The organism is Streptomyces bambusae, from assembly GCF_020532645.1.
In the GTDB taxonomy this organism is placed as follows: domain Bacteria; phylum Actinomycetota; class Actinomycetes; order Streptomycetales; family Streptomycetaceae; genus Streptomyces; species Streptomyces bambusae.
In genome coordinates, this window is record NZ_JAJAUZ010000024.1 from 57,378 (window position 1) to 111,411 (window position 54,034).

50 protein-coding genes (1 of these 50 running past the window's edge) are annotated in these 54,034 nt (G+C 72.3%); 33 read left to right on the forward strand and 17 right to left on the reverse strand.

Annotated features, from left to right (window positions below):
* The 8 genes from whiA to pgi all read left to right on the forward strand — a co-directional run.
* Positions 1 to 815, forward strand: the 3' portion of a protein-coding gene (gene whiA, locus LG634_RS18435) for a DNA-binding protein WhiA (protein ID WP_226734956.1). It extends 175 nt beyond the left edge of the window; the window shows 815 of its 990 coding nt (coding positions 176-990); the start codon falls outside the window, past its left edge; its stop codon occupies positions 813 to 815.
* Between the two features lie 167 nt (positions 816 to 982).
* Positions 983 to 3,937 (forward strand): M14 family metallopeptidase, encoded by a 2,955-nt coding sequence (locus LG634_RS18440; protein WP_226734957.1) that lies wholly within the window; start codon positions 983 to 985, stop codon positions 3,935 to 3,937.
* 209 nt (positions 3,938 to 4,146) lie between these two features.
* Positions 4,147 to 5,151: a type I glyceraldehyde-3-phosphate dehydrogenase gene (gap, locus tag LG634_RS18445; protein ID WP_226734958.1), complete on the forward strand. Its 1,005-nt coding sequence runs from the start codon at positions 4,147 to 4,149 to the stop codon at positions 5,149 to 5,151.
* Between the two features lie 131 nt (positions 5,152 to 5,282).
* On the forward strand, positions 5,283 to 6,494 hold the full coding sequence (locus LG634_RS18450) for a phosphoglycerate kinase (protein ID WP_226734959.1): 1,212 nt from the start codon (positions 5,283 to 5,285) through the stop codon (positions 6,492 to 6,494).
* 3 nt (positions 6,495 to 6,497) lie between these two features.
* A complete protein-coding gene (gene tpiA, locus LG634_RS18455; RefSeq protein ID WP_226734960.1) occupies positions 6,498 to 7,274 on the forward strand; it encodes a triose-phosphate isomerase in 777 nt (258 codons plus the stop codon).
* A gap of 144 nt (positions 7,275 to 7,418) precedes the next feature.
* On the forward strand, positions 7,419 to 7,649 hold the full coding sequence (secG, locus tag LG634_RS18460; protein ID WP_226735004.1) for a preprotein translocase subunit SecG: 231 nt from the start codon (positions 7,419 to 7,421) through the stop codon (positions 7,647 to 7,649).
* Positions 7,650 to 7,789: 140 nt separating this feature from the next.
* Entirely contained in the window at positions 7,790 to 8,125 is a 336-nt protein-coding gene (locus LG634_RS18465; protein ID WP_007263454.1) for an RNA polymerase-binding protein RbpA, read from the forward strand.
* A 140-nt stretch (positions 8,126 to 8,265) separates the two neighbouring features.
* Positions 8,266 to 9,924, forward strand: a complete 1,659-nt coding sequence (gene pgi, locus LG634_RS18470; protein WP_226735005.1) for a glucose-6-phosphate isomerase — start codon at positions 8,266 to 8,268, stop codon at positions 9,922 to 9,924.
* A gap of 89 nt (positions 9,925 to 10,013) precedes the next feature.
* Here the strand turns inward: pgi and pgl are convergent, their stop codons facing one another.
* The 5 genes from pgl to tkt are packed head-to-tail and all read right to left on the reverse strand — an operon-like array spanning position 10,014 to position 16,694.
* Positions 10,014 to 10,796, reverse strand: a complete 783-nt coding sequence (gene pgl, locus LG634_RS18475) for a 6-phosphogluconolactonase (protein WP_226735006.1) — start codon at positions 10,794 to 10,796, stop codon at positions 10,014 to 10,016.
* 2 nt (positions 10,797 to 10,798) lie between these two features.
* A complete protein-coding gene (opcA, locus tag LG634_RS18480) occupies positions 10,799 to 11,926 on the reverse strand; it encodes a glucose-6-phosphate dehydrogenase assembly protein OpcA (RefSeq protein WP_226734961.1) in 1,128 nt (375 codons plus the stop codon).
* On the reverse strand, positions 11,923 to 13,449 hold the full coding sequence (zwf, locus tag LG634_RS18485; RefSeq protein ID WP_226734962.1) for a glucose-6-phosphate dehydrogenase: 1,527 nt from the start codon (positions 13,447 to 13,449) through the stop codon (positions 11,923 to 11,925). The genes opcA and zwf overlap by 4 nt, the downstream gene beginning before the upstream one ends.
* Before the next feature lie 5 nt (positions 13,450 to 13,454).
* Positions 13,455 to 14,573, reverse strand: coding sequence for a transaldolase (gene tal / locus LG634_RS18490; RefSeq protein ID WP_226734963.1), 1,119 nt, complete (start codon positions 14,571 to 14,573; stop codon positions 13,455 to 13,457).
* A 36-nt stretch (positions 14,574 to 14,609) separates the two neighbouring features.
* A complete protein-coding gene (tkt, locus tag LG634_RS18495; RefSeq protein ID WP_226734964.1) occupies positions 14,610 to 16,694 on the reverse strand; it encodes a transketolase in 2,085 nt (694 codons plus the stop codon).
* 275 nt (positions 16,695 to 16,969) lie between these two features.
* Between tkt and LG634_RS18500 the strand changes: the two genes are divergently transcribed.
* The 3 genes from LG634_RS18500 (at position 16,970) to LG634_RS18510 (ending at position 19,507) form a co-directional block, all read left to right on the forward strand.
* Positions 16,970 to 17,911 carry a heme o synthase gene (locus LG634_RS18500; protein ID WP_226734965.1) on the forward strand — a complete coding sequence of 314 codons (942 nt, stop codon included), beginning with the start codon at positions 16,970 to 16,972 and terminating at the stop codon, positions 17,909 to 17,911.
* Positions 17,912 to 17,935: 24 nt separating this feature from the next.
* Positions 17,936 to 18,247, forward strand: a complete 312-nt coding sequence (locus LG634_RS18505) for a hypothetical protein (RefSeq protein ID WP_226734966.1) — start codon at positions 17,936 to 17,938, stop codon at positions 18,245 to 18,247.
* Between the two features lie 150 nt (positions 18,248 to 18,397).
* Positions 18,398 to 19,507: an amidohydrolase family protein gene (locus tag LG634_RS18510; protein WP_226734967.1), complete on the forward strand. Its 1,110-nt coding sequence runs from the start codon at positions 18,398 to 18,400 to the stop codon at positions 19,505 to 19,507.
* Between the two features lie 28 nt (positions 19,508 to 19,535).
* Here LG634_RS18510 and LG634_RS18515 read toward each other — a convergent pair whose 3' ends face one another.
* The 4 genes from LG634_RS18515 to LG634_RS18530 form a co-directional block, all read right to left on the reverse strand.
* Complete coding sequence (locus LG634_RS18515) at positions 19,536 to 20,525, reverse strand: COX15/CtaA family protein (RefSeq protein ID WP_226734968.1); 990 nt, start codon at positions 20,523 to 20,525, stop codon at positions 19,536 to 19,538.
* Between the two features lie 4 nt (positions 20,526 to 20,529).
* Positions 20,530 to 21,708: a hypothetical protein gene (locus LG634_RS18520; protein ID WP_226734969.1), complete on the reverse strand. Its 1,179-nt coding sequence runs from the start codon at positions 21,706 to 21,708 to the stop codon at positions 20,530 to 20,532.
* 86 nt (positions 21,709 to 21,794) lie between these two features.
* Positions 21,795 to 22,562: an ABC transporter permease gene (locus LG634_RS18525; RefSeq protein ID WP_226734970.1), complete on the reverse strand. Its 768-nt coding sequence runs from the start codon at positions 22,560 to 22,562 to the stop codon at positions 21,795 to 21,797.
* Positions 22,559 to 23,485, reverse strand: a complete 927-nt coding sequence (locus tag LG634_RS18530; protein WP_226734971.1) for an ABC transporter ATP-binding protein — start codon at positions 23,483 to 23,485, stop codon at positions 22,559 to 22,561. Before LG634_RS18530 ends, LG634_RS18525 begins: the two co-directional genes overlap by 4 nt.
* A gap of 214 nt (positions 23,486 to 23,699) precedes the next feature.
* Between LG634_RS18530 and LG634_RS18535 the strand changes: the two genes are divergently transcribed.
* The 8 genes from LG634_RS18535 (at position 23,700) to LG634_RS18570 (ending at position 30,316) form a co-directional block, all read left to right on the forward strand.
* A complete protein-coding gene (locus LG634_RS18535) occupies positions 23,700 to 24,437 on the forward strand; it encodes a helix-turn-helix transcriptional regulator (protein ID WP_226735007.1) in 738 nt (245 codons plus the stop codon).
* Positions 24,434 to 25,849, forward strand: coding sequence for a Fe-S cluster assembly protein SufB (gene sufB / locus LG634_RS18540; protein ID WP_226734972.1), 1,416 nt, complete (start codon positions 24,434 to 24,436; stop codon positions 25,847 to 25,849). The genes LG634_RS18535 and sufB overlap by 4 nt, the downstream gene beginning before the upstream one ends.
* Before the next feature lie 67 nt (positions 25,850 to 25,916).
* Positions 25,917 to 27,131: a Fe-S cluster assembly protein SufD gene (gene sufD, locus LG634_RS18545; RefSeq protein ID WP_226734973.1), complete on the forward strand. Its 1,215-nt coding sequence runs from the start codon at positions 25,917 to 25,919 to the stop codon at positions 27,129 to 27,131.
* Positions 27,131 to 27,460, forward strand: a complete 330-nt coding sequence (locus LG634_RS18550; protein ID WP_226734974.1) for a non-heme iron oxygenase ferredoxin subunit — start codon at positions 27,131 to 27,133, stop codon at positions 27,458 to 27,460. Before sufD ends, LG634_RS18550 begins: the two co-directional genes overlap by 1 nt.
* A 7-nt stretch (positions 27,461 to 27,467) precedes the next feature.
* Positions 27,468 to 28,232, forward strand: a complete 765-nt coding sequence (gene sufC / locus LG634_RS18555) for a Fe-S cluster assembly ATPase SufC (protein WP_226734975.1) — start codon at positions 27,468 to 27,470, stop codon at positions 28,230 to 28,232.
* The gene (locus LG634_RS18560) at positions 28,229 to 29,485 is read left to right on the forward strand and encodes a cysteine desulfurase (RefSeq protein WP_226734976.1); all 1,257 of its coding nucleotides are present in this window, start codon (positions 28,229 to 28,231) and stop codon (positions 29,483 to 29,485) included. The genes sufC and LG634_RS18560 overlap by 4 nt, the downstream gene beginning before the upstream one ends.
* Positions 29,486 to 29,513: 28 nt before the next feature.
* Positions 29,514 to 29,975, forward strand: a complete 462-nt coding sequence (gene sufU, locus LG634_RS18565; protein ID WP_226734977.1) for a Fe-S cluster assembly sulfur transfer protein SufU — start codon at positions 29,514 to 29,516, stop codon at positions 29,973 to 29,975.
* Positions 29,972 to 30,316: a metal-sulfur cluster assembly factor gene (locus tag LG634_RS18570; protein WP_226734978.1), complete on the forward strand. Its 345-nt coding sequence runs from the start codon at positions 29,972 to 29,974 to the stop codon at positions 30,314 to 30,316. Before sufU ends, LG634_RS18570 begins: the two co-directional genes overlap by 4 nt.
* A gap of 74 nt (positions 30,317 to 30,390) precedes the next feature.
* On the opposite strand, the gene LG634_RS18575 is transcribed toward LG634_RS18570, so the two are convergent.
* Complete coding sequence (locus LG634_RS18575; RefSeq protein WP_226734979.1) at positions 30,391 to 31,485, reverse strand: hypothetical protein; 1,095 nt, start codon at positions 31,483 to 31,485, stop codon at positions 30,391 to 30,393.
* A 154-nt stretch (positions 31,486 to 31,639) separates the two neighbouring features.
* On the opposite strand from LG634_RS18575, the gene LG634_RS18580 reads away from it, so the two are divergent.
* Positions 31,640 to 31,960, forward strand: coding sequence for a DMT family transporter (locus LG634_RS18580; RefSeq protein ID WP_226734980.1), 321 nt, complete (start codon positions 31,640 to 31,642; stop codon positions 31,958 to 31,960).
* Positions 31,960 to 32,502, forward strand: a complete 543-nt coding sequence (locus LG634_RS18585; protein WP_226734981.1) for a TetR/AcrR family transcriptional regulator — start codon at positions 31,960 to 31,962, stop codon at positions 32,500 to 32,502. The genes LG634_RS18580 and LG634_RS18585 overlap by 1 nt, the downstream gene beginning before the upstream one ends.
* 49 nt (positions 32,503 to 32,551) lie before the next feature.
* On the opposite strand, the gene LG634_RS18590 is transcribed toward LG634_RS18585, so the two are convergent.
* Positions 32,552 to 33,433, reverse strand: a complete 882-nt coding sequence (locus tag LG634_RS18590; RefSeq protein WP_226734982.1) for a winged helix-turn-helix transcriptional regulator — start codon at positions 33,431 to 33,433, stop codon at positions 32,552 to 32,554.
* 148 nt (positions 33,434 to 33,581) lie between these two features.
* Here LG634_RS18590 and LG634_RS18595 point away from each other — a divergent pair, with 148 nt between their 5' ends.
* Complete coding sequence (locus LG634_RS18595) at positions 33,582 to 34,811, forward strand: MFS transporter (protein ID WP_226734983.1); 1,230 nt, start codon at positions 33,582 to 33,584, stop codon at positions 34,809 to 34,811.
* A 9-nt stretch (positions 34,812 to 34,820) separates the two neighbouring features.
* Entirely contained in the window at positions 34,821 to 35,798 is a 978-nt protein-coding gene (gene dapD, locus LG634_RS18600; RefSeq protein ID WP_226734984.1) for a 2,3,4,5-tetrahydropyridine-2,6-dicarboxylate N-succinyltransferase, read from the forward strand.
* 87 nt (positions 35,799 to 35,885) lie between these two features.
* Here dapD and LG634_RS18605 read toward each other — a convergent pair whose 3' ends face one another.
* Both LG634_RS18605 and LG634_RS18610 read right to left on the reverse strand, forming a co-directional pair.
* On the reverse strand, positions 35,886 to 36,140 hold the full coding sequence (locus tag LG634_RS18605; protein WP_226734985.1) for a hypothetical protein: 255 nt from the start codon (positions 36,138 to 36,140) through the stop codon (positions 35,886 to 35,888).
* Positions 36,141 to 36,364: 224 nt separating this feature from the next.
* Positions 36,365 to 38,200: a DUF8508 domain-containing protein gene (locus tag LG634_RS18610; protein ID WP_372482449.1), complete on the reverse strand. Its 1,836-nt coding sequence runs from the start codon at positions 38,198 to 38,200 to the stop codon at positions 36,365 to 36,367.
* A gap of 280 nt (positions 38,201 to 38,480) precedes the next feature.
* Here LG634_RS18610 and LG634_RS18615 point away from each other — a divergent pair, with 280 nt between their 5' ends.
* Both LG634_RS18615 and LG634_RS18620 read left to right on the forward strand, forming a co-directional pair.
* On the forward strand, positions 38,481 to 39,959 hold the full coding sequence (locus LG634_RS18615; RefSeq protein ID WP_226734987.1) for a hypothetical protein: 1,479 nt from the start codon (positions 38,481 to 38,483) through the stop codon (positions 39,957 to 39,959).
* A 159-nt stretch (positions 39,960 to 40,118) separates the two neighbouring features.
* On the forward strand, positions 40,119 to 41,570 hold the full coding sequence (locus LG634_RS18620) for an alkaline phosphatase PhoX (protein ID WP_226734988.1): 1,452 nt from the start codon (positions 40,119 to 40,121) through the stop codon (positions 41,568 to 41,570).
* A gap of 15 nt (positions 41,571 to 41,585) precedes the next feature.
* On the opposite strand, the gene LG634_RS18625 is transcribed toward LG634_RS18620, so the two are convergent.
* The 4 genes from LG634_RS18625 to LG634_RS18640 form a co-directional block, all read right to left on the reverse strand.
* Entirely contained in the window at positions 41,586 to 41,768 is a 183-nt protein-coding gene (locus tag LG634_RS18625) for a hypothetical protein (RefSeq protein ID WP_226734989.1), read from the reverse strand.
* A gap of 79 nt (positions 41,769 to 41,847) precedes the next feature.
* Entirely contained in the window at positions 41,848 to 43,101 is a 1,254-nt protein-coding gene (locus LG634_RS18630) for a TerD family protein (protein WP_226734990.1), read from the reverse strand.
* Positions 43,102 to 43,157: 56 nt separating this feature from the next.
* A complete protein-coding gene (locus tag LG634_RS18635; protein WP_226734991.1) occupies positions 43,158 to 43,379 on the reverse strand; it encodes a hypothetical protein in 222 nt (73 codons plus the stop codon).
* A 449-nt stretch (positions 43,380 to 43,828) separates the two neighbouring features.
* Complete coding sequence (locus LG634_RS18640) at positions 43,829 to 45,409, reverse strand: aldehyde dehydrogenase family protein (RefSeq protein ID WP_226734992.1); 1,581 nt, start codon at positions 45,407 to 45,409, stop codon at positions 43,829 to 43,831.
* Between the two features lie 176 nt (positions 45,410 to 45,585).
* Between LG634_RS18640 and LG634_RS18645 the strand changes: the two genes are divergently transcribed.
* The 8 genes from LG634_RS18645 (at position 45,586) to LG634_RS18680 (ending at position 53,795) form a co-directional block, all read left to right on the forward strand.
* Positions 45,586 to 46,356 (forward strand): IclR family transcriptional regulator, encoded by a 771-nt coding sequence (locus LG634_RS18645; RefSeq protein ID WP_226734993.1) that lies wholly within the window; start codon positions 45,586 to 45,588, stop codon positions 46,354 to 46,356.
* 108 nt (positions 46,357 to 46,464) lie between these two features.
* Positions 46,465 to 47,574 (forward strand): hypothetical protein, encoded by a 1,110-nt coding sequence (locus tag LG634_RS18650; RefSeq protein ID WP_226734994.1) that lies wholly within the window; start codon positions 46,465 to 46,467, stop codon positions 47,572 to 47,574.
* Positions 47,575 to 47,633: 59 nt separating this feature from the next.
* Positions 47,634 to 49,127, forward strand: coding sequence for a sensor histidine kinase (locus LG634_RS18655; protein ID WP_372482450.1), 1,494 nt, complete (start codon positions 47,634 to 47,636; stop codon positions 49,125 to 49,127).
* A gap of 41 nt (positions 49,128 to 49,168) precedes the next feature.
* Entirely contained in the window at positions 49,169 to 49,786 is a 618-nt protein-coding gene (locus tag LG634_RS18660; RefSeq protein WP_372482452.1) for a response regulator, read from the forward strand.
* 62 nt (positions 49,787 to 49,848) lie between these two features.
* Positions 49,849 to 51,303, forward strand: a complete 1,455-nt coding sequence (locus LG634_RS18665; RefSeq protein WP_226734996.1) for a peptidoglycan D,D-transpeptidase FtsI family protein — start codon at positions 49,849 to 49,851, stop codon at positions 51,301 to 51,303.
* Between the two features lie 58 nt (positions 51,304 to 51,361).
* Complete coding sequence (locus LG634_RS18670; RefSeq protein ID WP_226734997.1) at positions 51,362 to 51,844, forward strand: GNAT family N-acetyltransferase; 483 nt, start codon at positions 51,362 to 51,364, stop codon at positions 51,842 to 51,844.
* Between the two features lie 94 nt (positions 51,845 to 51,938).
* Complete coding sequence (locus LG634_RS18675) at positions 51,939 to 52,643, forward strand: DsbA family oxidoreductase (RefSeq protein ID WP_226734998.1); 705 nt, start codon at positions 51,939 to 51,941, stop codon at positions 52,641 to 52,643.
* Positions 52,644 to 52,733: 90 nt separating this feature from the next.
* Positions 52,734 to 53,795 (forward strand): aminotransferase class V-fold PLP-dependent enzyme, encoded by a 1,062-nt coding sequence (locus LG634_RS18680; protein WP_226734999.1) that lies wholly within the window; start codon positions 52,734 to 52,736, stop codon positions 53,793 to 53,795.
* Positions 53,796 to 54,034 lie beyond the last annotated feature (239 nt).

Consider the following 54,034-nt stretch of genomic DNA (forward strand, 5'->3'; position numbering starts at 1 on the left):
GCAAGGACATCCTGGAGATCTTCGGGCACTCCTCGGACCTGGTCGTGATGGCACCCGGCGGCCTGCGCCGCGGCAGCCGTTACGTGGTCCGGGTGGTGGCCGGCGGTGACCAGCTGGCCCGCCAGACCGGTCTGGTGGACGGCCGCGGCCGTCCGATCCGCGGCCTCCCGCCGCAGGTGGTCTCCGGGGCCACCTGTGACGCCGAGGCGGCCTGGCGCGGGGCGTTCCTGGCGCACGGTTCGCTCACCGAGCCCGGCCGGTCCTCCTCGCTGGAGGTCACCTGCCCCGGCCCGGAGGCAGCGCTCGCCCTGGTCGGCGCCGCCCGCCGGCTGTCCATCGCGGCCAAGGCGCGCGAGGTGCGCGGGGTGGACCGGGTCGTCGTCCGGGACGGCGACGCCATCGGCGCCCTGCTGACCCGGCTCGGCGCCCACGAGTCGGTGCTGGCCTGGGAGGAGCGGCGGATGCGCCGCGAGGTCCGCGCCACCGCCAACCGGCTGGCCAATTTCGACGACGCCAACCTGCGCCGCTCGGCCCGCGCGGCCGTGGCCGCCGGCGCCCGGGTGCAGCGCGCCCTGGAGATCCTCGGCGAAGAGGTGCCCGAGCACCTCGCCGCGGCCGGCCGGCTGCGCATGGAGCACAAGCAGGCCTCGCTGGAGGAGCTGGGCGCCCTCGCCGACCCGCCGCTGACCAAGGACGCGGTGGCCGGCCGGATCCGCCGGCTGCTGGCGATGGCCGACAAGCGGGCCCAGGACCTGGGCATTCCCGGCACCGAGTCGAACCTGACCGAGGAGATGGCCGACAACCTGGCCGGCTGACCGGCCTGCGCCCCGCCGACCGCCTCAGGAAGGGGCCCGCACCCGCCCGTGCGGGCCCCTTCCGGCGCGTTCACGCCTTCTTGCCGTACGCCGTATTGACATGGTCATGTGGGGTTCGTGAGCCTTGCGTCCACCACGTCCGTGGCACACAACGCCCAGGGGGGCACATGAGGCACCGCGCGAGATCGATCCTCGCCGCCAGCGCACTCGTCCTCGGTTCGATGGCCGCCGTTCCGGTGGCGCAGGCCCAGCCCGGCGGCACCGCCCCCGGCCCGGCCGCCGACGAAGTACGGGTCTACGACGCCGACATCACGCGGGATCAGGTCCCGCTCGTCCTCGCCGCCGGACAGGACGGGCACGAGCTCAGCGAGCGCGCCCCCGCGAAGGGCACCGCCCGAGTGGAACTCTTCCTCACCGGGGCCCAGGCCAAGGCGCTCGCCGCCCAAGGCGTCCGGCTCGCGGAGCGGAAGGTCCCGGCCGGCGCCACCGCCCGCGCCCGGGCCGCCGGCGACGGGGTCTTCCGCCCGTACAGCGGCGCCGGCGGCCTCAAGGAGGAGATCGTCCGCACCGCCGCGGCCAACCCGGGCCTGGCCAAGGTCGTCTCCATCGGCAAGTCCGTGAAGGGCCAGGACATCCTCGCCCTCAAGGTCACCCGCGGCGCCCGCAGCTCCAAGGACGGCTCCAAGCCCTCCGTGCTCTACATGTCCAACCAGCACGCCCGCGAGTGGATCACCCCGGAGATGACCCGCCGGCTGATGCACCACGTCCTCGACGGCTACGGCAAGGACAAGCGCATCACCCGGCTGGTGAACACCACCGAGCTGTGGTTCCTGCTGTCCGCCAACCCCGACGGCTACGACTACACCCACGCCGCCGACGGCGAGCGGCTGTGGCGCAAGAACATGCGCGACAACGACGGCGACGGCAAGCACACCAGCTCCGACGGCGTCGACCTCAACCGCAACTTCGCCTTCAAGTGGGGCTACGACAACGAGGGTTCCTCGCCCAGCCCGTTCAGCGAGACCTACCGCGGCAAGGGCCCCAACTCGGAGCCCGAGACCGTCGCCCTCGACCGGTTCGAGCGCCGCATCGGCTTCGAGTACGGCATCAACTACCACTCCGCCGCCGAGCTGATCCTCTACGGCGTGGGCTGGCAGGTCGCCACCCCCACCCCTGACGACGTGGTCTACAAGGCCCTCGCCGGCACCCCGGAGAAGCCCGCCGTACCCGGCTACCACCCGCAGGTCTCCTCCGAGCTGTACGTGACCAACGGCGACGCCGACGGGCACGCCGGCAACGTCAACGGCATCATGATGTTCACGCCGGAGATGACCACCTGCCAGACCGCCTCGGCGATCGACCCGAACGACGCCTGGAAGCCCGAGGACTGCCGCTCCGGCTTCAACTTCCCGGACGACGAGAAGCTCATCCAGGGCGAGTTCGCCAAGAACATCCCCTTCGCGCTGTCCGTCGCCGACAGCGCCGCGCGCCCCGACCGGCCGGTCTCCTCGGTCGGCATGACCGCCGCCGAGTTCACCCCCGACACCTTCACCACGTCGTACGCCCGCGGCGCCGGCCAGCCCGTGGCCGTCACCGCCCGCAAGGCCCTGCGCAACAAGCAGCTGCACTACCGCGTCAACGGCGGCCGCACCCACCACAAGCCGCTCAAGGCCTGGCAGGGGGGCGAGGTCTACGGCGGACTCGACAACCTCTGGTACGACCAGTACCGCGGCACCGTCGAGGGCGCCCGCCCGGGTGACACCGTCGAGGTCTGGTTCACCGGCCGCAACGCCGCCGGCAAGACCCTCGCCAGCGGCCGCTCCTCCTACACCGTGGCCGCCCGCCCGCGCGCCGACGTCCTCGTCGTCGCCGAGGAAGGCGCCCCGGCCAAGCACGCACAGGCGTACGTGGACGCCGTGCGCGCGAGCGGCCGTACCGCGGTGGTCTGGGACGTCGCCACCCAGGGCGCGCCGCACGCGCTCGGCGTGCTGTCCCACTTCCGCGCCGTCGTCCACCACACCGGCGCCCAGGCGCCCGGCGGCGCCACCCAGCTCGCCCTGCGCGACTACCTCAACGAGGGCGGCAAGCTGGTCGAGGCCGGTGAACTCGCCGGCGGCCGGGCCCAGGTGGGCCCCGCGCTGACCGACGACTTCAGCCAGTACTGGCTGGGCGCCTTCGGCCGCACCAACGCCCGCGGCGCCACCGGCTTCACCGGTGCCGGCGCCCTCGGCGGCGTCCAGGGCGCGGTCGGCGACGCCGACGGCAACCCGCTCAACGCCCCCGGCGCGTACTCCGTCACCTCGGACGCCCTCGACCCGAAGACGTTCCCGCAGTTCCGCAGCGCGCAGGCGGGCTCGTACGCCGGCGTGGTCAACCCGTACGCCCCGTACGCCGGGTCGTGGATGGCCGCGACCACCCACGAGGACGACGCATGGCGCCGGCTGGTCCGCACCGTCGACCTGACCGGGGTCACCGCGGCCGACCGCCCGCAGCTCAAGACGGCCCTCAACTGGAACACCGAGCCGGGCTACGACCACGCCGTGCTGGAGGCCCACACCGCCGGCGGCGAGGACTGGACCACCCTGCCCGAAGCCTCCGGCCTGACCACCCAGACCGTGCCCGCGGAGTGCGAGGCCGGCTTCTTCATGAACGGCCACCCCTTCCTCGGCCACTACCTGACCCTCGGCGCCGGCGCCTGCACCCCGGCCGGCACCAGCGGGGCCTGGAACAGCTTCACCGGATCCTCCGGCGGCTGGAAGGAGGCCACCTTCGACCTCAGCGCCTACGCGGGCCGGAAGGTCGAGCTGTCCCTGTCCTACATCTCCGACCCGGGCTCCGGCGGCCGCGGCCTGTTCGCGGACCAGACCAGGCTCGTCGTCGGTGGTGCCGAGCGCGACGCCGAAGGCTTCGAGACCTCGCTGGGCGGCTGGACCGCCCAGGGGGCACCTGCCGGAAGTCCCGTGATTCCGGGACAATGGTCCCGCTCCGGCGAGCTGTTCAAGTCCTACGCGTCCGTCACCACGCGTGACACCGTCCTCCTCGGTTTCGGGCTGGAGCACCTGCCCGCGGCCGCGGACCGCTTGGCACTGATCGGCAAGGCGCTCCGCTCGCTCCGCCGCTGACCCAGGGCGACGAGGGCCAAAGTCCCGGCGTCCGGTACCGAAGTCACGGGTACCGGACGCCGGGGCGGACCTGGCACGCGGACCGGCGGGTGTCAGGCGGCGCTCGATGTCACTCCACGCCTCACGGAGAGGTAGGGTCGTAAGCGGTCGGGGACATCCCATACAGCTCGCCGGCGGACAGGCCGGCGCACATACGAGGAGATCGGTTCGTGACGATCCGCGTAGGTATCAACGGTTTCGGCCGTATCGGGCGCAACTACTTCCGGGCGATCCTGGAGCAGGGGGCGGACATCGAGGTCGTCGGTGTCAACGACCTGACGGACAACGCCACCCTCGTCCACCTTCTCAAGTACGACAGCATCCTCGGCCGTCTGAAGCAGGACGTCAGCCACACCGACGACACCATCACCGTCGGCGGCAACACCTTCAAGACCTTCGCCGAGCGCGACCCCGCGAACCTGCCCTGGGGCGAGCTGGGCGCGGACATCGTCATCGAGTCCACCGGCATCTTCACGAAGAAGGCCGACGCCGCCAAGCACCTCGCGGCCGGCGCGAAGAAGGTCCTCATCTCGGCCCCGGCCAAGGACGAGGACATCACCATCGTGATGGGCGTCAACCAGGACAAGTACGACGCGGCCAACCACCACGTCATCTCCAACGCCTCCTGCACCACCAACTGCGTGGCGCCGATGGCCAAGGTCCTCGACGAGAACTTCGGCATCGTCAAGGGCATGATGACGACGGTCCACGCGTACACCAACGACCAGCGCATCCTGGACTTCCCGCACTCGGACCTGCGCCGCGCCCGCGCCGCCGCCGAGAACATCATCCCGACCTCCACCGGTGCCGCCAAGGCCACCGCGCTGGTGCTCCCGCAGCTCAAGGGCAAGCTGGACGGCATCGCGATGCGCGTCCCGGTCCCCACCGGCTCGGTCACCGACCTCGTCCTGGAACTCGACCGCGAGGTCACCAAGGACGAGATCAACGCAGCGTTCCAGAAGGCCGCGGAGGGCCAGCTCAAGGGCATCCTCGACTACACCGAGGACGCGATCGTCTCTTCCGACATCGTGAACTGGCCGGCCTCCTGCACCTTCGACTCCTCCCTGACCATGGTTCAGGGCAAGCAGGTCAAGGTTGTCGGCTGGTACGACAACGAGTGGGGCTACTCCAACCGCCTCGTCGACCTCACCGTCTTCGTCGGCGGCCGGCTCTAGTCAACAGGGCAGGCACCACGATGTAAGCGAAGGGCTCGGGCGGCGCAACGGTGCGCCGCACGGGCCCTGTTGCTTGCCGCGTCACCAGTCGCCCACCGGGTGAAGGTCAACAAAGGAGTCAGAACAGCACCATGAAGACCATCGACGAACTTCTCGCCGAAGGCGTCGCGGGCAAGCGCGTCTTCGTACGCGCCGACCTGAACGTGCCGCTCGCCGACGGCGTGATCACGGACGACGGCCGCATCCGCGCCGTCCAGCCGACCATCGCGAAGCTCGCCGAGGCCGGCGCCCGCGTGATCGTCGCCTCCCACCTCGGCCGCCCGAAGGGCGCGCCGGACCCGGCCTTCTCGCTCGCCCCGGCCGCCGCGCGCCTCGGTGAACTCCTGGGCCGGGACGTCGCGTTCGCCACCGACACGGTCGGCGCCTCCGCCAAGGAGACCGTCGCCGCGCTCGCCGACGGCCAGGTCGCCGTGATCGAGAACCTGCGCTTCAACGCCGGCGAGACCTCGAAGGACGACGCCGAGCGCGGCGCCTTCGCCGACCAGCTCGCCGAGCTGGCCGACGTCTACGTCGGCGACGGCTTCGGCGCCGTCCACCGCAAGCACGCCTCGGTCTTCGACCTCCCGGCGCGCCTCCCGCACGCCGCCGGCCATCTCATCGCCACCGAGGTCGGCGTCCTGAAGAAGCTCACCGCCGACGTGCGGCGCCCGTACGTCGTGGTGCTCGGCGGCGCCAAGGTCTCCGACAAGCTCGCCGTCATCGACGAGCTGCTCGGCAAGGCCGACCGCATCCTGATCGGCGGCGGCATGGCGTACACCTTCCTCAAGGCCAAGGGCCACGAGGTGGGCATCTCCCTGCTCCAGGAAGACCAGATCCCGGCCGTCCTGGAGTACATGGAGCGCGCCGAGAAGACCGGTGTCGAGCTGGTCCTCCCGGTCGACGTCCTGGTCTCCACGGACTTCCCCGACCTCAAGGGCAAGACCCCGGCCGTCTTCGAGACCGTCGACGCGGACAAGATCCCCGCCGACAAGGAGGGTCTCGACATCGGCCCGAAGACCCGCGAGCTGTACGCCTCGAAGATCGTCGACGCGGAGACGGTGTTCTGGAACGGCCCGGTCGGCGTCTTCGAGCACCCCGACTACGCCGGCGGCACCACCGCCGTGGCGCAGGCCCTGCTCGACAGCAGCGCCTTCACCGTGGTCGGCGGCGGCGACTCCGCCGCGGCCGTGCGCACCCTCGGCTTCGACGAGAACGCTTTTGGACACATCTCCACCGGCGGTGGCGCCAGCCTCGAATACCTCGAAGGCAAGACTCTCCCCGGCATCGCAGCACTGGAAGGCTGACCCGTGACCGACCGCACTCCGCTGATGGCGGGCAACTGGAAGATGAACCTCAACCACCTTGAGGCCATCGCCCACGTCCAGAAGCTCGCCTTCGCCCTGGCCGACAAGGACTACGACGCGACCGAGGTCGCGGTCCTGCCGCCCTTCACCGACCTCCGGTCCGTCCAGACCCTGGTCGACGGCGACAAGCTGAAGATCAAGTACGGCGCGCAGGACATCTCCGCGCACGACTCCGGTGCGTACACCGGCGAGATCTCCGGCCTGATGCTGTCCAAGCTGAAGTGCTCGTACGTGGCCGTCGGCCACAGCGAGCGCCGCCAGTACCACGGCGAGACCGACGAGCTGTGCAACGCCAAGGTCAAGGCCGCGTTCAAGCACGGGATCACTCCGATCCTGTGCGTCGGCGAGGGCCTCGACGTCCGCAAGGCCGGTGACCAGGTCGCCTACACGCTCGCCCAGGTCGACGGCGGCCTCAGGGACCTCCCGGCCGACCAGGCCGAGTCCGTCGTGATCGCCTACGAGCCGGTGTGGGCCATCGGCACCGGCGAGGTCGCCACCCCCGAGGACGCCCAGGAGGTCTGCGGGGCCATCCGCGGCCGGCTGGCCGAGCTGTACTCGCAGGAGCTGGCCGACAAGGTCCGCATCCAGTACGGCGGCTCCGTGAAGTCCGGCAACATCGCCGCGATCATGGCGCAGCCCGACGTCGACGGCGCCCTGATCGGCGGCGCGGCGCTGGACGTGGACGACTTCGTGAAGATCGTCCGCTTCCGCGACCAGTGAGAGTTGCTGTGAGTAGGCGGTAGGACGGATCCGTCGTACCCTTGCGGGGGCCGGTGGCTGAGGCAGCCAGCCGGCCCCCGCTTCGATTCCAGGAAAGTCCCGGAAATCCCGGAAAGCCCAGGAAAGTAGGATCCAGCCGTGATTATGGGGTTCTCGATCGCCCTGATCGTCTTCAGCCTGCTGCTGATGCTGCTGGTGCTGATGCACAAGGGCAAGGGCGGCGGTCTCTCCGACATGTTCGGCGGCGGCATGCAGTCGTCCGTGGGCGGCTCCTCCGTCGCGGAGCGCAACCTCGACCGCATCACCGTCGTGGTCGGTCTGCTGTGGTTCGCGTGCATTGTCGCGCTCGGCCTGCTGATGAAGCTGGACAGCTGACCGTTCTCCGGTACGGCCGGGCCCGCCCGGCCTAGAATGGCGCTCGGGCGCCGCGCGTTGGGTCTACGTAGACTGGGGCGCCCGCGACGGAGGATTATCCACTCTCGCTTCGCGGCACCATCACGCAGGGAGTTACGACCGTGGCAAGTGGCAACGCGATCCGTGGCAGTCGGGTCGGAGCGGGGCCGATGGGCGAGGCCGAGCGCGGCGAGTCCGCGCCGCGCCTGCGCATCTCCTTCTGGTGCTCCAACGGGCACGAGACCCAGCCGAGTTTCGCCAGCGACGCGCAGGTCCCCGACACCTGGGACTGCCCGCGCTGCGGGTTCCCGGCCGGACAGGACCGGGACAACCCCCCCGCGCCGCCGCGCACCGAGCCGTACAAGACCCACCTCGCCTACGTCCGGGAACGGCGCACCGACGCCGACGGCGAGGCGATTCTGGCCGAAGCCCTCGCCAAGCTCCGCGGCGAGATCTGAGCCGGCACACGTGACATGGGGCCCGGCCCGCAGGACACCTCCTGCGGGCCGGGCCCCTTTGTGTGCGGTTCGCGGCTCCTGATCCTTTAGGTTGGAGCACGGCGGGGCACAACAGGACGGGAAGAAGTGTGATGTCCGAGATGAATGCAGGCGGCAGCCGTACCAGGCTCAACCGGACTCCGGAGTGGGCGGCGCTGGCCAAGCACCGCGAGCAGCTGGGCGATGCGCACCTGCGGGAACTGTTCGCGGCCGACCCGGAGCGCGGCTCCTCGTACTCCCTCCAGGTCGGCGATCTGCACATCGACTACTCGAAGCACCTGGTCACCGACGAGACCCTGGCGCTGCTGCGGGACCTCGCGGAGGCGACCGGCGTGGCCGCGCTCCGCGAGGCCATGTTCCGCGGCGAGAAGATCAACACCACCGAGGACCGGGCGGTGCTGCACACCGCGCTGCGGGCGCCCGCGGACGCCGAGATCGACGTGGACGGCGTGAACGTGGTCCCCGAGGTGCACGCGGTCCTGGACAAGATGGCCGACTTCGCCGACCGGGTGCGGTCGGGGGAGTGGACCGGCCACACCGGCCGCCGGATCCGCAACGTCGTCAACGTCGGCATCGGCGGATCCGACCTCGGTCCGGCGATGGCGTACGAGGCGCTGCGCGCCTTCACCGACCGTGACCTCACCGTCCGCTTCGTCTCCAACGTGGACGGCGCGGACCTGCACGAGGCGGTCCGGGACCTGGACCCGGCCGAGACGCTGTTCGTCATCGCCTCGAAGACCTTCGCCACCATCGAGACCATCACCAACGCCACGTCCGCGCGGGGCTGGCTGCTGGACGGGCTCGGCGGCGACCGGGCCGCGGTGGCCCGGCACTTCGTGGCGCTGTCCACGAACGCGGAGAAGGTCGCGGAGTTCGGCATCGACACGGCGAACATGTTCGAGTTCTGGGACTGGGTCGGCGGGCGCTACTCGTACGACTCGGCGATCGGGCTGTCGCTGATGATCGCGATCGGGCCGGAGGCGTTCCGCGAGATGCTGGGCGGTTTCCGGCTCGTCGACGAGCACTTCCGCACGGCGCCGGCGGAGGCGAACGCACCGCTGCTGATGGGGCTGCTGGGGATCTGGTACGGGGCGTTCTTCGGCGCGCAGTCGCACGCGGTGCTGCCCTACAGCCACTACCTGTCGAAGTTCACCGCGTACCTGCAGCAGCTGGACATGGAGTCCAACGGCAAGTCCGTGGACCGCGACGGGAATCCGGTGGACTGGCAGACCGGGCCGGTCGTGTGGGGCACGCCGGGTACCAACGGGCAGCACGCGTACTACCAGTTGATCCACCAGGGGACGAAGGTGATCCCGGCGGACTTCATCGGGTTCGCGCGGCCGGTGGCGGAGCTGTCGGAGGCGCTGGAGGCGCAGCACGACCTGCTGATGGCCAACTTCTTCGCGCAGACGCAGGCGTTGGCCTTCGGCAAGACGCCGGACGAGGTGCGGGCGGAGGGGGTGGCCGAGGAGCTGGTGCCGCACAAGACGTTCGTGGGGAACCATCCGACGACGACGGTGCTGGCGGCTGCGCTGACGCCGTCCGTGCTGGGGCAGCTGATCGCGCTCTACGAGCACAAGGTGTTCGTGCAGGGGGCCGTCTGGAACATCGACTCCTTCGACCAGTGGGGGGTCGAGCTGGGGAAGGTGCTGGCCAAGCGGGTGGAGCCGGCCCTGACCTCCGGAGCCGACGTCCCGGGCCTGGACGCCTCCACCCTCGCCCTGGTCGCCAAGTACCGGCAGGAGCGCGGCCGCGCCTGATCCCCGGCACGCTCCAGAGCCCCGCAGGGATGCGGAAGGGCCCCGCTCTCCTCTCGGAGAGCGGGGCCCTTCGTGCGACCACGGCCGCGTTACGCCGAAGACGGCGGATACAGCTGGGGCGGCAGCTTGGCGGCAGCCGCCCGGTCAAGGAGCCACAGGGTCCGGTTGCGCCCGTACGCACCGGCGGCAGGGGCCTGGATCTCCCCGGCCCCGCCGAGGGCGATCGCCACCGCCCCCGCCTTGTCCTCACCGGCCGCGAGCAGCCACACCTCGCGCGCCGCCCGGATCGCCGGCAGGGTCAGGGAGATCCGCGTGGGCGGCGGCTTGGGCGCACCGTGCACGCCGACCACCGTCCGCTCGGTCTCCCGCACCCCCGGGTGCCCGGGGAAGAGCGAGGCCACGTGGGTGTCCGGCCCGACGCCCAGCATCAGCACGTCGAACCGCGGCACGGGCCCGTGGTCCTCCGGCCCCGCCGCGGCCGCCAGCTCCTCCGCGTACGCGGCCGCAGCCGCATCCGCATCGGCCCCGTGCGGCCCGTCCAGCGCCGGCATGACGTGCACCCGCGCCGGATCCACCGGCACCGCGTCGAGCAGCGCCGCCCGGGCCTGGGTGTGGTTGCGCTCGGGGTCGTCGGCGGCCAGGTACCGCTCGTCGCCCCACCACAGGTCCAGCCGGGCCCAGTCCACGGCGTCCCGGGCCGGCGCCGCGGCGAGGGCCGCGAGCAGCCCGTTGCCGTTGCGCCCGCCCGTCAGGACGACCGAGGCCGAACCGCGGGCCGCCTGGGCGTCCACGATCTTCGTGATCAGCCGGGCCGCGGCGGCCTGCGCCATCAGGTCCTTGTCCCGGTGGACCACGACCTGCGGGGTCGTCATGCTCACTTGGACACCGCCTTCTTGGACGCCGCCCTGGCCGCCTTGCGGGCCGGCGCCGCCGGCTTCGCCGCGTCCTCGGCAGCCGCCTCGGACGACGCCGCGTCCGAGGAGTCCGCGTCCTCGGCAGCCGCCTCCGCAGCAGTCGCCTCCTCGGCAGCCGCACCGGAAGCAGCCGGCGCGGCCGCAGCCGTCGCCTGCCGCGCCTGCGCGGCCAGCCGCTCCACGCCGAACTTCACCGAAGCCTCGTACGTGTTGTCCGGGTCCAGCCGCCGCAGCTCCTCCGCGAGCAGCTCCGCGGTGTCCCGGCGCTTGAGCGCCACCGCCCGGTCCGGCTGCCCCGGCATGGACAGGTTGGCCAGCAGGCCGTCCGCCCGGTCCAGGACCACCGCGCCGTCCGCCGTCTCCAGCCGCACCGCCGTGAGCCCGGGCCCCTGCGAACGGCTCCGGTGCACCGGCACCTGGAGCCGGTCCGCCAGCCACATGGCCAGCAGCTCGCAGCTCGGGTTCTCGTCCTCGCCCTCGACGACCGCCGAGGTGACCTGCACGGCCTGCTGGTCCAGGGCCGCCGCGAGCATCGAGCGCCACGGCGTGATCCGGGTCCAGGACAGGTCCGTGTCGCCCGGCGCGTACGCGGCCGCCCGCGCGGAGAGCTCCCCTATGGGGTCCTCGGCCGCGTAGGTGTCCGTGATGCGCCGCTGCCCCAGGGCGCCCAGCGGGTCGCCCGCCAGGTCCGACGGCGAGGCCTCCGGCCACCAGACCACCACCGGGGCGTCCGGCAGCAGCAGCGGCAGCACGACGGACTGGGCGTGGTCGACCAGCTCGCCGTGCAGCCGCAGGACGACCGTCTCCCCGGTGCCCGAGTCGGAGCCGACCCGCACCTCCGCGTCGAGACGCGCGTCGCGCCGGCTGCGCGGCGTACGGCTCACCCGCTTGATCACGACGATGATCCGCGACGGGTGCTCGTGAGAGGCGTCGTTCGCCGACTTGAGGGCGTCGTACGCGTTCTCCTCGTCGGTGACGATCACCAGCGTGAGCACCATGCCGATGGCCGGGGTGCCGATGTCCCGGCGGGCCTGCACCAGGGCATTGTTGATCTTGCTGGAGGTGGTCTCGGTGAGGTCGATCTTCATGGCCGGCGCCAGCTCCGTCCGTCTCGTGAGAGCATCTCGTCCGCCTCGACCGGCCCCCACGTGCCCGCCGGGTACTGCGCCGGCTTGCCGTGCTCGTCCCAGTACTTCTCGATCGGGTCGAGGATGTTCCAGGACAGCTCGACCTCCTGGTGGCGCGGGAACAGGTTCGCGTCGCCGAGGAGCACGTCGAGGATGAGCCGCTCGTAGGCCTCCGGGCTGGACTCCGTGAACGACTCGCCGTACGCGAAGTCCATCGTCACGTCGCGCACCTCCATCGAGGTGCCCGGGACCTTGGAGCCGAAGCGCACCGTGATGCCCTCGTCCGGCTGCACCCGGATGACCAGGGCGTTCTGCCCCAGCTCCTCGGTGGCACCCGATTCGAACGGCAGGTACGGGGCGCGCTTGAAGATCACCGCGATCTCGGTGACCCGGCGGCCCAGCCTCTTGCCGGTGCGCAGGTAGAACGGGACGCCCGCCCAGCGCCGGTTGTTGATCTCCAGCCGGATCGCCGCGTAGGTGTCGGTCTTCGAGTTCGGGTCGATGCCGTCCTCTTCGAGGTACCCGACGACCTTCTCACCGCCCTGCCAGGCGCCCGAGTACTGGCCGCGCACGGTGTGCTTGCCCAGGTCCTCGGGGAGCTCGACGGCCGCGAGGACCTTGAGCTTCTCCGCCACCAGCGCCTTGGGGTGGAAGGAGCCGGGCTCCTCCATCGCGGTCAGCGCGAGCAGCTGGAGTAGGTGGTTCTGGATGACGTCGCGGGCCGCGCCGATGCCGTCGTAGTACCCGGCCCTGCCGCCGATGCCGATGTCCTCGGCCATCGTGATCTGCACGTGGTCCACGTAGGACCGGTTCCAGATCGGCTCGAACATCGTGTTGGCGAAGCGGAGCGCCAGGATGTTCTGGACGGTCTCCTTGCCGAGGTAGTGGTCGATCCGGAAGACCTCGTCGCGCGGGAAGACCTCGTGCACGATCTGGTTGAGCTCCTGAGCGCTCTCCAGGTTGTGCCCGAACGGCTTCTCGATGACCGCGCGCCGCCAGGACCCCGCCTTCTCGGCCAGCCCGTGCTTCTTGAGCTGCTGGACGACCTGCGGGAAGAACTTCGGGGGCACCGACAGGTAGAAGGCGAAGTTGCCGCCCGTTCCCTGCTGCTTGTCGAGCTCCTCGATCGTGGCCTTCAGCGTCTCGAAGGCGGTGTCGTCGTCGAAGTCGCCCTGGACGAACCGGCAGCCCTGCACGAGCTGCTGCCAGACCTCCTCCCGGAACGGCGTACGGGAGTGCTGCTTGACGGCCTCGTACACCTCCTGGGCGAAGTCCTCGTGCTCCCATTCGCGGCGGGCGAAGCCGATGAGCGAGAAGCCCGGCGGCAGCAGGCCGCGGTTGGCCAGGTCGTAGACGGCCGGCATCAGCTTCTTGCGCGAGAGGTCGCCCGTAACGCCGAAAATGACCAGGCCGGACGGCCCCGCGATCCGCGGGAGCCGCCGGTCCTGTGCGTCACGAAGCGGGTTCGCTCCGTTTACAGACAAGGTGTTCAGGCCTCCGTGGGGGCGAGCCGCGACAGCTCCGCCTCGGTCGACTTCAGCAGGTCGTTCCAGGACGCCTCGAACTTCTCGACGCCCTCGTCCTCGAGCAGCTGAACGACATCGTCGTACGAGATGCCCAGCTTCGCGACCGCGTCCAGCTCGGCGCGGGCCTGCTTGTAGGTGCCGCGGACCGTGTCACCGGTGACCTCGCCGTGGTCGGCGGTGGCCTCCAGGGTGCCCTCCGGCATGGTGTTGACCGTGCCCGGGGCGACCAGGTCCACCACGTACAGGGTGTCCTTGTACGCGGGGTCCTTGACGCCGGTGGAGGCCCACAGCGGACGCTGCTTGTTGGCCTGCGCCTTGTCCAGCGCCGCCCACCGCTCGCTGCCGAAGACCTCTTCGTAGGCCTCGTAGGCCAGACGGGCGTTCGCGAGCGCCGCCTTGCCCTTGAGGGCCTTCGCCTCGTCGGTGCCGATGCCGTCGAGGCGCTTGTCGATCTCGGAGTCCACGCGGGACACGAAGAAGGACGCGACCGAGTGGATCTTCGAGAGGTCCAGGCCGGCGGCCTTGGCCTTCTCCAGGCCCGCCAGGTAGGCGTCCATGACCTCGCGGTAGCGCTCCAGCGAGAAGATCAGCGTGACGTTGACGCTGATGCCCTTGCCGATGACCTCGGTGATCGCCGGCAGGCCGGCCTTGGTCGCCGGGATCTTGATGAGCGTGTTCGGGCGGTCCACCAGCCAGGCCAGCTGCTTGGCCTCCGCGATGGTCGCCGGGGTGTCGTGCGCCAGCCGGGGGTCCACCTCGATGGAGACCCGGCCGTCCTGGCCGTCCGTCGCGTCGAAGACCGGGCGCAGGATGTCGGCGGCGTCGCGGACGTCCGCCGTCGTGATCATGCGGATGGCCTCGTCCACGGTGACCTTGCGGGCCGCCAGGTCGGCGAGCTGCGGGCCGTAGCCCTCGCCGCCGCTGATCGCCTTCTGGAAGATCGCCGGGTTGGTGGTCACACCGACCACGTGCTGCTGGTCGATCAGCTCGGCGAGGTTGCCCGAGGTGATCCGCTTGCGGGACAGGTCGTCCAGCCAGATCGCCACGCCCTCGTCGGAGAGGCGCTTGAGTGCGTCTGTCATGAGAATTGCATCTCCTACTAGTTCCTGGTGCCGGGGTCAGCGCGCGGCTGCGAGGGATTCCTTGGCCGCGGCGGTGACGGCCTCGGCGGTGAAGCCGAACTCCCGGAACAGCACCTTCGCGTCCGCGGAGGCGCCGAAGTGCTCCAGCGACACGATCCGGCCCGCGTCGCCCACGTAACGGTGCCAGGTCAGGCCGATGCCGGCCTCGACCGCCACCCGCGCCTTGACCGACGGCGGCAGCACGCTGTCCTTGTACGCCTGGTCCTGCTCCTCGAACCACTCGACGGAGGGCATCGAGACCACGCGGGCGGGCACGCCCTCGGCCTGCAGCGCCTCGCGCGCGGCGACGGCGAGCTGGACCTCGGAGCCGGTGCCGATGAGCACGACCTCGGCCGGGCCGCCCTCGGCCTCGAACAGCACGTAGCCGCCCTTGGCCGCGTCCTCGTTGCGCTCGTACGTCGGCACGCCCTGGCGGGTGAGGGCCAGGCCGTGCGGGGCGCCCTTGCCGAACACCTTGGTGTGGCGGCGCAGGATCTCGCGCCAGGCGACGGCGGTCTCGTTCGCGTCGGCCGGGCGGACCACGTTCAGGCCCGGGATGGCGCGCAGCGAGGCCAGGTGCTCGACCGGCTGGTGGGTCGGGCCGTCCTCGCCGAGGCCGATGGAGTCGTGCGTCCACACGTACGTCACCGGCAGGTGCATCAGCGCGGACAGCCGCACGGCGTTGCGCATGTAGTCGGAGAACACCAGGAAGGTGCCGCCGTAGATGCGGGTGTGGCCGTGCAGCGCGATGCCGTTCATGGCCGCGGCCATGGCGTGCTCGCGGATGCCGAAGTGGATGGTGCGGCCGTACGGGTCGGCCTCCGGCAGCGGGTTGCCCACCGGCAGGAACGAGCTGTTCTTGTCGATGGTCGTGTTGTTGGAGCCGGCCAGGTCGGCCGAGCCGCCCCACAGCTCCGGGATGACCGCGCCGAGGGCGGCGAGCACCTTGCCGGAGGCGGCGCGGGTGGCGACACCGGTGCCGGGCTCGAAGACGGGGAGCTTCTCCTCCCAGCCCTCGGGCAGCTCGTTGGCCTGGATGCGGTCGAACGCGGCGGCGCGCTCCGGGTTGGCGGTGCGCCAGGCCGAGAAGTCCTTCTCCCACTCGGCCTTGGCATCGCGGCCGCGGTCCAGGGCCTTGCGGGTGTGGGCGATGACCTCGTCGGAGACCTCGAAGGTCTGCTCCGGGTCGAAGCCCAGGACCCGCTTGGTGGCCGCGACCTCGTCGTCGCCGAGGGCGGAGCCGTGCGAGGCCTCGGTGCCCTGCGCGTGCGGCGCGGGCCAGGCGATGATCGAACGGGCCGCGATGAACGACGGGCGCTCGGTCTCGGCCTTCGCCGCGGCCAGGGCCGCGTACAGGGCCTTCGGGTCGAGGTCGCCGTTGGGCTGCTGGGCGACGCGCTGGACGTGCCAGCCGTACGCCTCGAAGCGCGCGATCGTGTCCTCGGAGACGGCGGTCTCGGTGTCGCCCTCGATGGAGATGTGGTTGTCGTCCCACAGGAGCACGAGGTTGCCGAGCTTCTGGTGGCCGGCCAGGGAGGAGGCCTCGGCCGAGATGCCCTCCTGGAGGCAGCCGTCACCGGCGATCGCGTAGACCATGTGGTCGAACGGGGAGGTGCCCGGGGCGGCCTCCGGGTCGAACAGACCGCGCTCGTAGCGGGCGGCCATCGCCATGCCCACCGCGTTCGCCACGCCCTGGCCCAGCGGGCCGGTGGTGGTCTCGACGCCGGCGGTGTGCCCGTACTCCGGGTGGCCGGGGGTCTTGGAACCCCAGGTGCGGAACGCCTTCAGGTCGTCCAGCTCCAGCCCGAACCCGGCCAGGTACAGCTGGGTGTAGAGCGTGAGGGACGAGTGGCCCGCGGAGAGCACGAAACGGTCGCGGCCGACCCACTCGGGGTCGGCCGGGTCGTGCCGCATCACCTTCTGGAAGAGGGTGTACGCGGCGGGGGCCAGGCTCATCGCCGTGCCGGGGTGGCCGTTTCCGACCTTCTGGACCGCGTCCGCGGCCAGGATGCGGGCGGTGTCAACGGCCCGCTGGTCCAGTTCGGTCCACTCGAGCTCTGTGGTGGTCGGCTTGCTGCTCACCGTGGGTCAGGGCTCCTCTCCAGATGTCTGAGGCCGGTGACGAGGGGGACACCGGCTGCGATTCCGAGCCTACCCCCGCCACGGCGTGCAGCTATTCGAGTGCTCGGCGCCGTCGCGTCCGGATATCGGTGCCGTGGTTACGGCGCTCGGCCCAACACGACCCGACCCCCGCGCAGGGCGGTGTCAGGGCAACGTCTACAGTGGCGTGGTACGCGCAAGTCTTTACGGGGCATTCACGCCCGAAAGCTTGCTGGGAGTCTCTGTCAGGGGTGTGCGTGACGGCCGTCGAATCCCGTCCAGCGGGGGTGCTCGGGACGAGCCCCGGTCACCGTCCGTTCGGGGCCAGGATCATGGCTTTCGTGGCTTTGACCAAGCCGCGGATCATCGAACTTCTGCTGATCACCACAGTGCCGGTCATGTTCCTGGCAGAGCAGGGCGTGCCCTCGCTGTGGCTGGTGCTGGCGACCTGTCTGGGCGGCTATCTGTCCGCGGGCGGCGCCAATGCGCTCAACATGTACATCGACCGCGACATCGACGCGCTGATGGACCGCACCTCGCAGCGCCCGCTGGTCACCGGCATGGTGACCCCGCGCGAGGCGCTGGTCTTCGGCATCACGCTCGGCGTGGTCTCGACGCTGTGGTTCGGACTGCTCGTCAACTGGCTGTCCGCCGCACTCGCCCTCGGGGCGCTCCTCTTCTACGTCGTGGTCTACACGATGCTGCTGAAGCGGCGCACCGCGCAGAACATCGTGTGGGGCGGCATCGCCGGCTGCATGCCGGTGCTGATCGGCTGGTCCTCGGTCAAGAACGAGGTCTCCTGGGCCGCCGTCATCCTCTTCCTCGTCATCTTCTTCTGGACGCCGCCGCACTACTGGCCGCTGTCCATGAAGGTGAAGGAGGACTACGCGCGGGTCGGCGTGCCGATGCTGCCGGTGGTGGCGGGCAACCGCGCCGTGGCCCGGCAGATCGTCCTCTACAGCTGGGTGATGGTCGCCGTCTCGCTGCTGCTCACCCCGCTCGGCTACACGGGCTGGTTCTACACCGCGGTCGCGCTGGTGTCGGGCGGCTGGTGGCTGTGGGAGGCGCACGCGCTGCAGGCGCGCGCCAAGGCCGGGGTCACGGGCGCGAAGCTCAAGGAGATGCGCCTGTTCCACTGGTCGATCACCTATGTGTCGCTGCTCTTCGTGGCGGTGGCCGTGGATCCCTTCCTCCGCTGATTACTCGCCGGTAGCATGCCAGTCATGGCAGACACCAAGCAGGAGCGCACCGCGGCCAAGCTGGCCAAGCAGATCGGCGCCTTCGCCAAGGAGCACGGCGGCGCCGAGGGGCAGCTCGCGTACATCGGACAGATGGGCACCCGGATCGTCCTCGTCGGCGAGGACGGCGGCTGGGGCGACCTGGTCGCCCCCACCCACGCCGTGGCCCGGCAGGCCGCCGAGAAGGCCGGTCTCACCCTCCACGAGGAGTTCGACGGGGACTTCGCCGCCAAGGTGAAGACGGGCCCGTACGAGTGGAAGCGGATGGCCGGCCTGCAGCTCGGCGGCGGCAAGTAGCGGGGATCCGGCCGGCGGCCGCGGCAGGGGGCAGGGCTCGGGCACCAGCACGAGCAACACCTGCCACCCGGCTCACCCGTTAGGACGTCTGGAAGCACGTCCTGCCGGACCCGTCCGGAGGGACCCCGACGTCCCCCGCGGGAAAGCCGGATGATCGACACGCCGTCCCTGGTGGACCAGTACTGCCACGGGGTGCTCCGTACGGAGCCGGGCCTCGGCACCTTCGAGGCCCACCTGGCCCGGGCCGCCGGCCCGGCCGCCCCGGGCACCACCTTCTTCGACACCCAGACCGGCTTCGCCGTCCGGCGCTGGTGCCCGCCGCTGCTCGGCCTGGAGCCGCACTGCCCGCCCGCCCGGTACCTGGCCCGGCGGCGCGAACTGGGCGTGCTGGAAGCAGAGCGGCGGCTGCTGCGCGGATCCGGCATCGCCACCTATCTGGTGGACACCGGGCTGCCGGGGGACCTGACCGGTCCCCGCGAACTGGCCGCGGCCGGCAGCGCCGAGGCCCACGAGATCGTCCGCCTCGAACTCCTCGCCGAACAGGTCGCCGACACCTCGGGCACCGCCGGCGCGTTCCTCGCCAACCTCGACGAGGCCGTCCACACGGCCGCCCGCGGCGCCGTCGCCTTCACCTCGGTCACGGGCGCCGGCAGCACGCTCGCCTTCGCCCCCGAACCGCCCGGCCCGGCCGAGGTGCGCGCGGCGGCCGGCCGCTGGCTGGCCCACCGCCCCAAGGGCGGCCCGGTGCGCGACCCGGTGATCCTGCGGCACCTGCTGTGGAGCGCCGTGGGGGCCGGGCTGCCGCTCCAGCTGCACGCCGGCACCGGCGATCCGCACCGCCGGATCGACCGTACGGACCCCACCCTGCTCACCGACTTCGTACGGGCCACCGCCGGGCTCGGCACCGACCTGGTGCTGCTGCACGGCTACCCGTACCACCGGCACGCCGCGCATCTGGCGGGCGCGTTCCCACATGTGTACGCGGACCTCGGGCCGGCCCTCGCCCACACCGGGGCCCGGGCCGCGGAAGTGCTCGCGGAGCTGCTGGAGCTGGCCCCGTTCGGCAAGCTGCTGTTCTCCAGCGGCGCCGGCCGGCTGCCCGAACTGCACGTGGTGGGTGCCCTGGTGTTCCGCGAGGCGATGGCCAAGGTCCTCGGCGGCTGGGTCGCCGACGGTGCCTGGTCGCTGCGGGACGCCGACCGGGTCGCCGGGATGATCGCGGCGGGCAACGCCCGGCGCGTCTACCGGCTGCCGGCCTGAGGCCGGCAGCCGGGGACGGGTCCGTCCGTCAGACCCGGCTCAGTTCCGGGTCGCCCTGCGCCGGGATGCCGGCGGTGGCCACCGGCCGCTCCCGCAGGCTCAGCGCCATCCGGACGACGGCGATCCACACCAGGCAGGAGCCGAGCATGTGGGCCGCGACGAGCAGCTCGGGAAGCTCGGTGAAGAACTGCACGTAGCCGATGCCGCCCTGCGCCACCAGCACGACCAGCAGGTCGCGGGCCCGGGCCCGGGTGTCGTCGGGGGCGTCCACCACCCGCAGCACCAGCCACATCGCCAGCGCCAGCGCACACACCAGCCAGGCGGCGATCGCGTGCACGTGCGCGACGCCCTCCCAGTCGAACGGCATCCGCGGCACCTCGCTGCTGTCACCCGCGTGCGGACCCGAACCGGTCACCACGGTGCCCGCGGCGATCAGCACGAAGGTGGTGCCCAGCAGCGCCCACGACAGCTTCCGGACCGGCCGCGGCACCCGCGGGCGCGCCGGCGTGTCCCCCTCGCGGGTGCGCTGCCAGGTCACCGTCGTCACCGTGATGAGCGAGGTAGCGAGCAGGAAGTGGCCCGCCACGCTGTACGGGTTGAGGCCGGTCCACACGGTGATGCCGCCGAGCACGGCGTTGGCCATCACGACGAAGAACTGGACCCAGCCCAGCCGGGTCAGCTCCCGCCGCCACGGCTTCGTCGACCGGGCCGCGATGATCGCCCAGCCGACCGCCGCGCACAGCACGTACGTCAGCATCCGGTTGCCGAACTCGATCGCGCCGTGGAAGCCCTGGGCGGGCGTCGCGAACAGGCTGTCGTCGGTGCACTTGGGCCAGGTGTCACAGCCCAGACCGGACCCGGTCAGCCGCACCGCCCCGCCCGTGACGACGATGACCACGCTCATGACGACGGCGGAGAGCGCGGCCCGCCGGAGCGTCCGGGGTGTGGGCGTCCAGCGCTGCGCGATGTATGCGAGGGGGTTCAACACGGGCCCTATCGTAGGCCGCCACTTGTGCAAACTTTCACGAGGGGGTGGGGTCGGTTCCGCTCCCGGGCGCGTACATCAGCCGGAAGCGGGAACCCGCCGGATCGCCCTCCTCGTGCCACCAGACGTGGATCCGCCAGTGCGCGGCCGGCCCCGGATGGTCCGCCGAGGCGCCGAACTCCCGGACCAGTTCCGCCCCGACGTCCTGCGCGGTCCGGTCCGCCACCTCGGCCGCGCTGTGCCACGGATGCCCCTGTACGGCCCACAGCCCGCCGGGTTCACGGACGTCGACGCGCCACACGGCCCGCCACGGACGGGTGCGCAGGAACTCCGCAACCGTGTCCGCATCGAGATGCAGCCGGGCCGCGATCTCCGCCGCTGGCACGCCCTGGATGCGGGCCGCGACCGCCGCCTGCGGCAGCAGCCGGCCGGGCAGCAGCCCGTCCGCGCGCAGCCGGGCGAGGCTGTCGAACGAGAGGTAGCGCAGCCGCAGCTCCAGCTGCCGGGCCAGGTGGGCGAGGGCCTCACCGGCCTCCTCCGCCGTCTCCGCGGCCTCGTCGGACCCGTCGGACCCCTCCGCGGCGGGGGTGGCGAGCAGCTCGCGGAAGTCGTTCTCGGCGGCCACCGCCCAGGCCACCGCGTCGTGCGCGAAGCCCAGCTCGGCGAGCCGGTCGGCGAGGAACACCGTCGCCTGGGCCAGCCCGCGCCGGTTGACCGGGTCCGTACCGTCCAGCCCCAGCCACACCTCGACGGCGGCGCGGGTCTGGTCGCGGGCGCGCTCGCCGGCCGCCCGCTCCATCGGGTCCGGCCCCTCCTCGCCGCTCGGACCCAGCGGGTACCGCGGCAGCCGCCGCCCGTCGCTGAGCGGCCAGGCCAGCCACACCCCGTGGTTGATCAGCCCGCGCGCGTACCAGCGGGCGTACTCGGGGGAGTGCGGGGCCGCCTGCCGGGCATGGGCCAGCGCCTCCTCGATCGCGGCCAGCGCACCGGGCCGGTCACCCCCGGCGAACCGGCGCGCGGCCAGGTCGCCCAGCCGCAGCCCCAGGCGCGCCGCGCACTCCGGATCGGCGCCGGGCGCCTGCCCGGCCGCCCGGCGCAGCGCCGTGATCAGCTCGTCCAGCAGCCGGGCCTGCTCGGCCGGCTCGGCGTATGCCGCTCCCGACCTGATGCGCGCCCACTGCTCGTCCAGCCGCAGCGCGGTCTCCCGCTGCGCCATGGCTCCCCCTCGTCCCACTGGTCCGCCGGCCGCCCCGGGCCGGTGCGGCGCCCCAGGTTACGGACGAGTACATAGTGGCGGGAAGGTCATTCCCAGCGGAAGAGCCGGGCGGCCGCGCCCAGGCCCAGGACCGCCCAGGCGGCCAGGACGCCCAGGTCGCCCCAGGGCAGTCCGGCGCCGTGCTGGAGCACGTCCCTCAGCCCGCCGGAGAGCGCCGAGATCGGCAGCAGGCCCAGGACGGTCTGCGCGCCCTCGGGGAACTTGTCCAGGGGCACGATCACCCCGCCGCCGACCAGCAGCAGCAGGAACACCAGGTTGGCGGCGGCCAGCGTGACCTCCGCCTTCAGGGTGCCCGCCATCAGCAGGCCCAGCCCCGAGAAGGCGGCCGTGCCCAGCAGGACCAGCGCCGCCACCGGCAGCGGGCCGCCCTGCGGGGACCAGCCGAGCCCGAACGCGATCGCCGTCAGCAGGGCGATCTGCAGCACCTCGGTGACGAGCACCGACAGGGTCTTCGCGGCCATCAGCGCCCACCGCGGCAGCGGCGAGGCGCCGAGCCGCTTGAGCACGCCGTAGCGGCGGTCGAAGCCGGTGGCGATGGCCTGCCCGGTGAAGGCGGTCGACATCACGGCCAGCGCGAGGACGCCGGGGGCGAGGAAGTCCACCGGCCGCCCGGCGCCGGTGTCGACGACGTCCACGGACGAGAACAGGACCAGCAGCAGCGCCGGGATGACCACGGTCAGCAGCAGCTGCTCGCCGTTGCGCAGCAGCATCCGGGTCTCCAGCGCGGTCTGCGCGGCGATCATCCGGGACACCGGAGCGGCCCCCGGGCGGGGGGTGAACGTACCGGCGGTCATCCGCGCAGCTCCTTGCCCGTGAGTTCGAGGAAGACGTCTTCCAGGGTGTGCCGGCCGACCGACAGGCCGTCCGGCAGGACGCCGTTCTGGGCGCACCAGGAGGTGACGGTGGCCAGCAGCTGGGGGTCGACGCCGCCGGTGACCCGGTAGCTGCCCGGGCTGGTCTCGGCGGCCTCGGTCCCGTCGGGCAGCGCCTTGAGCAGGGAGGCGAGGTCGAGGGCGGGGCGGCCGGTGAAGCGCAGGGTGTTCTCGGCGCCGCCGCGGCACAGGGCCTCCGGGGTGCCGTGGGCGACGACCCGGCCGGCGTCGACGATGGCGACCTCGTCGGCGAGCTGCTCGGCCTCGTCCATGTGGTGGGTGGTGAGCACCACGGCCACCCCGTCGGCGCGCAGCTCGCGCACCAGTTCCCAGGTGGCGCGGCGGGCCTGCGGGTCGAGGCCGGCCGTCGGCTCGTCGAGGAAGACCAGTTCGGGGCGGCCCACCACGGCCATGGCGAGCGCGAGGCGCTGCTGCTGGCCGCCGGACAGCCGGCGGTACGGGGTGCGGCCGCAGCTGCCGAGGCCGAGCCGCTCGACGAGCGGGGCCACCGGGAGCGGGTGCGCGGACAGCTTGGCCATGTGGGTGAGCATCTCGACGGCCCGGGCGCCGGAGTGGACCCCGCCGGACTGGAGCATCACGCCGATCCGCGGCCGCAGGGCCCGGGCCTGGGCGACGGGGTCGAGGCCGAGGACGCGTACGGTGCCGGCGTCGGGGCGGCGGTAGCCCTCGGCGCACTCGACCGTGGTGGTCTTGCCCGCACCGTTGGGACCGAGCACCGCGGTCACCGCCGCAGCCGGGACCGTGAGGTCCAGCCCGTCCACCGCGGTCTTGGTGCCGTACCGCTTCACCAGTCCGCGGATCTCCACGGCGGGGTCGTTGCTCATGCGGGGGAGTCTACGGAGCGCAGCGGGGGTGCCGGGGCCCGGGGTGAAGGGGTTCCGGTCACCCCGAAAAAACCGGAATGGCTCTTTCCAAATAACCCTCCGTAGACAAATTAGGTAACCCTTAGTGATAGAGGCCACCCGGAGTGGCTTCGGTCACGGCTTGTCGGGGCTCGCTTAATTACGCAACAATGGTGTTGTGAAAAACGGCGAACGGATGATCGAGACCCCCCAGGGGGAGCTCGCGACCGGAGAGCGGTCAACCCGCAACCGGGTCGCGCGGTCGATCCTGGACCACGGTCCGTCCACCGTCGCCGACCTCGCCCAGCGCCTCGGCCTCACCCAGGCCGCCGTCCGCCGCCACCTCGACACGCTCGTGGCCGACGACGTGGTCGCAGCCCGCGAGCAGCGCGTGTACGGCGCGCGCACCCGCGGCCGGCCCGCGAAGGTCTTCGCGCTCACCGACTGCGGCCGGGACGCCTTCGACCAGTCCTACGACTCGCTGGCCGTGGACGCCATGCGCTGGATCGCGCAGGCGGCCGGCGGCGGGGAACAGGGCGAGGCGGCCGTCTCCGCCTTCGCCCGCGCCCGCCTGGCGGTCCAGGCCGAGACCTACCGGCAGGCCATGGACGCCGCCGGACCCGACGGTCGTACGGAGGCCCTGGCCAGGGCATTGACCGCCGACGGGTACGCTGCTACGGCGAAGAGCGCTCCCGGTCCGCGCAGCGGTGAACAGCTCTGCCAGCACCACTGCCCGGTGGCCCACGCCGCCGAGCAGTTCCCGCAGCTCTGCGAGGCGGAGACCGAGGTCTTCTCCCGCCTGCTCGGGACGCACGTACAGCGTCTCGCCACGATCGCCCACGGCGACGGAGTGTGCACCACGTTCATTCCGCGAAGCGCCGCACAGACCACTTCATCAACATCTGCACGCACGGCCGGGAGGAACCCCGCATGACCACGGAGATCGCTCACCCTGAGCTCGAGGGCCTGGGTAAGTACGAGTACGGCTGGGCCGACTCCGACGCGGCCGGTGCCGCTGCCAAGCGGGGTCTGAACGAGGACGTCGTCCGCGACATCTCGGCCAAGAAGAACGAGCCCGAGTGGATGCTGAACCTGCGTCTCAAGGGTCTTCGTCTCTTCGGCAAGAAGCCCATGCCGACCTGGGGCTCCGACCTCTCCGGCATCGACTTCGACAACATCAAGTACTTCGTGCGTTCCACCGAGAAGCAGGCCGAGTCCTGGGAGGACCTGCCGGAGGACATCAAGAACACGTACGACAAGCTCGGCATCCCGGAGGCGGAGAAGCAGCGCCTCGTCGCCGGTGTCGCGGCCCAGTACGAGTCCGAGGTCGTCTACCACCAGATCCGCGAGGACCTGGAGGAACAGGGCGTCATCTTCGTCGACACCGACACCGCGCTGAAGGAGCACGAGGAGCTCTTCAAGGAGTACTTCGGCACCGTCATCCCGGTCGGCGACAACAAGTTCGCCTCGCTGAACACCGCCGTGTGGTCGGGCGGCTCCTTCATCTACGTGCCCAAGGGTGTGCAGGTCGAGATCCCGCTCCAGGCCTACTTCCGCATCAACACGGAGAACATGGGCCAGTTCGAGCGGACGCTGATCATCGTCGACGAGGACGCCTACGTCCACTACGTCGAGGGCTGCACCGCCCCGATCTACTCCTCGGACTCGCTGCACAGCGCCGTCGTCGAGATCATCGTCAAGAAGGGCGGCCGCTGCCGCTACACGACGATCCAGAACTGGTCGAACAACGTCTACAACCTGGTCACCAAGCGCGCCGTGGCGTACGAGGGCGCGACCATGGAGTGGATCGACGGCAACATCGGGTCCAAGGTCACCATGAAGTACCCGGCCGTCTACCTGATGGGCGAGCACGCCAAGGGCGAGACCCTCTCCATCGCCTTCGCCGGCGAGGGCCAGCACCAGGACGCCGGCTCCAAGATGGTCCACATGGCGCCGAACACCTCCTCGAACATCGTCTCCAAGTCGGTGGCGCGCGGCGGCGGCCGCACCTCGTACCGCGGCCTGGTCGAGATCGGCGAGGGCGCCGCGGGCTCGAAGAGCAACGTCCTCTGCGACGCGCTGCTCGTCGACACCATCTCCCGCTCGGACACCTACCCCTACGTCGACGTCCGCGAGGACGACGTGACGATGGGCCACGAGGCGACCGTCTCCAAGGTCTCCGACGACCAGCTCTTCTACCTCATGCAGCGCGGCCTGACCGAGTTCGAGGCCATGGCCATGATCGTGCGCGGCTTCGTGGAGCCGATCGCGAAGGAGCTGCCCATGGAGTACGCCCTGGAGCTCAACCGGCTGATCGAGCTGCAGATGGAGGGCTCCGTCGGCTGACGCCGGCCCGGACCTCCCCCGCAGCACAGCGAATTCTTTGACGAAGGAAGAGAGCAGAACGACAGCCATGGCTGAGGCTCAGAACTCCCCCATTCTCGACTCCGCTCGACTGGGGGCACCCCCCTCGGCGGGCTCCACCACCGCCGGCGCGATCGCGGTGGCCGCAGAGTCCACCGTCGCCACCCGGATGAGCGCGCCCCCGTCCTTCGACGTGGCCGACTTCCCCGTGCCGCACGGCCGCGAGGAGGAGTGGCGCTTCACCCCGCTGGAGCGCCTGCGCGGCCTGCACGACGGCACGGCCGTCGCCAACGGCACCATGAAGGCCCAGATCGACGCCCCCGAAGGGGTCACCGTCGAGTCCGTGGACCGCGGTGACGAGCGCATCGGCAAGGCCGGCACGCCGGTGGACCGGGTCGCCGCCCAGGCGTTCTCCTCCTTCGCCAAGGCCACGGTCGTCACCGTGCCCAAGGAGACCGTGCTCGCCGAGCCGATCCGCGTGGCCCTGCACGGCGAGGGCGGCACGACCTTCGGTCACACCGTCTTCGACATCAAGCCCTTCGCCGAGGCGATCATCGTGATCGACCACACCGGCGACGGCGTGCGCGCCGCCAACGTCGACATCCTCGTCGGCGACGGCGCCAAGGTCACCTTCGTCTCCGTGCAGGACTGGGACGACACCGCCGTCCACACCTCCCAGCACAACGCGCTGGTCGGCCGCGACGCCTCCTTCAAGTCCGTCGTGGTCACCTTCGGCGGCGACCTCGTCCGCCTGCACCCGCGCGTCCGCTACGCCGCCCCCGGTGGCGAGGCGGAGATGCTCGGCCTGTACTTCACCGACGCGTCCCAGCACCAGGAGCACCGCCTCCTGGTCACCCACGACGCGCCGCACTGCAAGTCGAACGTGGTCTACAAGGGCGCGCTGCAGGGCGAGGGCGCCCACGCGGTGTGGATCGGCGACGTCCTCATCGAGAAGACCGCCGAGGGCACCGACACGTACGAGATGAACCGCAACCTCGTCCTCACCGACGGCGCGCGGGTCGACTCGGTCCCGAACCTGGAGATCGAGACCGGCGAGATCGTCGGCGCCGGCCACGCCTCCGCCACCGGCCGCTTCGACGACGAGCAGCTGTTCTACCTGCAGGCCCGCGGCATTCCCGCCGACGAGGCCCGCCGCCTGGTCGTGCGCGGCTTCTTCGCCGAGCTCGTCCAGCAGATCGGTGTCCCGGACATCGAAGAGCGCCTGATCGCCAAGATCGAGGCCGAGCTGGAAGCGTCCGTCTGATGGCGTACGTGAAGGCCTGCGAGCTGGGCGAACTGACCGAGAACACGCCCAGGCGCGTGGAGCTCGACGGCACGCCCGTGTCCCTCGTCTCCACCGAGGGGGAGGTGTTCGCGATCCACGACATCTGCTCGCACGCGAACGTCTCGCTCTCGGAGGGCGAAGTCGAGGACTGCCAGATCGAGTGCTGGCTGCACGGCTCCGCGTTCGACCTGCGCACCGGCAAGCCGTCCGGTCTTCCCGCGACGCGTCCCGTTCCCGTATACCCCGTCAAGATCGAAGGGGGCAGCGTCCTCGTGGACGTCACCGCCTCCCTCACCCAGGAGTCCTGAGACACCCATGGCAACGCTTGAAATCCACGACCTGCGCGTCTCCGTCGAGGCGGACAACGGCTCCCGCGAGATCCTCAAGGGCGTCGACCTGACCGTCAAGCAGGGCGAGACCCACGCCATCATGGGCCCCAACGGCTCCGGCAAGTCCACCCTGGCGTACTCCCTCGCCGGTCACCCGAAGTACACCATCACCGGTGGCACCGTGACCCTCGACGGTGAGGACGTCCTGGAGATGTCCGTCGACGAGCGCGCCCGCGCCGGCGTGTTCCTCGCCATGCAGTACCCGGTCGAGGTCCCCGGTGTCTCGGTCTCCAACTTCCTGCGCACCTCCGCCACCGCGATCCGCGGCGAGGCCCCCAAGCTGCGGCTGTGGGTCAAGGAGGTCAAGGAGGCCATGGAGCGCCTCTCCATGGACCCCGCGTTCGCCGAGCGCAACGTGAACGAGGGCTTCTCCGGCGGTGAGAAGAAGCGCCACGAGATCCTCCAGCTGGAGCTCCTCAAGCCGAAGATCGCGATCCTCGACGAGACCGACTCCGGCCTGGACGTCGACGCGCTGCGCATCGTCTCCGAGGGTGTCAACCGGGTCCGCGAGGCCGGCGAGGTCGGCACCCTGCTGATCACGCACTACACGCGCATCCTGCGCTACATCAAGCCCGACTTCGTGCACGTGTTCGCGAACGGCCGCATCGTCGAGTCCGGCGGTGCCGAGCTCGCCGACCAGCTCGAGGCCGAGGGCTACGACAAGTACGTGAAGGGTGGCGCAACCGCGTGACACAGCTGCCTGGCCTCCTCGACCTCGAGGCGATCCGCAAGGACTTCCCCCTGCTGGATCGTGTGGTCCACGACGGGAAGAAGGTCGTTTACCTGGACAACGCGGCGACCTCGCAGAAGCCGCGCCAGGTGCTCGACGCGATGAGCGCCTACTACGAGCGGCACAACGCCAACGTCCACCGCGGCGTGCACGTGCTCGCCGAGGAGGCCACGGCACTGTACGAAGGCGCCCGCGACAAGGTGGCCGCCTTCATCAACGCCCCGAGCCGCGACGAGGTGATCTTCACCAAGAACGCCTCCGAGTCGCTCAACCTGGTCGCCAACATGCTCGGCTGGGCCGACGAGCCGTACAAGGTCGACGCCCAGACCGAGATCGTCATCACGGAGATGGAGCACCACTCCAACATCGTGCCGTGGCAGCTGCTCTCGCAGCGCACGGGCGCGAAGCTGAAGTGGTTCGGCCTCACCGACGACGGCCGGCTCGACCTGTCGAACATCGACGAGGTCATCACCGAGAAGACGAAGATCGTCTCCTTCGTGCTGGTCTCCAACATCCTCGGCACCCTCAACCCGGTCGAGGCGATCGTGCGCCGCGCCCAGGAGGTCGGGGCGCTCGTCCTGATCGACGCCTCCCAGGCCGCCCCGCACATGCCGCTCGACGTGCAGTCGCTCGGCGCCGACTTCGTGGCCTTCACCGGTCACAAGATGTGCGCCCCGACCGGCATCGGCGTGCTCTGGGGCCGGCAGGAGCTGCTGGAGGACCTGCCGCCGTTCCTCGGCGGCGGCGAGATGATCGAGACCGTCTCGATGCACTCCTCCACGTACGCCCCGGCGCCGCACAAGTTCGAGGCGGGTACGCCCCCGATCGCCCAGGCCGTCGGCCTCGGTGCGGCCGTGGACTACCTGACCGCGATCGGCATGGACAAGATCGCCGCCCACGAGCACGCGATCACCGAGTACGCCGTCAAGCGCCTGCAGGAGGTCCCCGACCTGCGGATCATCGGTCCGAACACGGCCGAGGACCGCGGTGCCGCGATCTCCTTCACGCTCGGCGACATCCACCCGCACGACGTCGGCCAGGTTCTGGACGAGCAGGGCATCGCGGTCCGCGTGGGACACCACTGCGCGCGCCCGGTCTGCCTGCGGTACGGAATTCCTGCGACCACGCGGGCGTCGTTCTACCTGTACTCCTCTCCCGCCGAGGTCGACGCGCTGGTCGACGGGCTGGAGCACGTACGGAACTTCTTCGGATAACGAGGGCGACGAGGGCGCGAGGGCCGCTGTGAAGCTGGATTCGATGTACCAGGAACTCATCCTGGACCACTACAAGCACCCGCACGGGCGCGGTCTGCGCGACGGCGACGCCGAGGTGCACCATGTCAACCCGACGTGCGGCGACGAGATCACGCTGCGCGTGAAGTACGACGGCGAGACGCTCGTGGACGTCTCCTACGAGGGCCAGGGCTGCTCCATCAGCCAGGCCAGCGCGTCCGTGCTGAACGAGCTGCTCGTCGGCAAGGAGCTGGCCGAGGCGCGCCGGATCCAGGACGTGTTCCTGGAGATGATGCAGTCCAAGGGCAAGGTCGAGCCCGACGAGGCCATGGAGGAGGTGCTGGAGGACGCCGTCGCGTTCGTCGGCGTCTCGAAGTACCCGGCTCGTGTGAAGTGTGCTCTGCTGAGCTGGATGGCCTGGAAGGACGCGACCGCCCAGGTGCTGGGCGACGCCGAGAGGAAGACGGCATGACCGAGAACGCAACGCCGGAGGCGACGATCAAGCCGGCCACCGAGGAAGAGGTCCGCGAGGCCCTCTACGACGTGGTCGACCCGGAGCTGGGCATCGACGTCGTCAACCTGGGCCTGATCTACGGGATCCACATCGACGACTCCAACATCGCCACCCTCGACATGACCCTGACGTCGGCGGCCTGCCCGCTGACGGACGTCATCGAGGACCAGGCGAAGTCCGCCACCGAGGGCATCGTCAACGAGCTGCGGATCAACTGGGTCTGGATGCCCCCGTGGGGCCCCGACAAGATCACGGACGACGGCCGTGAGCAGCTGCGCGCACTCGGCTTCAACGTCTGAGTCACCCGCGTACCCGAAGGCCCCCGGCGTTCTCGCCGGGGGCCTTCTGCGTGCCTTGCGGGAAACGCGTGCGGTCAGCCGGCCCGGCCCGGGGCGGCGGGCCCGTACGGCGGTGCGTGGTGCGCCGCCATCAGGGCCGCCGCCAGGTCCTCGCGGCGCAGCCGCTGGTCCACGTAGGCCAGGGTGGTGCACAGCTGCACGAAGCCCATCTGGAACACCTGGCTGACGATCACGCCCAGCAGCAGGCAGCCGATGTACACGACGATCCCGGCGATCACGCCGACGGTGGGAGCGGTCCCGGACGAGTCCTGGAGCATGGCGGGGATCAGCCCGAGCATGCCGCCGAAGACGAACGGCAGCTGGATGAGGTACGAGAGGATCCCGGCGACCAGCGAGGCCAGCAGGTTCAGGCCGAACACCCGCCACCAGGCGCCCCGGACCAGGCGGGCCGACCGGCGCAGGGACGTGACCGGCCCCAGCCCCTCGCACACCGCCACGCCCGGCGCCAGGCTCAGCCGTACGTACAGCCAGGTGCTGACCGGTACCGCCGCGAGGAAGAGGAGCGGGAACACCAGGACGGTGCCGCGCACCGCCTCCTCGCCGTCGCCCGCGGTGGCTGCGGCCAGGGCGACGGCCACGCCGAACGCGGCCAGCATCGGTGCGGCGGCGATCAGCCAGCTCAGGAGGGAGGCGCCGAACACCGCGGGGAGCCGGCTCCAGGTGCGGCGCCACAGGGCGCGGAAGGGCGTCGGGCGGCCGCTGACCGCCTCCTGGACGACGGCCGGGGCCAGCGCGATGATCATGAACATGCCCAGCAGCATGAGCAGGAGGGCGCCGGCGCCCAGCGGGATCGTGAGCGCCAGCACGCTGGTGACCTGCGCATCGTCCGGGCTCTCGCCGTACGGGGTGTCGAAGACCGCCGCGAGGTCCTCGTGGACCACGGCGTACCCGATGCCGCCGGCGACGGCGAGCACCAGGATGCCAACGGCCTGGACCGCCAGCGGGATGCCGAACAGCACCTTCCAGTGCCGGCCGAGCGTGCTGAACGCGCCGCCGACCATCTCGCCGACCTTCAGCGGCCGCAGGGGTATGACCCCCGGCTGCGGCGGCTGCGGAGGAAGCCAGCCGGCGCCCCAGGGCTGCGGGCCCCACCCCGTGTTCTGTGTCATCACTGCGCTCCGTACGCGTCCCGTCCCCTGATGGAACGGACACCGTATCCCGGCCCGCCGGCGCGGCGGCAGGCGGGCACCGTCGCGACCTGCACCGGAGCCGGCCGAACGGCGTTGTGTACGGTCGTACGCATCGATGTGTACGGTGGTACGCATGCCCTACGTACTGCTCGCCGCGGCCATCGCGGCAGAGGTCGCCGGAACCACCGCCATGAAGTTCAGCGACGGCTTCACCAAGCTGTGGCCCTCGCTCGGCACCCTCGTCGGCTACCTCGTCGCCTTCACCCTGCTCGCCCAGACGCTCAAGTCGATGTCCGTCGGCACCGCGTACGCGATCTGGTCCGGGGCCGGCACCGCCGCGATCGCCGCGATCGGCATGGTCTTCCTCGGGGAGTCGGCGAACGCCGTCAAGCTGGCCGGCATCGCCCTGGTGATCGGCGGCGTCCTGCTGCTCAACCTGGGCGGCTCGCACTGATGGCGGCTGCGCGGCGGTACGACCCGGAGCGCCGGTCCCGGATCATCGACGCGGCGATCCGAGTGGTGGGCGCCCACGGCATCGCCGGGCTGAGCCACCGGTCGGTCGCCGCCGAGGCGGACGTTCCGCTCGGCTCCACGACGTACCACTTCAAGACCCTCGACGACCTGCTGGTGGCGGCGCTGCGGCAGGCCAACGAGGGGTTCGCCCGGCGGGTCGCCGAGCACCGGGAGCGGGTCCCCGCCGGCACCGGCCTGGCGGCCGCGCTGGCCCGGCTGCTGGGTGAGTGGCTGACCTCCGACCGGGCGGCCGCGGAGCTGGAGTACGAGCTGTACCTCGCGGCGCTGCGCCGGCCGGCCCTGCGACCGGTGGCCGCCGAGTGGTACGAGGCGATGGAGCGGCTGCTCGCCGACGTCACGGACCGGGGCACGGCGCGGGCGCTGGTCGCCGCGATGGACGGGGTCTGCCTCCAGGTGCTGCTGACGGGGGAGCCGTACGACGAGGAGTGGGTGCGGGAGGTGCTGGGCCGCCTGACCGCCTGACCGCCTGACCGGCGGCCCCGCACCGTCGCGCCTCCCGCGCAGGCGGCCGTCACCCCGCGCCGGCGGCCGTCACCGAGGCCAGCGTGGCCGCCACGCTCGCCTCGATGTCCTCGACCGGGTAGAACACCTCGCGGATCCGCCGGTCCCGGTCCACCACCAGGGTCAGCCGCTTGAGCCGGGTGACCCCGGCCGCCCGGAAGGTGGGCAGCCGCAGGGCCGCCGTCAGCGTCAGCCCGGCGTCCGAGAACAGGCCGAAGCCCAGTCCCTCGGTGAGCGCGAACTCCCGCTGCTCGTCGGGCCGCTGGGTGGACACCCCAGCCACTGTCGCGCCCGCCGCCGTGAACTCGGCCAGCCGGTCCCGGTACGTGCCGGACTCCAGGGTGCAGCCGCGGGTCCCGGGGATGGCGCCCCAGCCCGGCGGGTACGACTCGACCCGGGCGTACGCGCCCGGGAAGCAGTACAGGACCGTGTGCGCGGTGTCCGCGACCGGGTCGCGCAGCCGCCCGTCCTGGTCCGGCAGCAGCAGCTCCGGCAGCCGGGTGCCCGGCAGCGCGTGCACCCGCCGGGCCTCCCGCGAGGCCGCGCCGGCCGTCGCCGTCGCCTCTCCCTCGCCCAGCACCCAGGTGTCGCCCCAGTCCTGCAGGGCCACCAGCACCGGAAGCAGCGCCCGGCCGCGCGCGGTCAGCCGGTAGGCGTGCCGCACCGGCCGCTCCTGGTAGGGCTCCCGGCTCAGAACCCCGGCGTCCACCAGCAGTTTCAGGCGCTCGGTCAGCACCTTCCGGGAGACTCCCAGCTCCCGCTGGAACTCCTCGAACCGCGACAGCCCGCGGGCCGCGTCGCGCACCACGAGCAGGGTCCACCAGTCGCCGACCACGTCGAGGGCCTGCGCGATGGCGCAGTCCGCGTCACCGAGGCTGGTGCGCTGGGCCATCGGCGGGCTCCTTCCGGACGGGCGGGTGCGGTTGCAGGCGCGGGCAGGTCACGTACCCCATGGTAGGTTGCCCCGACGGGTGAGTTCCCAAAAGGAACTGACTAGTCGCGCCGCGCGGGCGGCGCCACGACCACGGGGGGCCGGTCCGATGCCGCAGGGATTGAAAGACGTGCCGAAAGCCGTCTGGCTGCTCGCTGCCGGGGTGTTCGTCAACGCCCTCGTCAGCTTCAGCTTCGTCTTCGTGTTCGTGTACCTCACCGGGCCGCGCGGCCTCGGCACCGCCGAAGCCGGCCTGATCACCGGCCTCGGCGGGATCGGCCTGGTCGCCGGCAACTTCACCGGCGGCTGGTTCGGCGACCGGTTCGGCCACCGGCGGGTGCTGCTCGCCGCCTCCGCCGCCGGCGGCGCGGTGCTCTGCTGCCTGCCGCTCGCGCCCACGGCGCTGCTGTACGCCGTCCTGCCCGCCGCCCAGTACGCCTCGGGCGTCATACGGGCCGCCAACTCCGCCCTCGTCGCGGTCACCGTCCCCGAAGGCTCCCGACGCCAGGCCTTCGCCGTCATCCGCTGCGTCTCCAACGGCGGCTTCACCCTCGGACCGCCGGCCGGCGCGCTGATCGCCACCACCCTGTCCTACGGCTGGATCTTCGTCCTCGACGGGCTCGGCACCCTCTTCTTCGCCCTGTGGACCGCCCGGGTCGTCCCCGCCCGCGGCGCAGCCGAAGCCGCCGCCGCCCCGGACGGGGGCCGGGGCGGCGGCCTCCTCCGCGACCTGCGGGCCCGGCCCGCGCTGCTGGTGCTGCTCGGCGCGATCGTCGTGACCGACGTCGTCTACCGCCAGCAGTACTACACGCTGCCCGCCTTCCTCGCCGACCACGGCATCGGGATCCAGGCGTTCGGCCTGGTCATCGCCCTCAACGGCGGGGTGATCCTGCTGCTCGAACTCCCGGCCGCCGTCGCCCTGCGGCACCGGCCGGCCCTCCAGGTCGTCGGCACCGGTCTGCTGCTGGTCGGCGCCGGGTACGCGGCCCTGCTGCTCGGCGCCGGCATCGCCGCCACCGCCCTGATGATGGTCCTGCTCAGCCTCGGCGAGATCCTCTACAAGACCACCGCCACCGCGTACGTCGCCGACGAATCGCCCGAGCACGCCATCGGCCGCTTCCAGAGCCTGTACGCCGGCGTGTCGGTCATCGGCGTCGTCATCGGCCCGCCGCTGGGAGGAGCCCTGTACGCGACCGCCCCGGCCCTCCTGTGGCCGCTGTGCGCCGGCCTCGGCCTGGCGGCCGGCTGCGCCGTCCTGTACGCGGGTCGCCGGGTCCGCCGGCGGGGCGCGCGACCGGCACATGAGACCGGTTCGCCCGCAGCGGCCGTCGCCGGTTAGCGTTCGGGCATGACTACGCGTACCACCGGCGCCGTCGCCGCCGGACTTGCCACTCTCGCCTCCGACGGCACCGTCCTCGACACCTGGTTCCCCGCGCCCGCCCTGGTCGCGGAGGCCGGCCCGGCCGGCACCGAGCGCCTCACCGCCGAGCAGGCCGTGGAGTTCCTCGGCGCGGCCGCCGCGAAGGCCGTCCGCACGGACGCCGTCCGCGGTGTCGAGGTGGTCGCCGTCCGCACCACCGTCTCCTCGCTCGACGACAAGCCGCTGGACGCCCACGACGCCTACCTGCGCCTGCACCTGCTGAGCCACCGCCTGGTCAAGCCGCACGGCCAGAGCCTCGACGGCGTGTTCGGGCTGCTCGCCAACGTCGCCTGGACCTCGCTGGGCCCGGTCCCCGTCGACCAGGTCGAGACCGTCCGCCTGAACGCCCGCGCCGAGGGCCTGCACCTCCAGGTCACCTCGATCGACAAGTTCCCGCGGATGACCGACTACGTGGCCCCCAAGGGCGTGCGCATCGCCGACGCCGACCGGGTCCGTCTCGGCGCGCACCTCGCCGAGGGCACCACCGTCATGCACGAGGGCTTCGTCAACTTCAACGCGGGCACCCTCGGCACCTCCATGGTCGAGGGCCGCATCTCCGCCGGCGTCGTCGTCGGCGACGGGTCCGACATCGGCGGCGGCGCGTCCACCATGGGCACCCTGTCCGGCGGCGGCAAGCAGATCATCTCCATCGGCGAGCGCTGCCTGCTCGGCGCCGAGTCCGGCATCGGCATCGCGCTCGGCGACGAGTGCATCGTCGAGGCCGGCCTGTACGTGACCGCGGGCACCCGGGTCACCCTGCCCGACGGCCAGGTCGTCAAGGCCCTGGAGCTGTCCGGCGCCAGCAACATCCTGTTCCGCCGCAACTCCACCACCGGCGCCGTCGAGGCCCGCCCGAACAACGCGGTCTGGGGCGGCCTGAACGACGTCCTGCACAGCCACAACTGAGGCTCCCCGCACCACGCGAACGCCCTCCCCGGCAGCCGTACGGCGATCGGGGAGGGCGTTCGTGCGTGCCGGCGGCGCTGCGGCCGGTCAGTTGAGGGGGATCGTGCGGACCAGGCCGGCGAAGGCCTCCTGCTCCTCCGGGGTCAGCTCGACCCGCTCCATCGGATGCGAGGCCGCACTGCGCTGCGCCGGAATGACGGCGAGGCCCTCGTACGCGCCCGGCTCCGGGTGGTGGAAGCGGCTGTCCCACAGCATGTGACCGAGGCCGAGTACCCAGACCACGGCCGCCACGAGCAGCACGCCGAGGCCGATCTGCTGGGCGAGCGAGATGGAGGTGAACACGCGGTCCTCCGGAGGTGGAGTGCGGGCGCAGACGATTCCTGCGTGGGGACACTCAACACCACAACCGGACGAAACGCCGAGTGGGTGTGGCGAGGATCACGCCAGTGCCGAAGGTCCCGAACCCTCCGGGGAAAGCCCCCGGGCGCCGAAGTGTGGCAGGGGCCCGGCCGGGACGGCGGCCGGGCCCCTTCTTCCGCCCGCGAACGGGGGAAGCGTGCCCCCTGTTACGGAATGAAGCGCAGGACCTGGGGGTCGTGGTCGCTGTTCTGGTCGGAGAACTCCGCGTTGATGTGCACGCTGTCGTAGCTGAAGTTCTTCACGCCGGGGCTGGTCAGGATCTGGTCCAGCACCTGCGAGTTGCCCTGGTACACGTACGAGTACCGCTCGGAGCGCGGCAGCGACATGATCGCCGGGTACAGCGCACCGCCGTCGGTCAGCGCCTTCGTGGTCCCGGAGAACTCGAAGTCGTTGATGTCGCCGAGGGTGATGACCCGCGCGTTGCGCTGGACCTGGATCAGGTCCTTCACGAAGGTGTTGACGGCCTGGGCCTGGAGCAGGCGCTTGGCCTCCGACGGGCGGGCCGGCGGCTGGTGGTGCGAGGTCAGGGCCTCGTCGCCGCCCTTGGAGCCGAAGTGGTTCGCGATCACGAAGACCGTGCGGCCGCGGAAGACGAACTCGCCGGCGAGCGGCTTGCGGCTGCTGTCCCAGGCGGTGTTCGCCGGGTCGATGCGGCCGGGGGAGTGGGTCAGGGCGGCGTGGCCCTCCCGGTCGAAGACACCGGTGCCCGTCGTGGCGTTGCCGCCGTCGCGGTCGGTGAAGGAGACCCGATCCGGGTTGAACAGGAAGACCTGGCGGATGTTGCCGCCGGGCTCGCCGCCGTCCTTGTTGTTCTCGGGGTCGATCGAGCGCCAGGCGTACGCGGGACCGCCCGCGGCCTTGATGGCGTCCGTGAACTTGGTGAGGGTCTGGTCGGCGGCGACGGTGCCGTCGTTCTTCGCGCCGTTGTTGTCCTGGATCTCCTCCAGGGCCAGGATGTCCGGCGAGGCCAGGTTCTCGACGACCGCCTTGGCGAGCGCGTCGAACTTCTCCTGCGGGTCGGACGGGTCGAGGTTCTCCACGTTGTACGTGGCCACGGCCAGTTCGCCCGGCTTCTGGGCGCGGGTGGTCTCGCGCGGCAGGTTCTTCGACACGACGGTGCCGAGGGTGCGCGCGACCAGGGTGTAGCCGCCGAACTGGTTGAAGTCCAGCGGGCCTTCGGTGGTGCCGGTCAGCCGGTCGCCGACGTTGGCCACCGGGAACGGCTGCTGGGCCAGCGGCGCGAGCTGCTGGACCTGGAGGCGGCCGGTGTTCTGCGACTCGTACGAGCCGTAGACGGTGCCGCCGCGCTTGTTGCTGTTCTCCCAGCCCTTGACCGTGACCCACAGCTCCGCGTACGGGTCGGTGGCGCCGACCACGCGGGAGGTGCCGATGCGGACGTTCATGCCCTCGAGGGACTCGTAGTAGTCCAGGGCGTAGGTGTCCGGGGCGAGGGCCAGGCCGTTGATCGAGCCGCCCGCGGCCGCGTCGCCGGCCGGCGCGTACTGCTCGGGCACCGAGTACTCGTTGATGTGCTCGGCCTCCGGCAGCGGGTTGCCGGAGGAGACCACCGTGACGGTGGGCTTGCTGATCTGGGTCGCCGACTGGTTGCCGGAGTTCAGACCGCCGGGGACGTACTCGCCGACGAGGCCGTTGACCTTGACGGCGTCGCCGACGGCGACGGTCGGGTTCGAGCCGGTGAAGACGAAGACGCCCTCGCTGGTGGCCGCGTCGTCGTCGGCCTGCGGGTCCTGGATCCAGAAGCCCTTCGAGCCGTACGAGCGGACACCCGTGACGATGCCCTCGATGCCGGTGACCTGCTTGCCGGCATAGGGGGATATACGGGTGGTGCCCTGGATGTCGTGAATGCGCAGGGACGTTTCGCCATCAGCGGCGGAAGCGGTGGTTCCGGCGAGCAGGCCGGCGGCCAGCGCGGAGGCCACGACGGCTGCCACGGCAGCGGAACGGGAAATGGGTCCGGTCACCTGAGGACGGGAACGCATGGTCGGAACTCCGGTATGTGGATGAGGGAACGGAGTGGCGGATCCGTGTACGAGATCTACGCGCGTCAATGTCTTGCGTGACCAGGCACGTTGTCAAGGGCCTCCGAGAAGACGGCGGCTGACGGTCCGGTGAACGGGTCGGGATGGGGTGAAATGCCGTCTACGCTGGGGCCCGCCGTGGCCTTTCCCACACGGCTCCGGGCCCCGTACCGCCCCGCTGCGGCGGGCCCGGCCCGCCCCATGCGACGAGGAGAAACCCCCGATGTCCGCTGAGCGCCCCACGCTGCCGCCGGTGCGGCTGCACTCCGACGCGGAGCTGGCCCGCGACGCCCTCGCGACGCCGCTGCTCGCCCGCGCGGTGCGGCTGGCCCGCTGGGCCGGGCCCGCCACGCGGGTCGGCGCCGGCGGCGAACTCGTCGAAGACCAGCTGCCGGCCGCGGCCGAGCACATCGGCCTCGACGCCGACCCGGACGGCGCCGCGTACGCCGGCGAGGCGTGGCGGGTCGCCGTGGACACCGGGCTCGTCGAGGTGACGGAGGCCGCCGAGGACACCGGCGGGGACGCCGACTCCGGCGGCACCGTGGTCCAGGGCGAGGACCTCGCCCTCGTCACCGGCGGCTCCCCGGCCGACGTCCTCGACCTGTGGCTCACCGCGCTCGACACCGTCCTCGCCGATGCCGCCGTGCCGGACCTCGACGACCTCGTGGACGCCCTCGACGCCGGCGGGCAGATCGACTTCTCCCAGCTCGACTGGGACCCGCAGCACGAGGCCGACTTCCTCGACGGCGTCCTCGCCAACCTCTACCTGCTCACCGCCTCCGAGGGCGGCGCCGGCGACGGGCCGGTCCCGCTGCCCGTGCTCGCCGCCTCGATGATCGTGCCCGACGACATGGCCGAGCCCACCGACGAGGTGCTGGAGCAGGTCTCCGACGCGATGATGCGGCTCGACGACCAGTTCCGGCAGCTGGAGCCGATCGGACTCGTCGAGTACCGGCCGGTCGACGAGGCACTGATGGCCGAGGTGGAAGAGGCCGAGGCGGCCGCAGTGAGCGCCGAGACCTCCGGCGTCGACCCCGAGGACGTCTCCCGGTACGGGCTGGTCCGGCTGACCCCGCTCGGCCTGTTCGGCGTACGCGCCCGGATGCTGGAGGCCGGGGTGGCCGCCCCGGCCGTCGGCGACTGGGCGGACAAGGGCGCGGACGCCCTGCTGGACGCCGTGGCCGTGTTCTCCGAGGACCTCGCGCAGGCCGAGATCGAGACCTGGCTGGCCCGCCGCGAGGTGCCGGGCGCCGCCGCCGAACTGCTCGCCGCCGCCCGCGGCGGGGACCCCGGCGGACCGCTGCGCCGACTCCGCTGCCAGCAGGCGCTCGCGCTCGCCGACGCGGCCGCCGAACCCGCGGTGCGCGCGGTCCTCGACGACCCCGAACTCGGCGGCCTGGCCCGGGTCTGGCTGGCCGAACGCGGCGCCGCCGACGTGCCGGCACCCGACCAGGCCATGGTGTTCTGGCTCACCGTCGACACCATCGCGGCCCAGCTCGGCGCCGACGGCGAGACGGAGGGCCTGGCCGCCCTGATGGCCGGTCTGACCGAGGGCCACAGCGGGTTCTTCGACGCTGTCTGGCGGGTCCCGCACCCGGCCACGGCCGACGTGCTGGAGGCCATGGGCCGCCTGCACCCGGACCGCAAGGCGGCGAAGGAGGCCCGGAAGGCGGCCTTCAAGGCGCGGTCCGTGCAGGGCTGACGGGGCGGCCGCGGGGCCGGCGGGCCGCAGGCAGGAAACGGCCCGTCTTCGTGGGGTGTTCAACCGGAGTTCAGCCATGGGCGGGAGCCTGTGCGCCGTCCCCCCGGGCACCGCCCGGGGGATCCCCGCTCCGCGCACACGTCCCCACGAGGAGAGCCGATGCCGCTCAGCCGCCGAGAATTCACCGCCCGCACCGCGACCGCGGGGGCCGGACTCGCCCTCACGGGCACCGTCGCCGCCCTCGCCACCGCCCCCGGCGCACTGGCCGCCGACGAGACCGCCGGCCCCGCCGCGGGCGAGGACGGCCACGGTGACCGGTGCGCCCCCGGGTACGGGCCGCTGCTCCCCGACCCTGCGGGCATCCTCGCGCTGCCGGCCGGCTTCTCGTACCGGGTCCTGACCCACAGCGGCGTCACCACGCTGGAGTCCGGCGAGCCCACCCCCGAGAAGCACGACGGCACCGCCGCCTTCGAGGGCCCCCGCGGCGTCACCCTCCTCGTCAACAACCACGAGCTGAAGGGCCGGCGGTCCTCCTGGGCCCGCCCGGTGCCGCTCGCCGAGGGGCTCGTCTACGACCCGGCCGCGGCCGGCGGCTGCACGGTCGTCGAGGTCCGCCGCGGCGGCGAGGTCGCCGAATGGGTCGGCATCGCGGGCACCTCGACCAACTGCGCCGGCGGCACCACCCCCTGGGGCACCTGGCTGACCTGCGAGGAGACCGAGGACCTCGCGGGCAGGAACGGCATGACCAAGGACCACGGCTACGTCTTCGAGGTCGACCCGCACGACCGCCGCGCCAACCGGGACCCGCGCCCGGTCAAGGCCTTCGGCCGGTACGCGCACGAGGCCGTCGTCATCGACCCCAAGCGCGGCCACGCCTACCTCACCGAGGACGCCTCCGGCCCGAACGGCCTGCTCTACCGCTGGGTCCCGCCGCAGGGCTTCCGGCACGGCCGCGGCCGGCTGCGCACCCTCGCCGACGACGCGGGCGTCCTCCAGGCGGCCAAGTGCTTCGACAGCGCGGGCCGGTTCGTGGACGACCTGTCCCGGGCCACCCGGATCGGAACCGTCTACGGGGTCGACTGGGCCGACGTACCCGACCGGGACGCCCGTACGGTGCCGGTGCGCAAGCAGTTCGGCGAGGGCGCGGTCACCCGGGCCCGCAAGCTGGAGGGCATGTGGTGGGCCGACGGCGGCGCGTACTTCGTCTCCTCGTACGCGCGGGAGGAGAGCCCGGGCGCCGCGCACGACGGCCAGGTGTGGTTCTACGACCCGAAGCGGCGCACCGTCCGGCTGACCGTGCTGCTCGGCGTGAACGCGGACCCGTCGGCGGACGGCGGCTACGACGGCCCCGACAACATCACCGTCTCGCCCTACGGCGGCCTGGTCATCGCCGAGGACGGCTCGGGGCTCCAGCACCTGTTCGGCGCGACGGAGAGCGGGCGCACCTACCCGCTGGCGCGCAACGAGCTGAACATCGGCACCGCGGAGGAGCCGGAGTACTCGGAGTTCGCGGGCGTGTGCTTCTCGCCCGACGGGCGGACGCTGTTCGCCTGCATCCAGGAGCCGGGGGTCATGGTCGCCGTCACGGGGCCGTGGCGGCGGAAGCGGTGAGCGGTTCCTGACGCGTCAGCAGAGTTCCGCGGCTGCGGCCTCCGCGCGGGAGGCCGCAGCCCACTCCTCCAGCAGGAACTCGTAGGCCTCGGCCGGCCACTCATCACCCGCGAGGTTGTCCACGAGCAGCCGTATCGCGTCGTTCGCCTCGGCGGCGGAAGGACGCGCGGGGCCCGCGGGGGTGAGTGTGTCGTACATGGGATCCAGGTTAGGGGCGGGCACTGACGGTGACCGTTGATTTTCGCTCGAATGTGTCACGTCGTACCCGCCCCCTCCGTCAAAGTGCCTGCGCAGCGGGCTTGACCATGCCCCGCACTGTGCGGGACTTCACAAATTCGCCCATGGCCGTCATCTCCCATTCGCCCGAGAACTGGCGGATCAGCTTGGCCATCATCACGCCGGTCTGCGGCTCGGCGCTGGTGAGGTCGAAGCGGACCAGCTCCTCGCCGCTGGCCGCGTCGATCAGCCGGCAGTACGCCTTGGCCACGTCGGTGAACTTCTGGCCCGAGAAAGAGTTGACGGTGAAGACCAGCCCGGTGGCCTCGGCGGGCAGCCGGCCGAGGTCGACCACGATGACCTCGTCGTCTCCGGCGCCCTCGCCCGTCAGGTTGTCGCCGGAGTGCTTGATCGCGCCGTTCAGGATGCTCAGCTTGCCGAAGTAGCAGCTGTCGAGGTGGTTGCGCTGGGGGCCGTACGCGATGACGGACGCATCGAGGTCGATGTCCCGGCCGCGGAACGCCGGCTCCCAGCCGAGGCCCATCTTGACCTGCGAGAGCAGCGGGCGGCCGCCCTTGACGAGGGACACCGTCTGGTTCTTCTGGAGGTTGACGCGGCCCTTGTCCAGGTTGATCTTCCCGCTCGCGGCGGGGGTTGCCGGGGCGGCTGCGGCGGGGGCCGGCGGCGCGGGCGGGGCCGGGGGCAGCTGGGTGGTGGCGGCCGCGGGGGCGGGCCAGGCGGCGGGCTGCGGTGCGGCGGGGGGTGCCGGGGGAGCGGGCGGAGCCGGGGGAGCGGCGGCCGGGGCGGCCGGCTCCTCGTCGACCGAGACGCCGAAGTCGGTGGCGATGCCGGCCAGGCCGTTGGCGTACCCCTGGCCGACCGCGCGGACCTTCCAGGCCCCGCCGCGCAGGTAGACCTCGACGACGACGAGCGCGGTCTCGGCGCCGAGCTGCGGCGGGGTGAAGGTGGCGATGACGCTGCCGTCGTCGGCGTTGCGCACGGTGGCCGTGGGCTCGATGCCCTGGAAGGTCTGCCCCGCGGCGTCCGGGCTGGCCGTGACGACGATCTTCTCGATGCCGGCCGGGACGGCGGCGGTGTCCACGGTGATCGCGTCGGGCGCGGTGCCGCCGCCGGAGCGGTAGCTGACGCCGGGACCCGCGGGCTGGTTGTAGAAGATGAAGTCGTCGTCGGAACGCACCTTGCCGTCGGCGGCGAGGAGCAGCCCGGACACGTCGAGCCGTACCGGAGCGGCCACGTCCACCGTCACGCGAACGGTGTTCAGCGGCAGGTTCGAACCAGGGGTCATAGCGGTCATGCCGGGAGAACGACCGGGGTGCCTTTGCCGTTCCCTTACCCGGGTACCCGGGTGAATCAACGCAGGTTGCGCGGATGGTTGCGCGCCATCCGCTCATTTCCGAACTTGTACGCCCCGGTCCACCGGGCCATCACCAACTGCTCGTCCCCCGCGACCACCTCCGCAAGGAACTTCTCGGCCCGGCTCCCCCGCAGCGTCCCCGCCGCCCGCCCCCGATGCGTGATGACCACACTTCCGTCACCGCGCTGCTCATACGTAAATCCAAAAGGTCTGGCCATGGGCCCGAGTCTCGGTGCCGGACCGTACTCCGGGCAACGAGTTTTCGACGGCCTCCACCGCAACTTCCTGCCCGTCCGGCTTTGAGGCGCCCGGGGCTCCGCCGCAACGTCCAGCCCGTCGGCATTCGAGGCATGGGGCCGGGGCTCCACCGCAACTTCCGGCCCGTCCGGCCTTTGAGCCGCGGGGCCCGGGGCTCCGCCGCAACGTCCAGCCCGTCTGGCCTTTGAGGCGCGGGGCCCGGGGCTCCGCCGCGACTTCCGGCCCGTCCGGCCTTTGAGGCATGGGGTCGGGGCTCCGCCGCAACGTCCAGCCCGTCCGGCGTTTGAGGACCGGGGTCGGGGGCGGAGCCCCGCATCTTTGAGCCCCGCCGGCGATTGAGGCGCGGGGCCCGGGGCGGAGCCCCGGTTCGGGAAGGGGCGGGCAGGGGAACAGCCCCGCAGGGCCGGCCTCAGCCCACCACCCCGTCCACCCGCCGCGGCACCCCCAGCGGATTCCCCTCCCGCAACTCCAGCGGCAACAGCGCATCCGGCACGGACTGGTACACCACCGGCCGCACCCACCGCTCAATGGCCGTCCCCCCCACCGACGTGGAGTGCGAGGTGGCCGCCGGATACGGCCCCCCGTGATGCTGAGCCGGCGCCACCGCAACCCCCGTGGGCCACCCGTTCACCACCACCCGCCCCGCCAGCGAACAGGCCGCCTCGACCAGCCCGTCCACCGCACCGGCCGCATCGCCCCCGCCGGCCTCGGAGGAGGACACCTGCAGCGTCGCACTCAGGTTCCCTCCGAGCCGCCCCAGCACGGCCACCGCCTCGTCCGCAGCCCCGTACCGCGCCACCACGGTCACCGGCCCGAAGCACTCCTCCAGCAGCACGTCGTACGCACTCCCCGCCGTGCCCGAGTCCGTGCCCGAGCCCGCACCCGAGCCCGGAGCCAGCCGAGCCGCCGGCACCTGGAAGAACCCGGCTCCCACGGTCCCCTCACCCCCGCCCCCCGCACCGGCCGCCACCGGCGCCGTGACACCGGGCAGTGCCCCCCGCTCCCGCACCCCCGCCAGGAAGTTCTCGCGCATCCGCAGATCGAGCAGCACCCCCGGCTCCGTACCGGCGATGGCCTTCCCGAACGCGTCGACCAGCCGGTCCCCGTCGTCCCCCTCCGGCACCAGCACCAGCCCCGGCTTCACGCAGAACTGCCCGACCCCCAGCGTCACGGCCCCGGCCAGCCCGGCCCCGATCTCCTCCGCCCGCTCGGCCGCGGCCGCCCCGGTGACCACGACCGGGTTGAGCGAGCCCAGTTCGCCGTGGAACGGGATCGGCACCGGCCGCGCGGCAGCCGCGTCGAACAGCGCCCGCCCGCCCCGGATGGAACCGGTGAACCCGGCCGCGGCCACCAGCGGATGGCGGATCAGCTCCAGCCCCGCGTCGAAGCCGTGCACGACGGCGACCGTTTCCGCGGGCAGCCCCGACTGCACGGCAGCCCGGCGCAGCAGCCCGGCGCACAGCTCGGACGTGGCCGGGTGGTCGGGGTGCGCCTTGACGACGACCGGGCAGCCGGCCGCGAGCGCACTGGCGGTGTCCCCGCCGGGCACCGAGAAGGCGAGCGGGAAGTTCGAGGCCGCGTACACGGCGACCACTCCGAGCGGCACCTTGTACCGGCGAAGTTCGGGGCGCGGCGGCGTCAGCGACGGGTCGGCGCGGTCGATCCGGATGTCCAGGTAGCCGCCCTCCTCGACCAGGTCGGCGAAGGCCCGCAGCTGGTACGTGGTGCGGCCCAGCTCGCCGGTGAGGCGGACGGACCCGAGGGCGGTCTCGGCATCGGCGGTCTCGACCACCTCGGCCACGGCGGCGTCCAGCAGATCGGCCGCCGTCCGCAGGAACGCGATGCGCGTCGCGCGGTCGGCGAGGGCGGCCCGGGCCGCATGGGCGCCGCGCACCGCCGCGTCCACCACCTGGGGTGTGGCCTCCGCCGCAACCTGCTCGCGCTGCTTCCCGGTGCGGGGGTCCACACTCCAGACTGGTGCTGCTGCCATGGCCCACTGCCTCCTGGGTCTGCCCGGACCGGAGCGGGCCCGCCGATTCGGCCCGGATGCGTCTCGGCCCGCGCGAGATCGTTCAGTATTCTGAACGCGGTTCGTATAGGTGAATGATCGGCTCTGGTGCGGACTCTATTTCCGCGCCGGACGCGTGACAAGAGGGGCAAGAGGCGATGGCTACAGCCGAGTCAGGGGCGGCACCGGTCAAGTCCGCCGTGCGGACGGTCGAGTTGCTGGAATGGTGCGCGGCCCGCCCGGGACTGCACAGCCTGGCCGAGATCCAGGAGGCGATCGGCTACCCCAAGTCCAGCCTCTACATGCTCCTGCGCACCCTCGTCGACCTGGGCTGGATGGAGACCGACGCCACCGGCACCCGCTACGGGATCGGGGTGCGGGCGCTGCTCGTGGGCAGCTCGTACATCGACGGGGACGAGGTCGTCGCGGCCGCCCGCCCCACCCTGGACCGGCTCTCGGACGACACCACCGAGACCATCCACCTGGCCCGGCTGGACGGCACCAGCGTGGTCTACCTCGCCACCCGGCAGTCCCAGCACTTCCTGAGGCCGTTCACCCGCGTCGGCCGGCGTCTGCCGGCGTACTCGACGGCCCTCGGGAAGGCGCTGCTGGCCACGTACACCGACGAGCAGGTGCGCGCCATGCTGCCGGAACGGCTGGAGCCCGTCACCGAGCACACCATCACCGACCGCGAGGTCCTCATCGAGGAGCTGGCGCTGGTGCGGGAGCAGGGATACGCGGTGGACCGCGAGGAGAGCACCCTCGGACTGCGCTGCTTCGGGGTGGCCGTTCCCTACCGCACCCCGGCCCGGGACGCGATCAGCTGCTCGGTGCCGGCGGCCCGGCTGGTGCCGGGGCACGAACAGGTGATCAAGTCGGCGCTGTTCGACGCCCGCGACCGGCTGGCGCTGGCCACGCGGAGGCTCTGAGCGGGTACGGGCCTCCCTCGGACGGGTGGGGGCGTCTCCCCCTGGCGGGGGAGGGGGATCACCGTTGCGAGGGAGGTGCGGGGCGGCGCGGGCCGGGATCGTTGAGGCATGAACACGCGAACCGCTTCCTCCTGGAAGGCCGTTGCCTCTCCGGCCGCCTCTCCGGCCGCCTCTCCGGCCGCCTCTCCGGCCGCCTCTCCGGCCGCCTCTCCGGCCGCCTCTCCGGCTGTTTCTCCGGCCGCCCCTTCCGCTGCTCCTTCCGCCTCTTCCGCTGCCGCCTCCGCTGCGGTCGGGACCCTCGGACCGGGCCGGCGGGTGCTGCGGGCCGCGGCCCTCGTCGCCACGCTGCCCTACCTCACCCTGAAGACGGCCTGGCTGGCCGGGAGCACCGTGGGCATACCCGAGGGCAGCGTGCTGCGCGACTCCGGACCGGCCCTCGTCGTCGCCAACGCGACGACCCTCGCGATGGACGTGGCTCTGGCCGTGCTGGTGCTCCTGCTCACCCGGCCGTGGGGGATGCGGTTGCCCGCCTGGCTCCTGACCGTGCCGGCGTTCACAGCCACGGGCCTGCTCACACCGATAGCGATCGGCTTTCCCGGACAGTGGCTCATACGGGCGGCGGGTGCCGCGGACACCCCACCGGACGCCAGACCCTTCCTCGAACCCTGGGTGTTCAACGTCGTCTACACCGGCTTCATCATCCAGGCCCTCGCCCTGGCCGGATTGTTCGTGCCGTACGCCCGGGACCGCTGGGGCGGGCGCTGGCAGGGGCGGCTCGGCGCCCGGATGCCGGCGGCGGCCCGGGTCGCGGCCGGTGCGGCGGCCCTCGCCGCGGTGGCGGTGGCCGGCGCGCACCTGTACTGGGCGTGCGGCGGCAGCGCCGGGCTCACCGGCACGTCGGCCGGCGCCGAGACGGCCACGGCCCGCATGATGCACGGCGTCCACGCCCTGACCACCCTCGCGGCCGTGGTAGCGGCGCTCGTCCTCGCCCGGGGCGGCCGGGCCGGCGCGCGGATACCCCTGGCGGTGGCGTGGACCGCCTCCTCCGCCGCCGCCTGCTGGGGTGCCTGGCTGCTGATCGCCGCCGTCGTGAACGTCTTCGAAGCGTCCCGGCAGGCCCCGGTCGCCCTGCTGTTCGCCTACGCTGGCCAGATGATCACTGGGGGGCTCGTGGCGGCGGTCCTGACCCGGTTCCTCACCGCCCGCCGGCCCGGGTGAGCCGGCCGCCGCAGGACGGTGCGCGGGACGGGGCCGGGGAGCGGGACGCGGAGGGCGACGTGAAGCAGGGGGAGCGGCCGGCCGGTTCCCGGGCGGCGGTGCCGGGGGGTGTCCGGCGCGCCGCCGGGTGGCTGGCCGGCAGGCGGGCGCGGCTGCGGTGGGTGCACCTGGTGCTCGGCGGTGCCCTGCTCATGCCGTACTTCCTGCTGACGAGCGTTCTCGTCGGTGTCGTGGCCGGGGGGCGCAACGCCCTGTCCTCGCTGCCGTTGATGCTCGTGTCGTACGCCGTGGCGCTGCCGGTGGTCGCGGCGACGGGGATGTCCTCGCTGGTGCGGCCGATGTCGGTGGCCTCGGTGCGGGCCATGTGCGGAGTGCCGGGGGAGGGGCTGGCCGACGGGCCCGCCCGGTCGGGCTCGGCCCGGGCCCGGGCCGCGGGCTGGTGGACCCTGCACCTCGGGGTGGGGGCCCTGCTCAGCGGCATGAGCCTGGCGGTTCCGCCGATGGCGGTGGTGCTGATGGTGGTGCCGTTCTCTCCCTCGCTGCGGCACGTGTACGCCGCCGGGAGCCCGTGGGTGCAGTCCGGGGCCGGCATGGCCGTCGCCCCGGTCGTGGGAGCGGCCCTGCTGGTGGCGCTGGCCGCCGTGGCGGCCGGGGCCGGCAGCCTGCTGGCCCGGCTGGCTCCGGTGCTGCTGGGGCCCACCCCGGCCGACCGGCTGGCCGCCGCGGAGGAGAGGGCCGCGGACCTGGCCGTCCGCAACAGGCTGGCCCGCGAGCTGCACGACTCGGTCGGTCACGCGCTGAGCGCGGTCACTCTGCAGGCGGGGGCGGCCCGCCGGGTGCTGGGCAGCGATCCCGCGTTCGTGAGGGAGGCGCTGGCGGCCATCGAGGAGACCACCCGGCGGACGGTGGGAGAGCTGGACACCGTCCTCGGGCTGCTGCGGGAAGGGGAGGGGGCGCACCCCGACACCGCGCCGGCGCCCACCCTGGCTGCCGACCTGGACGGGCTGCTGGACCGCACCCGGGCCGCCGGGATCGTGGTGGACGCCACCGGCGGCGACTGGTCCCGGCTGCCGCAGACGGTGTCCCGGGAGGCGTACCGGATCGTGCAGGAAGGCCTGAGCAACGCCCTCCGGCACGGCACCGGCCCGGTGGTCCTGCGGATCACGGCCCCCGGGGCAGGGCCCGGCCCCGGGGCGGGCGGGGAGCGGGCGCAGGAGCGCGGCGGAGAGGAGAGGGACGGAGCGGAGCGGGGCGCGGGCGAGACCGGCCGCGGCGGGGAACGGGACGGGGCGCGGGACAGCGGGCCGCGCGGCCGGGAGAGGTACGGGGAAGGGGAGCGTGGGGACGTGGAGATAGTGATGGAGAACCCGATGGAGAACCCGATGGCCGGAGCGGCGGCCGCCGCGGGCCGGAGCACCGGAGGACGGGGGCTGCACGGGATACGGGAGCGGGCCGTGCTGCTCGGCGGCACGGCCGAAGCGGGCGAGCGGGACGGCCGGTGGCGGCTGCGGGCCACCCTGCCGCTCGGCGGCCCGGCGGGAGGCCGGCGGTGAGCGGGGAGCAGCTGCGGATCGTGCTCGCCGACGACGAGCGGATGGTGCGCACCGCCCTGCGCGTCATCCTCGACGCCGAACCCGACCTCCGCGTCGTCGGCGAGGCGCAGACCGGCGCGGAAGCCGTGTCCGTGGTGCGCGAGCTGCGGCCGGACGTGGTGCTCATGGACGTGCGGATGCCGGACATCGACGGGATCCGGGCCACCGAGCAGATCCTCGCCACCCTCTCCGAGCCGCCGCGGATCGTGGTGGTGACCACGTTCGAGAACGACGCGTACGTGTACGAGGCGCTGCGCGCGGGGGCGGCCGGGTTCCTGCTCAAGCGGGCCGCGGCCGAGGAGCTGATCGGGGCGGTCCGGCTGGTGGCCCGCAGCGACTCCGTCCTTTTCCCGGCCGCCGTCCGGGCGCTGGCCGCCGAGCACGCCCGCCGGGCGCCGGAGCTGCCGGCGTGGGCGTCCCGGCTCACCGGGCGGGAGCAGGACGTGCCGCGGCTGATGGCGGCCGGGCTGTCCAACGGCGAGATCGGCGAGCGGCTCGGGGTGGGCCCGGCCACCGTCAAGACGCACGTGGCGGCCGTGCTGGCGAAGACCGGCTCGCGGGACCGCACCCAGGCGGTGATCGCCGCCTTCGAAGGGGGACTGATGATGAGGAAATCCTGAGAACCCGGCCACAACCGGGGCAGACCGGAACGCCCGGGGCTGTTCGGACGTCTTCCAGGGGGATGAACAAGACGATCAGGCGTGCGTCGGTCTTCTGTCTGATCCTGGTACTCGCCCTGCTGGTGCGGGTCACCTGGGTCCAGGCGTACCAAGGCCAGGCCCTCGCAGACGACGAGAACAACAAGCGGACGATCATCGCGCGGTACTCCGGCCCCCTCGGGAACATCATCGTGGGCGGCAATGCGGTGACCGGGTCCAAGAAGGTCGACCAGGGCAACTACGCGTACATGCGGACGTACACAGACGGCCCGCTGTACGCGCCGGTCACCGGATACAGCTCGCAGGTCTTCGGCAAGAACCAGCTGGAGAAGCTGTACGAGAAGGTGCTCGACGGGTCGGACAACCGGCTCAAGAACCCGCTCGACGTCCTCACCGGCAAGCGGGCCGAGCCCGGCAACGTCCTGACGACCATCGACCCCGCCGTGCAGAAGGCCGGCTACGCCGCGCTGAAGGGCAAGACCGGGGCCGCCGTCGCCGTCGACCCGGCCACCGGGGAGATCCTCGGCATCGTCGTCAACCCGTCGTACGACCCGGGCCGGATCACCGGCGGCACCAAGAAGGACGGGCAGGCCTGGAAGGAGCTGTCCGCCGACAACGGCAAGGCCATGCTCAACCTGGCCCTGCGCCAGCCCGTCGCCCCCGGTTCCACCTTCAAGCTGGTCACCATGGCCGCCGCCCTGGAGGACGGGCTGTACGGCTCGATCGACGAGCCGACCGACAGCCCCGACCCGTACACCCTCCCGGGCACCCGGTACGTGCTGAAGAACGAGAGCGCCTCGGCGCCGTGCAAGAACGCCTCGCTGCGCACCGCCCTGCGCTACTCCTGCAACAACGTGTTCGCGAACCTCGCGTACAAGCTGGGCCAGGACAGGATGCGGGAGATGGCGGAGAAGTTCGGCTTCAACGACAAGAAGCAGGACATCCCCGTGCGGGCCACGGCCAGCAACTACCCGGAGAAGAAGATGTCGCCGGACCAGGTGGCGCAGACCGGCATCGGGCAGTTCGACGTGACGGCCACCCCGCTGCAGATGGCGATGGTCGCCGCGGCGATCGAGAACGGCGGCAAGCTGGTCGCCCCGCACATGGTCTCCGAGGTCACCGACGCCGACGGCAACGTGCTGGAGAGCTTCAAGGACGCCAAGTCGGAGCAGATCATGAGCGAGGAGACCGCCGAGAAGATCCGCGACGCGATGCGGACCGTGGTCGAGGAGGGCGGCGGCGGCACCGCCAAGGTCGCCGGCGCCGAGGTCGGCGGCAAGACGGGCACCGCCCAGCGCGGCGTGAACAACAGCCTCAACCCGTACGCCTGGTTCACCTCGTACGGGAAGGCCGGCGGCAAGCAGGTCGCGGTGGCCGTGGTGATCGAGAACTCGGACACCGACCGCTCCGAGATCGCCGGCGGCAAGCTCGCCGCGCCCGTGGCCCAGAAGATGATGGCGGCGGCCCTCGGCAAGTAGGGCCGGCCGGGAGGGGGCGCGCCGGGAACGGTTCCGGGACCCGGCGCGTTTCCCTTCCATGATCAGGAACGCCGGCCCCGCCGACCTCGACGAGATCGCCGCGCTGCACAGCCGGGCCCGCGCCACCTACTACCGCGACCGTATCCCCGCAGAGGCGTACCACGGCCAGACCGAGGCCATCCGGTCCCGGGAGGCGTGGGCGCACACGATCGAGCGCGGCGACGGCAGCGTCCTGTGCGCCGAGCTGCTGGGCCGGGTGGCCGGGGTCGCCGCGTTCCGCGTCGTGGACGGCGAGATGACCCTGACCCAGCTGCACGTCGACCCGGACCACTGGCGCCGGGGCATCGGCGCCGAGCTGCACGCGGTCTGCGTCGAGATCTGGTCCCGGTGCGGCGTGGTCCGCGCCCGCCTGGAGGTCTACGCCCACAACCGGCGCGCCCAGGATTTCTACGCCGCCCAGGGCTGGCGCCCCGCCGGGTCCGAGGCGCGCACCGGCAGCCACCGCACCCTGTGGCTGGCGGTCCCGCCGCCCCGGGAATGACCCGGCCGGTGGCGGCGTTGTGCTCCCCGGTGCCCGGAGGCCACCCCTCCGCGCCGCCCGCACACCCCCTCACCCACCGGAGAGAAGAGCCCCCATGCGCGTCGAGATCTGGAGCGACATCGCCTGCCCCTGGTGCTACATCGGCAAGGCGCGGTTCGAGAAGGGCCTCGCCGGGTTCGCGCACCGGGACGAGGTCGAGGTGGTGTACCGGTCCTTCGAGCTCGACCCGCACCGGGCCAAGGGCGACACCGGGCCGGTCGTCGAGATGCTCGCGAAGAAGTACGGGCGCACCCTCGACGAGGCGCGCGGCATGGAGGAGCACGTCGCCCGGAGCGCCCGCGCCGAGGGTCTCGACTACCGCACCGAGGGCCGCGACCACGGCAGCACCTTCGACATCCACCGGCTGCTGCACCTGGCCGCTGCGCGCGGCCGTCAGGAGGCCCTGCTGGACCTCGCGTACCGGGCCAACTTCGCCGAGGAGCGCTCGGTCTTCGACGCCGAGGTGCTGATCGCCCTCGCCGTCGAGGCCGGTCTGGACGAGGCCGAGGCCCGCGAGGTGCTCGCCGACGAGGGCGCGTACGCCGACGCCGTGCGGGCCGACGAGCGCGAGGCCGCCGAACTCGGTGCGAACGCCGTGCCGTTCTTCGTGTTCGACCGCCGCTACGGGATCTCCGGCGGACAGCCCGCGGAGGTCTTCACCCAGGCGCTGGAGCAGGCCTGGCAGGGCCGCGTGGCGGTGCCGGCGCCCGCCGCCGGGGCGGAAGCGTGCGAGCCGGATGGCGCCTGCGCCGTTCAGTAGGCCCCTGACCTGGCTACATAAGTCTCCCTTGGGATTCCAGTAGGAAACTCCCCAATGGACTTTGAGGTGGTGGCGGTCCACAGTGGGCGCATGGACCTTGCCCTTGCCGCACTGACCGGCGCGGAGTTTTCGCGTACCACCACCCACCTGAACACGGCCACCTGCGGGATCATGCCCCGCAGGTCGGTCGCGGCGGTACGGGAGCTGGCCGAGGCGGCCGGGGCCGGCGAGGCCGCGGGCTTCGGCGACTTCGGGCGCGTCGAGCGGGTGCGGGAACTCTTCGCCCGCCTCGTCGGCGTCCACCCGGACCGGGTCTCACTCGGCAGCGCCGTCGCCACCCATGTCGCCCTGGTCGCCGCCGCCCTGCCGCCCGGCGCCGAAGTCCTCATCCCGGAGGGTGACTTCGCTTCGGTGATCAACCCGTTCGTGGTGCGCGGCGACCTCAAGGTGCGGTTCGCACCCCTCGAAGGGATCGCCGGGGCGGTCGGCGCCGGCACCGCGCTCGTCGCGCTCAGCGCCGTGCAGTCCGCGGACGGCCGGGCCGCCGACCTGGCCGCCGTCCGGGAGGCCACCGCCGGCGTCGGTGCCCGGATGCTCGTGGACGCCACCCAGGCCGCAGGCTGGCTGCCCTTCGACGCCTCCCCGTACGACTACACGGTGACCGCCGGCTACAAGTGGCTGCTCGCCGCCCGGGGCGCCTCCTACCTCACCGTCTCCGAAGAGGCGCAGGAGTCGCTCGTCCCGCTGCACGCCGGCTGGGTGGCCGCCGCCTCCATGTGGGAGGCCACCTACGGCCCGATGGCCGAACTCGCCCGCACCGCCCGCCGGTTCGACGAGAGTCCGGCCTTCCTCGCCTACCACGCGGCCGAACCCGCGCTGGAACTCCTGCTGGACGTCGGCGCCGGGGCCGTCCACGCGCACGACACCGTGCTCGCCGGCCGCTACCGCGCCGGGCTGGCGGAGCTGGGCCACCGCCCGGTCCCCGGCAGCGCGCCCATCGTGTCCGTGCCCGGACTCGCGGACCGGCAGCCGGCCCTCGCCGCGGCCGGCATCCACACCGCCGCCCGCGCCGGCTCCCTGCGGGCCTCCTTCCACCTCTACAACACCGAGGCGGACGTCGACCGCCTGCTGAACGCCCTCGCCGACGCCTGACCGCCGGCGCCGACCGGGCCTGCCCGCCCGCGCCCGCCCCTGCCCGACCTCACCTGCCCGCCCGCGCCGCCGCTGCGTACAGTGCGGGCATGAGCGATCAGGCGGACAGGCCGGACCAGGCCGTGCTGCACGTGAAGGGGCGGGTGCTCGTAGGGCCCGACGAAGTCCGGGACGAGCTGTGGGTCGTGGGCGGCCGGGGGGGGGGCACCCCCCCCCCCCCCCCCCCGGGCGCCCCGGGG

Coding starts and splice junctions, on each gene's coding strand:
- LG634_RS18550 (WP_226734974.1), top strand. CDS start 27,131: ATGGCGTACGTGAAGGCCTGCGAGCTGGGCGAACTGACCGAGAACACG.
- LG634_RS18535 (WP_226735007.1), top strand. CDS start 23,700: ATGATCGAGACCCCCCAGGGGGAGCTCGCGACCGGAGAGCGGTCAACC.
- LG634_RS18440 (WP_226734957.1), top strand. CDS start 983: ATGAGGCACCGCGCGAGATCGATCCTCGCCGCCAGCGCACTCGTCCTC.
- sufD (WP_226734973.1), top strand. CDS start 25,917: ATGGCTGAGGCTCAGAACTCCCCCATTCTCGACTCCGCTCGACTGGGG.
- LG634_RS18625 (WP_226734989.1), bottom strand. CDS start 41,768: ATGTACGACACACTCACCCCCGCGGGCCCCGCGCGTCCTTCCGCCGCC.
- sufB (WP_226734972.1), top strand. CDS start 24,434: ATGACCACGGAGATCGCTCACCCTGAGCTCGAGGGCCTGGGTAAGTAC.
- LG634_RS18665 (WP_226734996.1), top strand. CDS start 49,849: ATGAACAAGACGATCAGGCGTGCGTCGGTCTTCTGTCTGATCCTGGTA.
- LG634_RS18585 (WP_226734981.1), top strand. CDS start 31,960: ATGGCGGCTGCGCGGCGGTACGACCCGGAGCGCCGGTCCCGGATCATC.
- LG634_RS18650 (WP_226734994.1), top strand. CDS start 46,465: ATGAACACGCGAACCGCTTCCTCCTGGAAGGCCGTTGCCTCTCCGGCC.
- LG634_RS18595 (WP_226734983.1), top strand. CDS start 33,582: ATGCCGCAGGGATTGAAAGACGTGCCGAAAGCCGTCTGGCTGCTCGCT.
- LG634_RS18670 (WP_226734997.1), top strand. CDS start 51,362: ATGATCAGGAACGCCGGCCCCGCCGACCTCGACGAGATCGCCGCGCTG.
- LG634_RS18620 (WP_226734988.1), top strand. CDS start 40,119: ATGCCGCTCAGCCGCCGAGAATTCACCGCCCGCACCGCGACCGCGGGG.
- LG634_RS18615 (WP_226734987.1), top strand. CDS start 38,481: ATGTCCGCTGAGCGCCCCACGCTGCCGCCGGTGCGGCTGCACTCCGAC.
- dapD (WP_226734984.1), top strand. CDS start 34,821: ATGACTACGCGTACCACCGGCGCCGTCGCCGCCGGACTTGCCACTCTC.
- LG634_RS18590 (WP_226734982.1), bottom strand. CDS start 33,433: ATGGCCCAGCGCACCAGCCTCGGTGACGCGGACTGCGCCATCGCGCAG.
- LG634_RS18530 (WP_226734971.1), bottom strand. CDS start 23,485: ATGAGCAACGACCCCGCCGTGGAGATCCGCGGACTGGTGAAGCGGTAC.
- LG634_RS18570 (WP_226734978.1), top strand. CDS start 29,972: ATGACCGAGAACGCAACGCCGGAGGCGACGATCAAGCCGGCCACCGAG.
- LG634_RS18660 (WP_372482452.1), top strand. CDS start 49,169: ATGGTGCGCACCGCCCTGCGCGTCATCCTCGACGCCGAACCCGACCTC.
- LG634_RS18635 (WP_226734991.1), bottom strand. CDS start 43,379: ATGGCCAGACCTTTTGGATTTACGTATGAGCAGCGCGGTGACGGAAGT.
- LG634_RS18525 (WP_226734970.1), bottom strand. CDS start 22,562: ATGACCGCCGGTACGTTCACCCCCCGCCCGGGGGCCGCTCCGGTGTCC.
- LG634_RS18640 (WP_226734992.1), bottom strand. CDS start 45,409: ATGGCAGCAGCACCAGTCTGGAGTGTGGACCCCCGCACCGGGAAGCAG.
- LG634_RS18580 (WP_226734980.1), top strand. CDS start 31,640: ATGCCCTACGTACTGCTCGCCGCGGCCATCGCGGCAGAGGTCGCCGGA.
- sufC (WP_226734975.1), top strand. CDS start 27,468: ATGGCAACGCTTGAAATCCACGACCTGCGCGTCTCCGTCGAGGCGGAC.
- LG634_RS18680 (WP_226734999.1), top strand. CDS start 52,734: ATGGACCTTGCCCTTGCCGCACTGACCGGCGCGGAGTTTTCGCGTACC.
- opcA (WP_226734961.1), bottom strand. CDS start 11,926: ATGAAGATCGACCTCACCGAGACCACCTCCAGCAAGATCAACAATGCC.
- LG634_RS18645 (WP_226734993.1), top strand. CDS start 45,586: ATGGCTACAGCCGAGTCAGGGGCGGCACCGGTCAAGTCCGCCGTGCGG.
- pgl (WP_226735006.1), bottom strand. CDS start 10,796: ATGACGACCCCGCAGGTCGTGGTCCACCGGGACAAGGACCTGATGGCG.
- LG634_RS18630 (WP_226734990.1), bottom strand. CDS start 43,101: ATGACCGCTATGACCCCTGGTTCGAACCTGCCGCTGAACACCGTTCGC.
- LG634_RS18675 (WP_226734998.1), top strand. CDS start 51,939: ATGCGCGTCGAGATCTGGAGCGACATCGCCTGCCCCTGGTGCTACATC.
- secG (WP_226735004.1), top strand. CDS start 7,419: ATGGGGTTCTCGATCGCCCTGATCGTCTTCAGCCTGCTGCTGATGCTG.
- pgi (WP_226735005.1), top strand. CDS start 8,266: ATGAATGCAGGCGGCAGCCGTACCAGGCTCAACCGGACTCCGGAGTGG.
- LG634_RS18575 (WP_226734979.1), bottom strand. CDS start 31,485: ATGACACAGAACACGGGGTGGGGCCCGCAGCCCTGGGGCGCCGGCTGG.
- LG634_RS18505 (WP_226734966.1), top strand. CDS start 17,936: ATGGCAGACACCAAGCAGGAGCGCACCGCGGCCAAGCTGGCCAAGCAG.
- LG634_RS18510 (WP_226734967.1), top strand. CDS start 18,398: ATGATCGACACGCCGTCCCTGGTGGACCAGTACTGCCACGGGGTGCTC.
- tal (WP_226734963.1), bottom strand. CDS start 14,573: ATGACAGACGCACTCAAGCGCCTCTCCGACGAGGGCGTGGCGATCTGG.
- LG634_RS18450 (WP_226734959.1), top strand. CDS start 5,283: ATGAAGACCATCGACGAACTTCTCGCCGAAGGCGTCGCGGGCAAGCGC.
- LG634_RS18520 (WP_226734969.1), bottom strand. CDS start 21,708: ATGGCGCAGCGGGAGACCGCGCTGCGGCTGGACGAGCAGTGGGCGCGC.